At 63.9% G+C, this 57671-nt stretch carries 46 protein-coding genes (2 of these 46 cut by a window edge); 32 read left to right on the plus strand and 14 right to left on the minus strand.

The genetic code is table 11. The features are described from left to right. On the minus strand, nt 1-872 hold the 5' portion of the coding sequence (locus AC4BCN_RS12455) for a LysR family transcriptional regulator (RefSeq protein ID WP_490493427.1). 46 nt of this gene lie to the left of the window's left edge; only the first 872 of its 918 coding nucleotides appear in the window; it begins with the start codon at nt 870-872; its stop codon lies off the left edge, out of view. A 122-nt stretch (nt 873-994) separates the two neighbouring features. Here AC4BCN_RS12455 and AC4BCN_RS12460 point away from each other — a divergent pair, with 122 nt between their 5' ends. From AC4BCN_RS12460 to mmsB, 3 genes are all read left to right on the plus strand, one after another. Beyond that, on the plus strand, nt 995-2209 hold the full coding sequence (locus AC4BCN_RS12460) for an ABC transporter substrate-binding protein (protein ID WP_490493428.1): 1215 nt from the start codon (nt 995-997) through the stop codon (nt 2207-2209). A gap of 152 nt (nt 2210-2361) precedes the next feature. After that, nucleotides 2362-3876: a CoA-acylating methylmalonate-semialdehyde dehydrogenase gene (locus tag AC4BCN_RS12465; protein ID WP_128139673.1), complete on the plus strand. Its 1515-nt coding sequence runs from the start codon at nt 2362-2364 to the stop codon at nt 3874-3876. A 10-nt stretch (nt 3877-3886) separates the two neighbouring features. Beyond that, a complete protein-coding gene (gene mmsB / locus AC4BCN_RS12470; protein ID WP_490493429.1) occupies nt 3887-4780 on the plus strand; it encodes a 3-hydroxyisobutyrate dehydrogenase in 894 nt (297 codons plus the stop codon). Here mmsB and AC4BCN_RS12475 read toward each other — a convergent pair. Continuing rightward, complete coding sequence (locus AC4BCN_RS12475) at nt 4777-5169, minus strand: DUF1090 domain-containing protein (RefSeq protein ID WP_490493430.1); 393 nt, start codon at nt 5167-5169, stop codon at nt 4777-4779. The two genes, mmsB and AC4BCN_RS12475, sit on opposite strands and share 4 nt — an antisense overlap. 134 nt (nt 5170-5303) lie before the next feature. Here AC4BCN_RS12475 and AC4BCN_RS12480 point away from each other — a divergent pair, with 134 nt between their 5' ends. The 5 genes from AC4BCN_RS12480 to AC4BCN_RS12500 all read left to right on the plus strand — a co-directional run bounded on the left by AC4BCN_RS12480 (nt 5304) and on the right by AC4BCN_RS12500 (nt 9780). Beyond that, a complete protein-coding gene (locus tag AC4BCN_RS12480) occupies nt 5304-5930 on the plus strand; it encodes a tetratricopeptide repeat protein (RefSeq protein WP_485879689.1) in 627 nt (208 codons plus the stop codon). Then, a complete protein-coding gene (locus tag AC4BCN_RS12485) occupies nt 5927-6928 on the plus strand; it encodes a tetratricopeptide repeat protein (protein WP_490493431.1) in 1002 nt (333 codons plus the stop codon). Before AC4BCN_RS12480 ends, AC4BCN_RS12485 begins: the two co-directional genes overlap by 4 nt. 68 nt (nt 6929-6996) lie before the next feature. Next, entirely contained in the window at nt 6997-8211 is a 1215-nt protein-coding gene (locus AC4BCN_RS12490; RefSeq protein ID WP_490493432.1) for an AGE family epimerase/isomerase, read from the plus strand. Further along, entirely contained in the window at nt 8208-9128 is a 921-nt protein-coding gene (locus AC4BCN_RS12495) for a carbohydrate kinase family protein (RefSeq protein ID WP_490493433.1), read from the plus strand. Before AC4BCN_RS12490 ends, AC4BCN_RS12495 begins: the two co-directional genes overlap by 4 nt. A gap of 199 nt (nt 9129-9327) precedes the next feature. Then, on the plus strand, nt 9328-9780 hold the full coding sequence (locus tag AC4BCN_RS12500; RefSeq protein ID WP_456151063.1) for a hemerythrin domain-containing protein: 453 nt from the start codon (nt 9328-9330) through the stop codon (nt 9778-9780). Nucleotides 9781-9799: 19 nt separating this feature from the next. On the opposite strand, the gene AC4BCN_RS12505 is transcribed toward AC4BCN_RS12500, so the two are convergent. Continuing rightward, nucleotides 9800-10858 (minus strand): LacI family DNA-binding transcriptional regulator, encoded by a 1059-nt coding sequence (locus AC4BCN_RS12505; protein WP_490493434.1) that lies wholly within the window; start codon nt 10856-10858, stop codon nt 9800-9802. Further along, nucleotides 10842-12755, minus strand: a complete 1914-nt coding sequence (locus AC4BCN_RS12510) for a glucokinase (RefSeq protein ID WP_490493435.1) — start codon at nt 12753-12755, stop codon at nt 10842-10844. Before AC4BCN_RS12510 ends, AC4BCN_RS12505 begins: the two co-directional genes overlap by 17 nt. Nucleotides 12756-13100: 345 nt before the next feature. Between AC4BCN_RS12510 and AC4BCN_RS12515 the strand changes: the two genes are divergently transcribed. The 5 genes from AC4BCN_RS12515 (at nt 13101) to AC4BCN_RS12535 (ending at nt 18906) form a co-directional block, all read left to right on the plus strand. Further along, nucleotides 13101-14420, plus strand: a complete 1320-nt coding sequence (locus AC4BCN_RS12515) for a maltoporin (protein WP_490493436.1) — start codon at nt 13101-13103, stop codon at nt 14418-14420. 244 nt (nt 14421-14664) lie between these two features. Next, on the plus strand, nt 14665-15918 hold the full coding sequence (locus tag AC4BCN_RS12520; RefSeq protein WP_034757604.1) for an ABC transporter substrate-binding protein: 1254 nt from the start codon (nt 14665-14667) through the stop codon (nt 15916-15918). A gap of 112 nt (nt 15919-16030) precedes the next feature. Beyond that, the gene (locus AC4BCN_RS12525; RefSeq protein WP_010397323.1) at nt 16031-16915 is read left to right on the plus strand and encodes a carbohydrate ABC transporter permease; all 885 of its coding nucleotides are present in this window, start codon (nt 16031-16033) and stop codon (nt 16913-16915) included. Further along, nucleotides 16912-17787, plus strand: a complete 876-nt coding sequence (locus AC4BCN_RS12530; RefSeq protein WP_034757607.1) for a carbohydrate ABC transporter permease — start codon at nt 16912-16914, stop codon at nt 17785-17787. Before AC4BCN_RS12525 ends, AC4BCN_RS12530 begins: the two co-directional genes overlap by 4 nt. Nucleotides 17788-17796: 9 nt before the next feature. Then, nucleotides 17797-18906: an ABC transporter ATP-binding protein gene (locus AC4BCN_RS12535; protein ID WP_070303050.1), complete on the plus strand. Its 1110-nt coding sequence runs from the start codon at nt 17797-17799 to the stop codon at nt 18904-18906. A 69-nt stretch (nt 18907-18975) separates the two neighbouring features. On the opposite strand, the gene AC4BCN_RS12540 is transcribed toward AC4BCN_RS12535, so the two are convergent. The 6 genes from AC4BCN_RS12540 to AC4BCN_RS12565 all read right to left on the minus strand — a co-directional run bounded on the left by AC4BCN_RS12540 (nt 18976) and on the right by AC4BCN_RS12565 (nt 25714). Then, nucleotides 18976-20004 carry a ParB/Srx family N-terminal domain-containing protein gene (locus AC4BCN_RS12540; RefSeq protein WP_490493437.1) on the minus strand — a complete coding sequence of 343 codons (1029 nt, stop codon included), beginning with the start codon at nt 20002-20004 and terminating at the stop codon, nt 18976-18978. 99 nt (nt 20005-20103) lie between these two features. Continuing rightward, entirely contained in the window at nt 20104-21339 is a 1236-nt protein-coding gene (locus tag AC4BCN_RS12545) for a carbohydrate porin (RefSeq protein ID WP_456149364.1), read from the minus strand. Between the two features lie 91 nt (nt 21340-21430). Continuing rightward, nucleotides 21431-22564, minus strand: a complete 1134-nt coding sequence (locus AC4BCN_RS12550) for an ABC transporter ATP-binding protein (protein WP_490493438.1) — start codon at nt 22562-22564, stop codon at nt 21431-21433. Between the two features lie 10 nt (nt 22565-22574). Beyond that, nucleotides 22575-23414, minus strand: a complete 840-nt coding sequence (locus tag AC4BCN_RS12555; RefSeq protein WP_046684851.1) for a carbohydrate ABC transporter permease — start codon at nt 23412-23414, stop codon at nt 22575-22577. Nucleotides 23415-23422: 8 nt separating this feature from the next. Then, nucleotides 23423-24337: a carbohydrate ABC transporter permease gene (locus AC4BCN_RS12560; RefSeq protein WP_490493439.1), complete on the minus strand. Its 915-nt coding sequence runs from the start codon at nt 24335-24337 to the stop codon at nt 23423-23425. Nucleotides 24338-24451: 114 nt separating this feature from the next. Next, nucleotides 24452-25714: an ABC transporter substrate-binding protein gene (locus tag AC4BCN_RS12565; protein ID WP_490493440.1), complete on the minus strand. Its 1263-nt coding sequence runs from the start codon at nt 25712-25714 to the stop codon at nt 24452-24454. A 355-nt stretch (nt 25715-26069) separates the two neighbouring features. Here AC4BCN_RS12565 and AC4BCN_RS12570 point away from each other — a divergent pair, with 355 nt between their 5' ends. The 3 genes from AC4BCN_RS12570 to AC4BCN_RS12580 are packed head-to-tail and all read left to right on the plus strand — an operon-like array spanning nt 26070 to nt 29542. After that, a complete protein-coding gene (locus AC4BCN_RS12570) occupies nt 26070-27398 on the plus strand; it encodes an ABC transporter substrate-binding protein (RefSeq protein ID WP_490493441.1) in 1329 nt (442 codons plus the stop codon). Continuing rightward, nucleotides 27373-28086 carry a response regulator gene (locus tag AC4BCN_RS12575; protein ID WP_034757625.1) on the plus strand — a complete coding sequence of 238 codons (714 nt, stop codon included), beginning with the start codon at nt 27373-27375 and terminating at the stop codon, nt 28084-28086. Before AC4BCN_RS12570 ends, AC4BCN_RS12575 begins: the two co-directional genes overlap by 26 nt. Further along, the gene (locus tag AC4BCN_RS12580) at nt 28079-29542 is read left to right on the plus strand and encodes an ATP-binding protein (protein WP_139092695.1); all 1464 of its coding nucleotides are present in this window, start codon (nt 28079-28081) and stop codon (nt 29540-29542) included. Before AC4BCN_RS12575 ends, AC4BCN_RS12580 begins: the two co-directional genes overlap by 8 nt. A 6-nt stretch (nt 29543-29548) precedes the next feature. On the opposite strand, the gene AC4BCN_RS12585 is transcribed toward AC4BCN_RS12580, so the two are convergent. Then, nucleotides 29549-30775, minus strand: a complete 1227-nt coding sequence (locus AC4BCN_RS12585; RefSeq protein WP_490493442.1) for a hypothetical protein — start codon at nt 30773-30775, stop codon at nt 29549-29551. 249 nt (nt 30776-31024) lie between these two features. On the opposite strand from AC4BCN_RS12585, the gene AC4BCN_RS12590 reads away from it, so the two are divergent. Next, entirely contained in the window at nt 31025-31402 is a 378-nt protein-coding gene (locus AC4BCN_RS12590) for a type II toxin-antitoxin system RelE/ParE family toxin (protein ID WP_425324045.1), read from the plus strand. A gap of 7 nt (nt 31403-31409) precedes the next feature. Then, nucleotides 31410-31706, plus strand: coding sequence for a helix-turn-helix domain-containing transcriptional regulator (locus AC4BCN_RS12595; RefSeq protein WP_185982153.1), 297 nt, complete (start codon nt 31410-31412; stop codon nt 31704-31706). A gap of 15 nt (nt 31707-31721) precedes the next feature. Here AC4BCN_RS12595 and AC4BCN_RS12600 read toward each other — a convergent pair whose 3' ends face one another. The 3 genes from AC4BCN_RS12600 to AC4BCN_RS12610 are packed head-to-tail and all read right to left on the minus strand — an operon-like array spanning nt 31722 to nt 34630. After that, nucleotides 31722-32744 carry a Gfo/Idh/MocA family oxidoreductase gene (locus tag AC4BCN_RS12600; RefSeq protein WP_490493443.1) on the minus strand — a complete coding sequence of 341 codons (1023 nt, stop codon included), beginning with the start codon at nt 32742-32744 and terminating at the stop codon, nt 31722-31724. 34 nt (nt 32745-32778) lie between these two features. Next, nucleotides 32779-33771 (minus strand): inositol 2-dehydrogenase, encoded by a 993-nt coding sequence (gene iolG, locus AC4BCN_RS12605; RefSeq protein ID WP_490493598.1) that lies wholly within the window; start codon nt 33769-33771, stop codon nt 32779-32781. Next, complete coding sequence (locus AC4BCN_RS12610) at nt 33764-34630, minus strand: MurR/RpiR family transcriptional regulator (protein WP_034757651.1); 867 nt, start codon at nt 34628-34630, stop codon at nt 33764-33766. The genes iolG and AC4BCN_RS12610 overlap by 8 nt, the downstream gene beginning before the upstream one ends. A gap of 248 nt (nt 34631-34878) precedes the next feature. On the opposite strand from AC4BCN_RS12610, the gene AC4BCN_RS12615 reads away from it, so the two are divergent. The 14 genes from AC4BCN_RS12615 to recB all read left to right on the plus strand — a co-directional run. Next, complete coding sequence (locus tag AC4BCN_RS12615; protein WP_034757655.1) at nt 34879-35928, plus strand: sugar ABC transporter substrate-binding protein; 1050 nt, start codon at nt 34879-34881, stop codon at nt 35926-35928. Nucleotides 35929-36102: 174 nt separating this feature from the next. After that, on the plus strand, nt 36103-37236 hold the full coding sequence (locus AC4BCN_RS12620) for an ABC transporter permease (protein WP_319993144.1): 1134 nt from the start codon (nt 36103-36105) through the stop codon (nt 37234-37236). Between the two features lie 3 nt (nt 37237-37239). Beyond that, nucleotides 37240-38025, plus strand: a complete 786-nt coding sequence (locus AC4BCN_RS12625; RefSeq protein ID WP_034757661.1) for an ATP-binding cassette domain-containing protein — start codon at nt 37240-37242, stop codon at nt 38023-38025. A gap of 8 nt (nt 38026-38033) precedes the next feature. Next, nucleotides 38034-39980 carry a bifunctional 5-dehydro-2-deoxygluconokinase/5-dehydro-2-deoxyphosphogluconate aldolase gene (locus tag AC4BCN_RS12630; protein WP_490493444.1) on the plus strand — a complete coding sequence of 649 codons (1947 nt, stop codon included), beginning with the start codon at nt 38034-38036 and terminating at the stop codon, nt 39978-39980. Further along, nucleotides 39941-41803 (plus strand): 3D-(3,5/4)-trihydroxycyclohexane-1,2-dione acylhydrolase (decyclizing), encoded by a 1863-nt coding sequence (iolD, locus tag AC4BCN_RS12635; RefSeq protein WP_490493445.1) that lies wholly within the window; start codon nt 39941-39943, stop codon nt 41801-41803. The genes AC4BCN_RS12630 and iolD overlap by 40 nt, the downstream gene beginning before the upstream one ends. Continuing rightward, on the plus strand, nt 41800-42720 hold the full coding sequence (gene iolE / locus AC4BCN_RS12640; RefSeq protein WP_456149375.1) for a myo-inosose-2 dehydratase: 921 nt from the start codon (nt 41800-41802) through the stop codon (nt 42718-42720). Before iolD ends, iolE begins: the two co-directional genes overlap by 4 nt. Beyond that, nucleotides 42717-43514 carry a 5-deoxy-glucuronate isomerase gene (iolB, locus tag AC4BCN_RS12645; RefSeq protein WP_490493446.1) on the plus strand — a complete coding sequence of 266 codons (798 nt, stop codon included), beginning with the start codon at nt 42717-42719 and terminating at the stop codon, nt 43512-43514. Before iolE ends, iolB begins: the two co-directional genes overlap by 4 nt. A gap of 14 nt (nt 43515-43528) precedes the next feature. Then, entirely contained in the window at nt 43529-45028 is a 1500-nt protein-coding gene (locus tag AC4BCN_RS12650) for a CoA-acylating methylmalonate-semialdehyde dehydrogenase (RefSeq protein WP_490493447.1), read from the plus strand. A 74-nt stretch (nt 45029-45102) separates the two neighbouring features. Next, a complete protein-coding gene (locus AC4BCN_RS12655; RefSeq protein ID WP_034757677.1) occupies nt 45103-45741 on the plus strand; it encodes an ANTAR domain-containing response regulator in 639 nt (212 codons plus the stop codon). A gap of 157 nt (nt 45742-45898) precedes the next feature. After that, nucleotides 45899-47077 carry a CmpA/NrtA family ABC transporter substrate-binding protein gene (locus AC4BCN_RS12660; protein WP_490493448.1) on the plus strand — a complete coding sequence of 393 codons (1179 nt, stop codon included), beginning with the start codon at nt 45899-45901 and terminating at the stop codon, nt 47075-47077. 14 nt (nt 47078-47091) lie between these two features. Next, nucleotides 47092-47871 carry a uroporphyrinogen-III C-methyltransferase gene (gene cobA / locus AC4BCN_RS12665; RefSeq protein WP_490493449.1) on the plus strand — a complete coding sequence of 260 codons (780 nt, stop codon included), beginning with the start codon at nt 47092-47094 and terminating at the stop codon, nt 47869-47871. Nucleotides 47872-48013: 142 nt separating this feature from the next. Further along, nucleotides 48014-51052: a CHASE domain-containing protein gene (locus tag AC4BCN_RS12670; RefSeq protein WP_490493450.1), complete on the plus strand. Its 3039-nt coding sequence runs from the start codon at nt 48014-48016 to the stop codon at nt 51050-51052. 75 nt (nt 51053-51127) lie between these two features. After that, on the plus strand, nt 51128-54547 hold the full coding sequence (recC, locus tag AC4BCN_RS12675; RefSeq protein ID WP_490493451.1) for an exodeoxyribonuclease V subunit gamma: 3420 nt from the start codon (nt 51128-51130) through the stop codon (nt 54545-54547). Next, a protein-coding gene (recB, locus tag AC4BCN_RS12680) for an exodeoxyribonuclease V subunit beta (protein WP_490493452.1) crosses the window boundary here: on the plus strand, nt 54544-57671 show its 5' portion. 532 nt of this gene lie beyond the right edge of the window; 3128 of the gene's 3660 nt are visible here — the first part of the coding sequence; it begins with the start codon at nt 54544-54546; its stop codon lies beyond the right edge, outside the window. Before recC ends, recB begins: the two co-directional genes overlap by 4 nt.

A 57671-nucleotide genomic window follows, 5' to 3' on the forward strand; every position in this document is an offset into this window, starting at 1 on the left:
TGGTTCAAATCGATGGCGCTGCGCAGGTAGTTCCACAGGGCGCTGACCCTGGCGATATTGCGCCGCTCGCTCGGCGAGATCATCCAGAAGGCGCGCAGCAGGTCGATCTCGCCGTCGAGCACTGACACCAGTTCGTTCGACTGCTGGGCCACGAAGCAGGGCAGGATCGCCAGCGCCTGGCCCGCGCGCGCCGCGTGGTACTGGGCGATCACGCTGGTGCTGCGAAACGCGCGCAGGGAATCGGGCGCCACGTTGTCCATGTAGCGCAGTTCCGAACTGAAGACCAGGTCATCCACGTAGCCGATGATCGGGTGCTGCGCCAGTTGCGCCACGCTGGTGATCGGCGCGTGGCGCGCCAGGTAGGCCGGCGTGGCGTACAGTTTCAATCGGTAGTCTGACAGCTTCGTCACGACATACGGGCCGGACAGCGGGCGTTCGATGGAAATGGCCACGTCCGCCTCGCGCTTGGACAGGCTGACAAAACGGGGCACGGCGATCAGGTCCACGCTGATGTGCGGGTACCGCCCGCAAAACTGCGCCAGGTGGGGCGCCAGCACGATGGCGCCGAAGCCCTCGGTGGCGCCCAGGCGCACCTGGCCCGACAGCAGCCGGTTATGTTCGCCCAGTTCCTCGGTGGCGGCAAACACCGTGCTTTCCATGGTTTCCGCGTATTCCATCAGGCGATGGCCCTCGGGCGTCAGCTGGTAGCCCACGTAGTTGCGGTCGAACAGCTGCGTGCCCACCTGCTCCTCGAACTTGCGCATGCGCCGCGACACGGTGGAGTGGTCGATGCCCAGCTTTTTCGCCGCATCGACGAGGCCGGCGCTGCGCGTCAGTTCCAGGAAGACCCGTACATTGTCCCAATCGAGCATGGCAAACCCTCTCTGTGCATTTTTGCAAAGGAATTATGCATTAATTTCACTTGAGCGCATATTTTTACACATGCAGAATGCATCTACACATATAAGAAAAACCCATCCACCTGGAGACACGCATGAAAAAAACCGTTCTGGCCATGGGCGCGCTGGCGCTTACCCTGTCCTTTGGCGCGCACGCGCAGATTTCCGATGGCGTCGTCAAGGTCGGCATCCTGACCGACATGTCCGGCCCGTATTCGGCCATGGGCGGGCGCGGCTCCGTCGTCGCCAGCCAGATGGCCGTCGAGGATTGTTTGAAGGCCGAATGCAAGGGCATGAAGATCGAGATCCTGTCGGCCGACCACTTGAACAAGGCCGATATCGCCGCCTCGAAGGCGCGCGAATGGATAGACCGCGACAAGGTCGATGCCATCGCCGATCTGACCAATTCCTCGGTGGCCCTGTCCGTGCAAAAGCTGATGAAAGAAAAGGGCGGCATCGCCATGTTCAGCGGCCCGGCCACGGGGCGCCTGACCAATGAAGACTGCTCGCCGAACGGCTTCCATTGGATGTTCGACACGTATTCGCAGGCGGCCGGCACGGCGGCGGCGCTGACCAAGCTGGGACAAAAGTCGTGGTACTTCGTCACCGTCGATTACGCGTTCGGCCACTCGCTGGAAAAGGACGCCAGCGATGTCGTCAAGCGCAATGGCGGCACCGTCGCGGGCGCCGTGCGCCATCCGCTGAACGCGTCCGATTTCTCATCCTTCCTGGTGCAGGCGCAAGGCTCGAAAGCGCAGGTGATCGGCCTGGCCAATGGCGGCGCGGACACGGTGTCGGCCATCAAGCAGGCGCGCGAGTTCCGCATCGGCAGCGGCAAGGACCAGCGCCTGGCCGCCTTGCTCGTGTTCCTGTCCGACGTGCACGCGCTGGGGCTGGACACGGCCCAGGGCCTCGTCTACGCGGACGGCTTTTACTGGGATTACGACGACCGCAGCCGCGCGTTTGCCAAGCGCTTCGAGGCGCTCAACAAGGGCGCCAAGCCGACCATGGTGCAGGCGGGCGTGTATTCGAGCGTCTACCACTACCTGAAATCGGTGGCCGCGGCCAAAAGCGACGACTCGAAGATCGTCGCCGACAAAATGCGCCAGCTGCCGATCAAGGATGCCGTCATGAACAACGCCTCGATCCGCCCCGACGGCCGCGTGATCCACGACATGTACCTGGTGCAGGTGAAGACCCCGGCCGAATCGAAAGGCGCGTGGGACTACCTGAAAGTGCTGTCGACCATTCCTGCCGACCAGGCGTTCAAGCCGATGGATGCGGCGGCGTGCAACCTCGTTAAAAAATAATTTTAGTCTATCGACGGAGCAGCATAAGGCCGGGGTCAGTTCCTTCGGAATCGGAATTTCCCCCACTGGGGGAAATTCCCCCGCCGGGTCTGACCCCAGTACTCCGCTGCTCCGTCGAGTCCTATGAACATCGCACACCCGGAGCATCAACCATGAACCAAGCCCTCACCCAAGTCCCTGCTGTCCCCCTGCACATAGGCGGCAAGCACCACGCTTCGACCAGCACCGAATGGCGCGACGTCATCAATCCGGCCACGCAGGAAATCGTCGCCAAGGTGCCGTTTTCCACGCCGGACGAAGTCAACCTGGCCGTCGCCACTGCCAAGGAAGCGTTCAAGACCTGGCGCAATACGCCGCTGGCGGCGCGCATGCGCATCATGCTCAAGTACCAGCACCTGATCCGCGAAAACATCGGTACTTTGGCCGAACTGATCACCCGCGAACACGGCAAGACTTTGCCCGACGCGGAAGGGGAGGTGATGCGCGGCCTGGAAGTGGTCGAGCACGCGTGCTCGATTGCCACCCTGCAGCTGGGCGAGATCGCGGAAAACGCGGCCACCGGCGTCGACGTCTACAACATCTACCAGCCGCTGGGCGTGGGCGCCGGCATCACGGCCTTCAATTTCCCCGTCATGCTGCCGTGCTTCATGTTCCCGATCGCCATCGCCTGCGGCAATACCTTTGTATTGAAACCGTCGGAGCAGGATCCATCCTCGTCGATGTACCTGGTTGAACTGATGTACCAGGCGGGTTTGCCGGCCGGCGTGCTGAATGTCGTGCATGGCGGCGCGGACGTCGTCAACATGCTGTGCGACCATCCCGACATCAAGGCCGTGTCCTTCATCGGTTCCACCCACGTGGGCACGCATGTGTACCGCCGCGCCAGCGAATCGGGCAAGCGCGCGCAATCGATGATGGGCGCGAAAAACCATTGCGTGGTGCTGGCCGACGCCAACAAGGAGCAGGCGATCAATAACCTGATCGGCGCGGCATTCGGCGCGGCCGGCCAGCGCTGCATGGCCAATTCCGTCGTGGTGCTGGTGGGCGAAGCCCGCTCCTGGCTGCCGGAAATCGTCGCCCGCTCGCAAGCGCTGAAAGTGGGGCCGGGCAGCGACCGCACGGCCGACCTGGGTCCGATGGTGTCGAAAGCGGCCATGCAGCGGGCGGAAAAGCTGATCCAGGCGGGCGTGGACGAAGGCGCGCAACTGCTGCTCGATGGCCGCGGACACAAGGTGGCCGGCTACGAAGGCGGCAACTTCATGGGGCCGACGATTTTCTCGAAGGTGGCCGCATCGAACTCCGTCTACACGCAGGAAATCTTCGGCCCCGCCATGTGCGTCGTCGAGACGGACACGCTGGACCAGGCCATCGCCTTCATCAACGCGAACCCGAACGGCAACGGTACGTCGATCTTCACGTCGTCCGGCTGGGCGGGGCGCAAGTTCCAGAACGAGATCGACGTGGGCCAGGTGGGCATCAACGTGGCCATCCCCGTGCCCGTCGCCTACTTCAGTTTCACGGGCTCGCGCGCGTCGAAGCTGGGCGACCTGGGCCCGAACGGCAAGCAAGCCTTGTACTTCTGGACGCAAACCAAGACCGTCACGGCGCGCTGGTTCGCCCCGGACGATGGCGGCAGCGGCGTCAATACCACCATCTCGATGAAATAAGGAGGACGCCATGGGCACCAATATCGTTTTCATCGGCCTGGGGAACATGGGCTTGCCCATGGCGCAAAACCTCGTGCGGGCCGGCCATGCGGTGACCGGTTTTGACCTGGTGCCGGCCAGCGTGCGGCAGTTCGCCGATGGCGGCGGCCTCGTATCCGATGACCAGGCGGCGGCGATGGGCCAGGCCGACATCGTCATCACCATGCTACCGGCCAGCCGCCACGTGCTGGGCGCCTACCTTGGCGACGCGGGCATCCTGGCGCAGGCGCGGCCCGGCACCCTGCTGATCGACTGTTCGACGATTTCCACCGAGGCGGCGCGCCAAGTGGGCCGCGCGGCGCAGGAGCAGGGCTTGCCCATGCTGGACGCGCCTGTTTCCGGCGGCACGGCGGGCGCCACCAACGGCACCTTGACCTTCATGGTGGGCGGCGAAGAGTCCGCGCTGGCGGCGGCGCGGCCCTATCTGGACGTCATGGGCAAGGCCATCTTCCATGCGGGCGGCTCGGGCTGCGGCCAGACGGTCAAGATCTGCAACAACATGCTGCTGGGGATACTCATGATCGGCACCAGCGAAGCGATACGCCTGGGCGTGGCCAATGGCCTGGACCCGAAGGTGGTGTCGGACGTGATGGCGAAAAGCTCGGGTCGCAACTGGACCCTGGACGTGTACAACCCGTGTCCCGGCGTGGCCGAAAACGTGCCCGCATCGCGCGGCTATACGGGCGGCTTTGGCGTCGATTTGATGCTGAAAGACCTGGGGCTGGCCGTGGAAAGCGCGCTGGCCAGCGGCGCCTCCGTGCCGCTGGGCGCCTTGTCGCGCAATTTATACAGTTTGCACAGCAAGGCGGGATCGGGCGCGCTGGACTTTTCCAGCATTTATCAGCTATTGGGTGACAAAGCTTAAGGTTGCTGCGCCTGCAGGGCGGCCAGTTCCGCCCTGGCTTTTTCCAGCTTGCCTTCCAGCTTGGCGATCTTCTTCGGCTGTTTATTCGCTTCCTGGGCCAGGCGCAGCGAACGCTCCGTCTGGTTCACCTTGGCCTGTGCCTTGACGATCTTCTTGTTGTGGCGTTCGACCAAGGTGCTGTCACGGCAGTGGGCATTGACTTCGTCAAGCGCACGCGTGAGCCCCGCGACCTTGTCGGACAAGCCCTGTTCTTTGGCCTGGCGTAATTCGCTGCGGATGCTTTCGCGCTTGGCGGCGCAGCCGGCCAGCTGGGTGTCGGCGGCGCTGGCGGCTCCGCTTGTGGCGATGGCAAGGAGCAAGGTCAGGGCGGTTTTCGATAGATGATTCATAGTGTTCCTGTATCAGTGGCGGGCCCGTGCAATGTAAGCCCGCTGGGGTGCCCTGTCAAACTTCCCGTACCGTGCGCGCCTTCCTGGCGCGGCATCGGCTACCATGCGTGTTTTCTTCTTCCCGACACCGTCGCATGCCCAAGAAATTACTCTGTCTGATTCCTTTTCTGCTGCCGCTGCCCGTCCTGGCGCAAACCTCGCCCACCTTGCTCGACCTGCAGCTGATCGCCATCAAGGCCAGGGCGGATGTGGCTAGCCATAGCCCGGAAAGTATCGCCGAATTTGCCGAGACGCGGCGGCTGGCGGAAACAGGCGACGTCGAAGCACAACTGGAACTGGCGCGCATGCTGCAGCTGGGCGCCGGCACGCCGCAAGACACGGCGCAGTCGATGGCCTGGGTACGCAAGTCGGCCGAGGGCGGCTATGCGCCGGCGCAATCGGCTTTGGGCCTCGCCTACACCGTGGGTGGCAAGGTGCCCATCGACCGTGTGCAGGGCGAATACTGGCTGCGCAAGGGCGTGGCGCAGGGCGACGCACTGGCGCAAACCATCTTGGCCCTGGAATTCATCAATGGCGGCAGCAGTGCCGAAGAACAGGCGCTGGCCATCACCTGGCTGAAGGCGGCGGCGAACGAGCAGCACTTTGTGCCCGCCATGCGGCGCATGGTCGATGTGTACGTCAACGGTGAACTGGGACAACAGGCGAATGCCGAAGATGCGGCCGAATGGCGCGGCAAGCTGGCGGAAAGCGAAAAGAAATGAAGACCATCGTGTTTGTATTAAGCCTGGCGCTGGCGCTGCCCGTCCTGGCGCAACAAGTGTCCACCAAAGCACCGCGCCAGCATCCGGCACTGGCCGAATTCGACACACGCGGCCTCGATGACATGCGCGCAAAGGTGCAGGCCGTGATCAACCGTCCGGCCGACCTGTCGCCGGACAAGGTCGCCGCCTTCGAGAAAGCGCGTATCGCTGCGGAAGCGGGCGACAGCGCTGCCCAGCTGGAACTGGCGCAGATGCTGCATGAGGGCGAGGGCACGCCGCGCGATGCCGACGCCGGCCTGGCCTGGATGAAGAAATCGGCCGAAGGCGGTTATGGTCCGGCGCAGGCTTTCCTGGGCGTGGCTTATACCTTGGGACAGGGCATGGCCATCGACCGCAAGCTGGGCGAATACTGGTCGCGCAAGGGTGCCGCGCAAGGCGTCGAGCTGGCCAACTTCATGGTGGCGCAGCACTTTGAAAATATCCACAGCAGCCCGGAAGAGCAGGCGCACGCGCTGCACTGGCTGAAGTTTTACGCCGAGAATGGCTTCATCCCCGCCTACAATGAAATCGGCTACCGCCTGATGATGACGGCGAAGGACGACGCGCAGCGCAAGGAGGCGTTCGGCTGGTACATGAAGTCGGCCAAGGCGCTCGATCCGTCCGGCTTGAACAACGTGGCCTACTCGTATGAAGTGGGGCAGGGCGCACCGCAGAGCGACGAAGCGGCTCTGGGCTGGTACGAGATGGCGGCCATCGCCAAAAGCCCGCCGGGCCAGACGGGTTTTGCGCGGCTGCTGGAGCAGGGGCGTGGCGGCCCAACCCGGCAAGGGCCGGCTCCTGAACCGTTCGAGTTGTACCTGCTGGCGGCAAAGCAGGGCGACGCTGAAGCCATCGAACGGCTGGTCAAGGTGTACGATAAGGGCGAGCTGGGACAGGCGGCTGACCCCGCGCAGGCCGCACTGTGGCGTGAAAAGCTCAGGCTGGCCAAGATGCCTTGAGCGGGCATGACGGCGCGGAAACGGCATGCTATCATCATTGTTATCGATAACAATATCATGAGAGAACCATGAATCCCGATTTCCGCTCCAAGGCGATGCTCGAAGCGCATATCCTGCACACGATGCACTTTTATCACCCGCGCGCCATTGACCCCAGCGGCGGCTTTTATCACTTCTTCCTCGACGATGGCACCGTGTACGACGCCAGCACGCGCCACCTGGTCAGCAGCACGCGCTTCATCTTCAATTACGCCATGGCGTACCGCCGTTTCGGCGGCGACGATTACCAGGCGGCTCTGCGCCATGGCGTGGCCTTTTTGCGCGACGTGCACCGCGACCCGGCCACGGGCGGCTACGCCTGGCAACTGTCGTGGAAAGACGGCGTCAAAACGGTGGAAGACGGCGCCAACCACTGTTACGGCCTCGCTTTCGTGCTGCTCGCCTATGCCCACGCCTTGCAGGCGGGGATGCCGGAAGCGCGCGCCTACCTGGACGAAACGTTCGAATTGATGGAGCAGCGCTTCTGGCTGCCCGAACATGGCCTGTACGCGGACGTGGCCAGCGCCGACTGGTCTGCTCTGGATGGCTACCGTGGACAGAACGCCAACATGCATGCGTGCGAAGCGATGCTGGCCGCGTTCGAAGCGACGGGCGAGGCGCGCTATCTGCACCGTGCGGAAACCTTGGCGCACAACATCACCGTGCGCCAGGCGGGTCTGGCGAACGGCATGATCTGGGAACACTACACGCCCGGCTGGGCTATCGACTGGGATTACAACCTGCACGACAAGAGCAATATCTTCCGCCCTTGGGGCTACCAGCCCGGCCACTTCACGGAATGGGCCAAGCTGCTCTTGATCATGGAACGCCACGCCGAGTTCATGGCCGGTCCTTCCGACTGGCTGCTGCCGCGCGCGCGCGAACTGTACGACACGGCCCTGGCCAAGGCCTGGGATGGCGCGCATGGCGGCATCCACTACGGTTTCGGCCCGCACGATGAAATCTGCGATGGCGACAAATACTTCTGGGTGCAGGCGGAAAGCTTCGCCGCGGCCGCCGTGCTGGCCGCGCGCACCGGGGACGAGGCCTACTGGCAAAGCTACGACAAGATCTGGGACTACAGCTGGCAGCACTTCGTCGACCATGAGCACGGCGCCTGGTACCGCATCCTGACGCCCGGGAACCAAAAAATCAGCAACGAGAAAAGCCCGGCCGGCAAGACCGATTACCACACCATGGGCGCCTGCTATGAAGTGCTGAACGTGATTGGCGGTGCGGCATGAGCACCTCTTTTCCAACTTTTGTCTCGGCCGGCGAAGCGCTGACGGACATGCTGCGCACGGGCCCTGACACGTGGAGCAGCCAGGTAGGCGGCTCGACCTGGAACGTGGCGCGCGTGATGGCGCGCCTGGGCGTGCCCAGCGCGTTTGCGGGCGCCGTCAGCCGCGACGTCTTCGGCGATGCGCTGGCCGCTGCCACCGACGTGGCGGGGCTGGACATGCGCTTCCTGCAGCGCCATGCGAAGTCGCCGCTGCTGGCCATCGTGCATGAACTGCATCCGCCCACGTATTACTTCATCGGCGACGACAGCGCCGACCTGCATTTCGACGCGGCGCGCTTGCCTGCCGGCTGGATGCAGGGCGCGCAATGGGTGCATTTCGGCGGCATCAGCCTGGCGCGCGAACCGCTGGCGGGCAAGCTGGTGGCGCTGGCGCAGGAACTGAAGGCGGCTGGCGTGAAAATCAGCTACGACCCGAATTTCCGCATCATGATGGATGAACGCTACGACGCCACTCTGCGCCGCATGACGGAGCTGGCCGACGTGATCAAGGTGTCCGATGAAGACCTGGCGGGCCTGTTCCGCCACGGCGACATCGATGGCGCGTTTGCCATGCTGCGCAGCTGGAATCCGCACGCCACGTATTTGTATACGCGCGGCGCGCAGGGCGCGGCGCTGTACCAGGGCGAGCAGACATGGCAGGCGGCGCCGCCCGTCATCGAGGTAGTCGACTCGGTGGGGGCGGGCGACGCCAGCATCGGCGGCTTGCTGTACAGCCTGATGTACCGCCCGGATGCCGACGGCGGCCAGCACTTGCGCTTTGCCGTCGCGGCCGGGGCGGGTGCCTGCCTGGCGGCTGGAGCAGCGCCTCCTTCGGTGGAGCTGGTGCAGTCGCTCGAGACACGCACGGTCGTCAGTTAAGTCAGGCTTGGCCTGATCTGCATCAACAAGGTAGCCGCATTTACGCTTGGCCTACCTTGTTGTAAGCAATGCTCCTACATGGCTACCGCAGGGTGCTGCCTACAATGTCTACTTCGTGCTGACATTTGGAGACAACATCATGGCCACCCAATCACCTCAGGCAGCTTCCGTTTCCCAAACACAGGCAGGCATGCCGGACATGGACGCGATCGAGCTGCTGACGCAAGATCATCAAACCGTGAAAGAACTGTTCGAACAGTATGAGGGCCTCAGCGACCGTTCGCTCGTCAGCAAGCGCAAGCTGGCCCTGAAAATCTGTGAGGAACTGAGCAAGCATGCGATGGCGGAAGAAGAAATCTTCTATCCTGCCGTGCGCGAGGCCAGCCGTTCGAACGAAGACTTGATCGATGAAGCCATCGTCGAGCACGCATCGGCCAAGGAGCTGATCGCGCAAATCGTCGCCATGGCGCCCGGCGAAGACTTGTACGACGCCAAGGTCAAGGTACTGTCCGAGCAGATCGATCACCACGTGCTGGAAGAGGAGAGCGAGATTTTCCCGCGCGCGCGCGACGCGGAAATCGACCTGCAAGCCATGGGCAGCCAGATCGCGGCGCGCAAGGCGGAAATCGAGCTGCCCGACATGCAGGCCTGAGCCCCATGGATGCACGTGTCTAGCGCGCGCGTCCCGTCGACGCGCGTTCCATCAAGGTAAATGCCATCAAATGATGCGTGGCGGTCGCCGTTTCCCCGGCGCGGCGCTGGCGGATTTCGTCGATGACGAGACTGACGGCGGCGCGCGCCATGTCGGCGATAGGCTGGTGGATGGTGGTCAGCTCGGGCCAGACGGTGGTGGCGACGGGCGTATCGTCGAAGCCGCACACGCTCAATTCCGCCGGCACCTGCAAGCCCATGCCATGCGCCACGGCCAGGGTAGCGGCGGCCATGTCGTCGTTGCTGGCGAAGATGGCGCTCGGGTGCGGTGCTTGCGCCAGCAGCTGGCGCGCCGCGTCGAGCCCCGAACGATACGTAAAGTAGCCTTGCGCCACCCTGTGCGGCGCCACTGGCAAGCCCGCTTCCCGCATGGCGTCCTCGAAGGCCTGGCGGCGCAGCAGGGCGGGCGTGTGCGCCGGGTCGCCTTCGATGAAGCCGATGTCGCGGTGGCCCAGCGCGATCAAATGGCGCGTCATGGCCAGCGCGCCTTCGTAGTCGTCGATGCGCACGGCCGAGACGCCGGGCGAGGGGCGCGCGGTGGCCACGGCGATGGCGGGGATGCCCATCTGGTTCAGTTGCGCCAGCACGGCGGGCGAATCGCACAGCGGTGGCGGCACGAGGATGCCGTCCACGCCGGCGGCCACCAGGCAATCGATGCCGGCGCGCTGGCTGCCCTGGTCTTCGCAGCGTTCGAGCAGCAGCTGGCCGCCGCCCTGGCGGCACTGGTCCATGGCGCCGACGAGGAATTCGCTGAGAAACGCGGCGCTGGGGTTGCTGTATAACAGGCCGATGCGCAGGGTGCCCGTGCGGGCGGCTCTGGCCGCCAGGTTGGGCTGGTAGCGCAGGCTGGCGATCGCCGCCTCGACCTTGTCGCGCGTGGCCGTGCTGACGCTGGCGCGCCCGTTGATCACGCGCGATACCGTCATGGCCGACACGCCGGCCACGCGCGCCACGTCGTGCACGGTGGCCCCGCTGGCGGCGTCTGGTGCGGCGTGCGCCGCCTTATTCGAGGTGGCCACCGAATTTCAGCTTGCCGCTGATGCGCATGCCGTGCAATTGACCTTCTTCCAGCTCGGCGGCGCTGGTGCGCTGCGCCGTGTCGCGCCGCGCCAGTCCCACCGACAGGATATCGAGCATCATCAGCTGCAGCAGGCGCACGATCATGGGCACGAAATTGAGGTTGCCTTCCGGGTGGTTCAAGGTCAGCAGCACGTCGGCCAGCTTGGCCAGCGGCGAACCGCTGGCCGTGATCGCCAGCACGCGCGCGCCGCAGCCCTGCGCCACCTTGACGGTGCGCAGCAGGTCGGGCAGGGCGCCCGAGCGGGAAATGACCAGCGCCACATCGCCCGGTTTCAGCATGGCGGCACTCATTTCCTGCGCCTGCGGGTCGGCAAAGAAGCTGCTGACGATGCCCAGGTTGAGCAGCTTGTGCTGCATGTCGTCTGCCACCACGCGGGCGCTGCCCACGGCCAGCAGTTCCACGCGCTGCGCGCCGCGCAGCAGCTCGATGGCCGCCGTCAGCGCTTTCACGTCGAGCATGTCGCGCATGGCCAGCGCGGCCGAGGCATTATTGCCCAGCACCTTGCGCGCCAGTTCCGCGTCGGAGTCGGAGATCTCGACGTGGCAGTGCGCCACCGTGATGGCGCCGCCCGTCAGGCCGGACGCCAGCTTCAATTTGAAGTCGGCCAGGCCCTGCACGCCGATCGAGCGGCAAAAACGCATCACGGTCGGCTGGCTCACGCCCACCCGCTGGGCGATTTCGGCGATCGGCAGCGTGAGCATGGCATTCGGTTCCTTCAGCACCCAGTCGGCCACCTTGCATTCCGATGGGCTCATGCGCCCGCGCGCCTGGCGCACGGACTCCAGTACGGGCGCGCCGGTATGGGCGCGCTTGAGCTTTTGCGCCAGGATGGCGGCGATGCCGAGGAATGTCGGCAGTTCGGCCGTGATCAGGAAGGTGGGAATCTGCGCCAGATATTCGTTCAGGCGGCCCTTTTGCTCGAAGCGGGCGCGGAACTGCGACTGTTCGAACAGGGGACCCAGGCGCGGCACGATGCCACCGCCTATATAGATGCCGCCCAGCGCGCCCAGGGTCATGGCCACGTTGCCGGCGATGGAGCCGAGGATGGCGCAAAAGCAGTCCACCGCTTCCAGGCACACGTCGCATTCATTGTTCAGGGCGCGGCTGGTGATGTCGGCCGCCAGCAGCGTCGGCGCATCGGGTTTGCCGGCGCGCTCGGACAGGGCGCGGTAGATCAGTTCCAGCCCCCGCCCGGAAGCGAGGCGTTCGGCCGAGACGTGCGACAGCTCGCGCCAGGCGAAGGACAGCACGTCCATTTCGCGCTGGTCGCACGGAGCGAAGCTGACGTGGCCCCCTTCGCTGCCCAGCGCGATCCAGCGGTCTTCCGCAGGGATCATGCCCGACACGCCCAGGCCCGTGCCCGAACCGAGCAAACCAATGACGCTGTCGGCGCGCGCCATGCCGCCGCCGATCTGCTGGCGCTGGTCGGGCCGCAGATAGGGCAGGGCCATGGCCAGCGCCGTGAAGTCATTCACCACCAGCAGGGTGTCGAGGCCCAGCGCGGCGCGCATCGCCTCGATCGAGAAGAACCAGTGATGGTTCATCATGCGGATATTGTCGTCGTCGATGGGATTGGCGATGGCGATGGCCGCATGGCGCACGCGCGCCGAACCGGCGGCGCGCGCTTCGTCGCTGTCCATATATGCGGTGATGGCGTCGAGCAGCGACGCGTAGTCGTCGCAGGGCAGCACGGCCACCGCTTCCAGGTGGCCCTGGCGCGTTTCCAGCACGAAGCGGGCATTGGTGCCGCCGATGTCCGCCAGCAGGCGGGGGCCTTCACTGAAACGCTCCGCCGGATCGCTGCCTGCTACTTCCATTTTTTCATCAATTTTCATGGCGGTGCCTAGTCTCGTATGCGTGCACGGTCGTGGCCGCGCACTGTCGTTATGGCAAAAACCAAGGATTTTAATTCGTATACGTGCCGCGTGCCGAAAAATGCGGGGTGCTTGCCCAAATGCCTGTCCACAGTGCCAGATGCGGTGGCGCCAGCGGAAAAAAGCAGGGCAGTCAACTCGTATATCGGTACGCAAATAAAGTGTCGCAGAGTAGTCGTAGGATTACAACATAATATGTTGATATTTGTTCGTAGTATAGTTACTATGTCCCTGCTGGAAAGAATTCTGGCCAGTACATTCGGCCACGAATGACTAGATAAAAAATAACTACTGAGGAGACTTACCATGCTGCATCGCAACATGTTGAAGGCCGTGTTGAAGACACTGCCAGCTGCCATCGTCTTGGCCATCGCCAGCGGTTCCGCTGCCGCCGATCCAATGTACCCATCCGACTCCGAAGGCTTCCACGGCTACCTGCGCGCTGGCGCCGGCAGCAATACCTCGGGCGACGGCGGTTCGCAAGGCTGCTTCGGTCTGGGCGGCAACACCATGAAATATCGTCTGGGCAATGAGTGCGACGCCTACACGGAATTCGGCTACACCAAGTCCGTCGCCAAGTCCGGCGGCGTGAACTATCTGGCCACCATCTGGGTCAACGCCTACGCGCCAAACTCCGATTTCGGCGACAACAAGCTGGGCATCGTCAAAGCCTACGTCGAAGCGCAGGGACTCGATTTCCTCAACGGCGGCACGGCCTGGATCGGTAAACGCTTCTACTACAGTCCTGACATCCACATGCTGGACTTGCAATACATCAACATGAACGGCACGGGCGCCGGCCTGGACCGCATTCCGATGGGTCCTGGTAAATTCTCGTACGCCTTCTTCAAGGACAACGACATCGCCCAGCGCGATGACGACAAAGGCTCGCGCAGCGGCGTACCTGGCGCCTACCTGGGCACGAAATCGGCCGTGCGCCAGAACTTCATCTACGGCGAAATCCCCGTCAATGAAAACGGTACCCTGGACCTGGCCGCGACCTACATCATCGGCGAAGGCAAGGATGACGCCATCCTGGGCAAGCGCAATAATGGCTGGCAGCTGTCGGCATTCCACCGTCAAGGTAAAGTGTTCGGCGGCGGCAACACCTTCGGCGTGCAGTACGGCGTCGGTCCTGGCGTCGGCGGCGCCGGCAACGGCCAGTTCGGCGCTTCGGGCGACACCGGTTTCGGTTCGGACCGCAAGCGTACGCGCATCTTCAATGACATGGCGATCCAGCCGATGGCCAACTTCGGCATGGAATTTGTCGCCCTGTGGCAAAAAGACGAGTCGAAAGCTACCGGTTCCTCGACCTGGACCTCGGTCGGCGTACGTCCTGTGTACGCGTTCACCGACAACTTCAAGCTGGTGGGCGAACTGGGCACGGACCGCGTGACGCAATCGGGCGGCCAGCCGGCCAAGCGCCTGACCAAGCTGACCATCGCACCGACGATCTCGGCCGGTCCTGGCCTGTGGTCGCGTCCTGAACTGCGCGCTTTTGTTACCTACGGCAAATGGAACGATGCGGCTACCGCCTCGGTCAACGCGTCGAACAACGGCGGCCCGATCTACAACAACAATACCAGCGGCACTTCCTACGGTTTCCAGGTAGAAACCTGGTTCTAAGTTTGTAGGCGTTGTAAGTCAAGTTCAACCTGGCGCATCCTTCGCGGATGCGTTTTTGGCGCCGTCCCGTGATATAAATGCAATGTAGTCATATCATGGATCACGGCGCCGTCTTTACACCAAGATGATGCCCGTTTGCAAGCGGGTCTGAGCACAAGAGCGCCGGTACAGGCGCAGATTTCACCTTTTTCGGCCCCCGTATGCCGAAGCCCCCTAAAAGCTTGATCAAAAAAGGAATGTGGAGATGAAACTGAAATTCAAGATTACCCAACTGGCCGCATTGACCACCCTGGCATTCGCTGGCAGCGCGTTTGCGACCGACGTGGAAGTGTTGCACTACTGGACCTCCGGCGGCGAAGCGAAGTCCGTGGGCCAGTTGCAGCAAATCGTGAAGGAAAGCGGCTTCGGCTGGAAAGACTTCGCCGTGGCTGGCGGCGCTGGCGAAAACGCCGCGACCGCGCTGAAAACCCGCGTCATTTCCGGCAACCCGCCGACGGCCGCCCAGATCAAGGGCCCATCGATCCAGGAATGGGGCGCTGAAGGCGTGCTGGCCAATATCGATGATGCCGCCATTCCGGGAAAATGGGATGCCGTGCTGCCGAAAGTCGTCGCCGACATCATGAAATACAAGGGCCACTACGTTGCCGCTCCCGTCAACGTCCACCGCGTCAACTGGATGTGGGTCAATCCGGAAGTGCTGAAAAAAGCCGGCGTGGCCACCACCCCGACCACCTGGGATGCGTTCTTCGACGCGGCCGAGAAAATCAAGAAATCGGGCGGCATCGCGATCGCTCATGGCGGCCAGCCTTGGCAGGACGCCACCGTGTTTGAATCCGTCGCGCTGGGCGTGGGCGGCACGGAGTTCTACAAGAAAGCCATCCTCAAGCTGGACCAGAAGGAATTGACCGGCCCGACGATGCTCAAGGTGTTCGACACCCTGGGCAAGGTGAAGACCTACATCGACAAGGATGCGGCAGGCCGCGACTGGAATCTGGCGACCGCCATGGTCATCAACAACAAGGCCGGCTTCCAGTTCATGGGCGACTGGGCCAAGGGCGAGTTCACGGCCGCTGGCAAAGTGCCGGGCAAGGACTACCTGTGCGTGGCAGCGCCTGGCACGGACAAGGCCTACACCTTCAACATCGATTCGTTTGCCATGTTCACGCAAAAGGATGCGAATGCGAAGAAAGGGCAGATCGCCCTGGCCAACGCCATCATGAATCCGAAGTTCCAGTCGATCTTCAACCTGAACAAGGGTTCGATTCCTGTGCGTTCCGGCGTTTCGAAGGACAAGTTTGACGCTTGCGCCCTGAAATCGATGGAAGACATGGACGCCACCAACAAGTCCGGCGGCCTGGTGCCATCGTTCGCCCACGGCATGGCGTTGCCATCGGCCACGCAAGGCGCCGTGACCGACGTCATCGCCAAGTTCATGAACACCAACATGAGCTCGAAAGATGCGGTTGCAGCTTTGGCCAAAGCGGCAAAAGTGAAGTAATCACGACGGCGCCGGCACGCTCGCCGGCGCCCGCTGCATTGCATGCATCGCAGGCGTCCGCCCTGGCTTCGACCAGGCCGGCGCCACACGCAGTTCTCTCTACGGCTCTCCTATGTCCATACGCAAGCAATTCGACCGATGGATACCGCAGATGGTGTTGGGCCCCACGCTCATCGCCAGCTTGGTATTCGTCTATGGTTTTATCTTTTTGACCGGTTGGCTGTCGCTGACCGAATCGCGGCTGATGCCGAACTACGAGTTCGCCGGCCTGGTGCAATACGTCGAGCTGTTCGACAACGAGCGCTGGTGGACCTCGCTCAAGAACCTCGGCATCTTCGGTGTCCTGTTCATCGGTTGCAGCATCGCCATCGGCCTGTTCCTGGCCATCCTGCTGGACCAGAAAATCCGCGCCGAAGGCGCGCTGCGCGCCATCTACCTGTATCCGATGGCGCTGTCCTTCATCGTCACCGGCACGGCCTGGAAATGGATGCTCAATCCCAGCCTGGGCCTGGAAAAGGTCATGCACGACTGGGGCTGGACCTCGTTTACCTTCGACTGGCTGGTGAACTCCGACATGGCCATCTACACGGTGGTGATCGCCGGCGTCTGGCAATCGTCGGGCTTTGTCATGGCCCTGTTCCTGGCCGGCCTGCGCGGCATCGATGACGAGATCATCAAGGCGGCGCAAGTCGATGGCGCGTCCTTGCCGACGATCTACTGGCGCATCGTGATTCCCGCCATGCGTCCCGTGTTCTTCAGCGTGCTGCTGATCCTCGCGCATATCGCCATCAAGAGCTTCGACCTGGTCATCGCACTGACGGCTGGCGGACCTGGCAACTCGTCGTCCGTGCCGGCCATCTTCATGTACCAGTTTTCCTTCACCCGCGGCCAGCTGGGCCTGGGCTCGGCATCGGCAATGATGATGCTGGCCACCATCGTGGCCGTGCTCGTGCCGCTGATGTATCTGGAAACGCGCAGCGCAAAGGCGATGAGATGACACACACTCCTACACGTAACAACAAACTCACCCTGGGACGGGTGGTGTTATATCTGCTGCTGATCCTGTTCGCGGTGTACTACATCGTGCCCCTGTACGTGACCCTGTCGACGTCGTTCAAGTCGCTCGACGAGATCCGCAGCGGCAACCTGCTGGCCTTGCCGCACGTATGGCAATTCGATTCCTGGTCCAAGGCCTGGTCTTCGGCCTGCACGGGCGTCACCTGCGACGGCATGCAGCCGTTCTTCTGGAACTCGATCAAGATGGTGATTCCCGCCGTGCTGATCTCGACCTTCCTGGGCGCCTTCAACGGCTATGTGTTCGCGCACTGGCGCTTCCGCGGCTCGGAAATCCTGTTTGCGGCCTTGCTGGTGGGCTGCTTCATTCCGTTCCAGGTGGTGATCCTGCCGATGGCGCGTTTGCTGGGCGAATTCGGCCTGGCCAATACCACCACGGGCCTCGTCTTCGTGCACGTGGTGTATGGCACGGCGTTCACGACCCTGTTCTTCCGTAACTACTACATCGGCGTGCCGGAAGAACTGATCAAGGCGGCCCGCATCGACGGCGCCGGCTTCTTCCTGATCTTCCGCAAGATCGTGCTGCCGATTTCGGGTCCGATTTTCGTCGTCTGCATCATCTGGCAATTCACGCAGATCTGGAACGACTTCCTGTTCGGCATCGTCTTCGCCAGCGGCGATTCGCAGCCGATCACGGTGGGCTTGAACAACCTGGTCAACACGTCCACGGGCGTGAAGGAATACAACGTCAACATGGCGGCTGCGGTGATTGCCGCTCTGCCGACCCTGCTGGTCTATCTGGTCGCAGGCCGTTATTTTGTGCGCGGTCTGACCGCAGGCGCAGTCAAAGGTTAAGGAAAGAATATGTCCAGTTTATCGATACGCAGCATCCGCAAGGTGTACACGAATGGCGTCGAAGTCCTCAAGGGCATCGACATCGAGATCAAGGATGGCCAGTTCTTGATCCTCGTCGGCGGCTCCGGCTCCGGCAAGTCGACCTTGCTCAACATGGTGGCCGGCCTGGAAAGCGTCACGTCCGGCGAGATCCTCATCGACGGCAAGGTCGTCAACGATTTGCCGCCGAAGGATCGCGACATCGCCATGGTGTTCCAGTCCTACGCGCTGTATCCGTCGATGACGGTGCGTGAAAACATCGCGTTCGGCCTGAACGTGAAAAAAGTGCCGAAGGCGGAGCAGGAAGAAATCGTCGCCCGCGTCGCCGAAACCCTGCAGATCACGCACTTGCTGGACCGCCGTCCGGCGCAGCTGTCGGGCGGCCAGCGCCAAAGGGTCGCCATGGGCCGCGCCATTTCGCGCAAGCCGTCGCTGTTCCTGTTCGACGAACCGCTGTCGAACCTGGACGCCAAGCTGCGCGTGGAAATGCGCGCCGAGATCAAGCTGCTGCACCAGCGCCTGAAGGCCACCATCGTCTACGTCACGCATGACCAGATCGAGGCGATGACGATGGGCGACCTGATCGCCGTGATGAAGGATGGGGTGGTGCAGCAACTGGGCACGCCGCAGGAAATCTACGACAATCCGGCCAACCTGTTCGTGGCCGGTTTCATCGGCTCGCCATCGATGAACTTCATCACCGTCAAGCCTGTCATCGAGGGCAACGAGGTGTTTGTTGCCATCGAGAACGCAGGCAAGAGCTTGCGCCTGGCCTTGCCGTTCGCCGCCGACAAGCTGCGCAGCTATGCGGGCCGCGACGTGATCCTGGGCGTGCGTCCGGAACAGATCACGGACATGAGCAGCGCGCACGGCGACGTGGGCCAGGAACTCGGTTGCCTGATCGACCTGGTCGAGCCAACCGGTCCCGACACCTTGCTGACGACGCGTTTGAACGGCGCGGCCGTGACTTGCCGCACGCACCCGCGCGAAGCCGTGCTGCCGGGGCAGACCATGCAGTTGTCGTTCAACCTGTCGAAAGCGGCCCTGTTCGATCCGGCCAACGGCGAACGCATCGCCTAAGCTGTATCAGCAATAAAAAACGGCCCGCTTGTCGGATGACAGGCGGGCCGTTGTCGTTTACGCAGCCGATTATTTTGTCAGCGATTTTTTATAGGCGATGGCGTGGCGCAGCTTGCCCTTGTCGTCGATCAATTCATCGAATGCTTCCCGGTTGACTTCCCGCAGGGCACCCAGCTCGCGCGCGCTCTTGCCGCCGCTGACGATATCGTCTGGCCGCAGCGCCACCATCGCCTGCGCGGCCAGCAGGACCGCATTCGCATACGCGGTGGCATCGTGCAGGTCGACGCGCGCCAGGTCCAGCGCCGGCATGCCGCGCAGCCAGTCTGCCCAGTAAAACTCGAGAAATTCCGTGGCGTGCTCCGGCGGCTCGTAGCCGATCCCGCGCGTAAAGTAGACGAGCGAGCGGTACGGGTCGTCGCCCAGGGACTGCAGGCCGATGGCGGGCGGCAGCTGCTGCGGCGTGATGGCCTGGTGGCGGCCGTTTTTCAGCCGCACCTTGTTTTCCTCGCGCATGCGGGTCCAGAACGCCGCTTCGCCCAGCGCGCTGAAATTGTCGCTGACCTTGACCCAGACTTTCATTTGACGATTGCGCCCGCCGTCGGCCTCCCAAAATGTGGAAAACGTGTGGTGGCCATCGGTCAGGTACACGATGCCGTGCGGGCCGATGACGACAGTCTTCATGTCGCCCGGACGGCTGCCCACGGCCGCCTTGCAGCGGTAGCCGGCCGGTGGCGCGGCCAGGGTGGTGGCGGCCAAATTGGCCGTGTTGGGCAAGACGTCGCCCTGGCCATTGGCTTCGCACAGGTCGGCGAATTTCTTCGCCTTGGCGATGTCGGCGATGTGCTTTTCTTCGGCCGCATAGCGCCCCAGCTTGTAATACACCTGGTCGTAGCCGATGGCCGGCTGGGTCGGATGCAATTCATCGAGGCGTACCTGCAGGATGCGCGGATGGGCGGCGCTGCCCACGACGGTCGCCATCAGCGCCTGCTGGCGCGCGCTCAGGACCGGCGCCGGCGCGACGGCGGCGTCGCGGGCCCAGGCCATGCTGGCGAAAGCGAGGGCCAGCGCGGCGGCGGCCCGGGGGAATGCGGCGTGCATGCGGCCTCCGAAGTAAGCGGTATGGCGTGCAGCATAGCGCGGCACGCGATTTCGCGCAGTCCGACAGGAGCATGCACTGCGCCATATCAAGACAGCTTCTTAAAACCACGTCTCCACTTGCAGGCCGAACGAGGTGCCGCTGGTGGCGTTGCCGTACACGGGGCCCGATTCATTGGCCTTGTTGACGGCGGCCGTGGCGGCGTCGTTCCATTTGCCGTAGGTGACGAAGGCGCGCAGCTCGGGGCGCGACCAGTAACCCTTGCCCGCCGTCAGGGTGGGCGCGAAGGTCAGCTTGGTCAGGCGCTGCGCGGCGCCGCCCGTGGGCGAGGTCACGCGGTCCGTGCCCAGTTCGAATTGCAGCTTGAAGTTGTCGTTGACGGCATATACAGGGCGCACGCCCAGGGTGGTCCAGGTCGAGCTGCCGCCCGTGGTGTCGGACTTGTCGCGCTGCACGATGGCGATCATTTCCGCGCTCCATTCCGGCGTCGGCTGTATCCACAGCGAATTGAAGATGCGCAAGCGCGTGACGTCGCTGCCGTTGCGGATCGAGCCCGTCGTGCCCATGCGGTTGCAGCACTGGCCGCCGGCGCCCGTGCCCGGCCCGACGCCGTACTGGATGCCGAAGGTGTTGGCGCCGCCCCATACCTTGTCCTGCTTGTGCAGCACGGTGGCTTGCCAGCCGCTGTGCGAGGTGCTGTCCTTCTTGTCGGGCGTGATCAGGGTGGTCAGCACTTCCAGCGTGCCATCCTGATTGATGGGGATGCCCTGGTAGACGAGGTTTTGCCGGATGGCCGAGTTGCCGGGCTTGTCGTTATCCTTGAAGAAACCATAGCTGATGCGGCCCGGTCCCAGCTTGTACTGGTCGATGCCGCCGCCCGTGCCGTTCATATTGATGTATTGCAAGTCCAGCATGTGGATGTCGGGACGCATGTAGTAGCGCTTGCCGATCCAGGCCGTGCCGCCGTTGAGAATTTCGATGTTTTTCGCTTCCACGTACATCTTCGACATGCTCAGGTCCGAATCGCTGACGGCGGAGCTGGGCGTGTAGGCGGCTACCATGATATGGCCGACGAAGCTGACGCCGTTGGCCGACTTGGCCATTTCCTTCTGGTATTCGAATTCTCCATAGGTGTCGCATTCGTTGCCGAGCCGGTAGCGCATGGTGTTGCCGCCCAGGCCGTAGCAGCTTTGCGGGCCGCGGCTGTCCGTGCTCGAGCCGAGGCCGGCGCGGAAGTAGCCGTGGTATTCGCCTTCGGCATCGCTGGCGTGGGCGGCGCCGCAGGCCAGCAGCATGGCGCAGGCCAGTGCCAGCGAGGTCTTCATCGGGTGTTGCATACAATCTCCTTGTCGTTATCAAAATGCGTGCTTGGGCACGTCGTACCGGATCGCTGCCGATCCAATCGGGGAACTGCCTGGGCGGAAAGGCTCAGGCGGCCAATATCTGTTTCGATGAAATCAGGTTGCCGGGCTGGCGCCGCGTGCGCGCCACGCCTTGCGCGTCGAACAAATGGAAGGCGCTGCTGGCGGCCGAGACCGTGAATGGCTGGCCCAGCGGCACGCGGTTGTTGCCGTCGCCGCGTATCACCAGTTCCTGGCCGTTGTCCAGCGCCAGGTAAATGAAGTTGGCTTCACCCAGGTGTTCCACCAGGCTGACGACGCCCTGGAAGCGGGCGCCGCCGTCGCCGTTTTCCAGGATGTGTTCGGCCCGCAGGCCCACCGTGACGGCGTCGCCCGCATGCAGGCCGGCCGGATCGACGAGGGCCGTGATTTCCTGGCCGCTGGACAGCGCCACGCGCACGCCATCGTCCTGTGCTGCGACGACCTTGCCCTCGAAGAAATTCATCATCGGTGCGCCGATGAAGCCGGCCACGAAGCGGTTCGCCGGCTGCTGGTACAGTTCCAAAGGCGTGCCCGCCTGCTGGATATGGCCGCCATGCATGACGACGATCTTGTCGCCCAGGGTCATCGCCTCGACCTGGTCGTGCGTCACATACACGATGGTGGCGTTCAACTGGCGGTGCAGCTTGGCAATTTCCAGGCGCGTCTGCACGCGCAGGGCCGCGTCGAGGTTCGACAGCGGCTCGTCGAACAGGAACAGCTGTGGTTCGCGCACGATGGCGCGGCCGATGGCCACCCGCTGGCGCTGGCCGCCCGACAGTTCGCGCGGCAGGCGTTCCAGCAGGTGGTCGATCTTCAGAATGGCGGCCGCGTGGCGCACGCGCTGGGCGATCGCTTCCTTGCTGGCGCCGGCGATCTTCAGGCCGAACGCCATGTTGCGATACACGCTCATGTGCGGATACAGCGCATAGCTCTGGAAGACCATGGCGATGCCCCGTTCGGCCGGCGGCAAGTCGTTGACGACCTTGCCGCCGATGGACAAGGTGCCTTGCGAAATGCTTTCCAGGCCGCACAGCATGCGCAGCAAGGTCGATTTGCCGCAGCCGGAAGGGCCCACCAGCACGACGAATTCACCGTCGCGGATGTCGAGGTCGATGCCAGCCAGCACATTGTGGTGGCCGTCGTAGGATTTGGTCAGTTGTTGCAGGCTTACATGGGCCATGGCGCACCTATTATTTGACCGCGCCGGACGTCAGGCCGCGGATCAGTTGACGAGAGAAAATGACGTACATGACGAGCACGGGAATGACGGCCAGCGACAGCGCCGCCAGCACGGAGTTCCAGTCCGTCACGTATTGCCCGATGAATTGCTGCACGCCCAGGGTGACGGTCTTGGTACGGTCCGATGGCGCCAGGATCAGCGGGAACCACAGGTCGTTCCAGGCGGGAATCATGGTGAACACTGCCACCGTGGCGATGGCGGGGCGGATCAGGGGCAGGATCACCTGGAAGAAGATGGCGAATTCGCCCACGCCGTCGCAGCGCGCCGCATCCTTCAGTTCGCGCGGCACCTGGCGCACGAATTCGGACAGAATCATCACGGCCAGCGGCAGGCCCTGCGCCGTGTACACGAGCACCAGCGCCGTCAAGGTGTTGATCAGGTCGAGCCGCACCACCAGTTCCAGGATGGACACCGTACCCAGGCGGATGGGGATCATGATGCCCAGCGCCAGGTACAGGGTCAGCAGGCGATTGCCCGTAAACGTGTACTCGGACAAGGCCCAGGCCGCCATGGCGCCGAACAGCACGATCAGCAGCAGCGACAGCAGGGTGACGAACAGGCTGTTGCCGAAGTACAGCAGGAAGTCGGAATTGGCCAGCACCTTGTGAAAGCCCACGAGCGAAAAGGTGGAAGGCGTGGGCAAGGCCAGCGGATTGTCGAAGATGGCGGCCCGCGTCTTGACCGAGTTGATCAGGATCAAGACGATTGGAAACAGGGCGATGATGGTGTAGCCGGCCAGGATCGCATGCACGGCGGCGCGGCCCAGGGGGCGGGTGGAAACGTTGCGCATGGCGGCCCTTACAGTTCGTAGCGTGTCAGCTTGCGCTGCACGAAAAAGAAATACACGCCCACGCCCACGAGGATCACGAGGAACATCATGGTGGCTACGGCAGCGCCCATGGTGGGGCTGCCCAGCTGGGCCTGGTAGCCGAAGAAGGTGCGGTAAAAGAAGGTGCCGAGGATGTCGGTGGCGTAGTTCGGTCCCGCCAGCGCGCCTTTCACGGAATACACGAGGTCGAAGGCATTGAAGTTGGCGACAAACGTGAGGATGGTCACCAGCCCCAGGGTGGGCCAGATCAGCGGCAGCTTGATTTGCCAGAAGATGCGCATGGCGCTGGCCCCTTCCGCGTGGGCCGCCTCGATGATTTCCTCGGGCACGGCCAGCAGGGCCGCATAGATCAGCATCATGGGGATGCCGATGTATTGCCAAACGGAAATGAGAGCGATGGTCAGCAGGGCCGTCGATTCCTGGCCCAGCCACGGCGCGAAGTGGCTGCCAATGCCCACGCCATCCATCAGCGACTGGCCCACGCCCCACAGCGGCGACAAGATCAGCTGCCAGATGAAGCCGATGATGACGACGGACAGCAGGGTGGGCAGGAAGATCAGGGTGCGGTAGCTGCGCTCGCCCTTCAAACCCTTGAGGCTGAAGAGGGTGGCCAGCAGCAGGCCGATGGGATTTTGCAGCAGCATGTGGATGAGGAAAAACTTGCAGTTGTTCCACATCGCATTCCAGAAACTTTGCGACCATTGCGGGTCGAACAGGATGGTGGCGTAGTTGGCCAGGCCGGCAAAATGGTGCTGGCCGCTCTCATCGGTCGTGTACAGGCCCAGGCGCAGGGTATCGGCCAGGGGCAGGGCGCTGAACAGCGAGTAAATGACCAGCGCCGGGGCCAGGAACACGAGCACGTGCCATGGGAAAGTTTTTTTCACGGCGAAACTCCAGACGAAGAAAAGCACCGGCGGCGTGGCCGCCGGCAAAACCGTGCCACCGGCTGCCGCATCGCACTGCAAAGGCCGGTTGCTCGGGGAGGGTAGACGTGGTGATTACTGTTGCGGCTTGTACCACTTGGCAAAGCCGGACTGGATCTGGCGCGCCGCGTCTTTCGGCGCCAGCTTGCCGTTCAGGACCTGGGCATTGACGTTCCACAGCTCGTTTTCCATGCTCGGCTCGCCACGGTTGAGGATTTGCGCGTTCAGGCGGATGGTCGAGGCGCAACTGGCGCGCCAGCCGTTCATTTGCTTGGCCAGCGGGTCCTTGATGGAGATCAGGTGGTTCGATAGCGAAAAGAAGCCCGTCACCTTGTTGGTGTAGATGTCGGCGAATTCCTGCGAACCGAGCCAGGCGAGGAATTTGTAGGCGTCTTCCTTGTTCTTCGACTTCTTGTTGACGCTCATGCCGATGTCCGTGTGGTCCGAGATATAGCACTTGTCGCCGGCCTTGCGCACGGGCGGGTTGAAGGCACCCAGTTCCAGTTCCGGGTCTTGCTTGAAGTAGGCGATGTCCCAGGAGCCGGACGGGTAGATGGCGGCCTTGCCCAGCGCAAACTGGTTCTGGCTGTCGCCATAGGTTTGCGCGCTGGCGCCCTTGGACAGGTAGCTGCCCAGGCGGGCCTCGTATTCCCATGCGGCGACGAACTGCGGGTCGGTAAATTTGGCCTTGCCGGCGATCAGCGCCTTGCGGCCCTCTTCACCTTTCCAGTAATTGGCGCCGATGCTGGTAAACACCACCTGGTTCGCTTCCCACTGGTCGGCCGTGCCCAGGGCCAAGGGCGCATATTTGCCGCTTTTCCTGACCGTTTCCAGCACCTTGAAGAATTCCTCCTCCGTGGCGGGCGGCTGCAGTTTCAGTTCGCGGAAGATTTTCTTGTTGTACAGGAAGCCATGCATGACGGACGCGATCGGCATGCAGAAGGTGTCCTTGCCATCGTCCGTCTGCCACGCCACCTTGGCCGAGGCGGGGAAGTTGTCCATGCCGGCCTTGCCGTCGAGCTTTTCCAGCTGACCCCGCTTGTACAGGGCCAGCGAGACGTCGAACGGTCGGCAGGCCAGCAAGTCGCCGGCCGTGCCGCCGCTCAGGCGCGCGTTCAGGGTGGAATCGTATTCGGTGGGGGCCGTGGGCGAGAACTTGATCTCGATGCCCGGATGCTTTTTCTGGAAGGCGGGAATGAGCACCGTTTCCCACAGGGTCTTGTCATCCACGCGCCAGCTTTCGATGGTGAGCGTGCCCGCCTGTGCCGTGCCGCTGGCCAGCAACAGGGCCAGCAATGTATTGCGCGCGGCCACGCCGCCTTTTGCATGCAGTTGCATGTCGTCTCCTTGTTGGTGTTGGTCTTGTTTGGCTGCCTGTTACGCTGCAGTTGGCGGACAGTAGCATCGGGGGAATTGTGACGCCAGCGTCCGGCATTGCACCGGCGAATATCTCTTATCTTGTTGATTTAGAAGCAAAATCTCATACTGTGCGTATCTGCTTGCTTACCTTTCCTTACCGTGCTGCGCTGCCGTGGCGCGCCGCGCGGGGCGTCGGGCGTGTGGGGCTCCTTGTGCTGTGCGCAAGGTAGTGCAACAAAAGCTCACGTTTCTTTACAAATCAGGGGACTAAATTACCAACCTGCTGTTTTGTAGTTGGGCTATAGTTTGTCGCGACAAGAACAAGGGGACAGGATTGAAGACGCCGCCGCACAGCACCGCCGACCGCCATGCCGGGGCCGCCCGCCGTCGCGGCGTGGCGGCGCTGGCGCTGCTTGCCTTCATGTGCAGCGGCGTGCCGGCGCGGGCCGAAGCGCTGCAGGTGCTGCACTGGTGGACCTCCGCCGGCGAACGCCGCGCCGCCGACGTGCTGGTGGCGCGCCTGGCGCAGGAAGGCGTCGAATGGCGCGATGCGGCCATCGCGGGCGGCGCCGGGGTCGGCGCGGGCAAGGTCTTGAAGAGCCGCGTGCTGGCCGGCAAATCGCCGGAAGTCATGCAGCTGATCGGCTATACCCTGGGCGAGTGGAGCGACCTGGGCTTGCTGTTGCAGCTCGACAGCGTCGCCGCCAGCAACAACTGGCGCGCGACCATGTATCCCACCGTGTGGGGCTTGCTGCAAAACCGCGGCCATACGATGGGCGTGCCGGCCGGTATCCACCGCATCAATACCCTGTTTTACAACCGCAAGATCTTCCAGCGCCTGGGCCTGGCCGTGCCGCGCAGCTGGAGCGACTTCGAGCGCGTGGCCGGCAAGCTGCGCCAGGCTGGCATCACGCCGCTGGCGCAAAGCAGCGAAGCGTGGCAGGTGGCGACCTTGTTTGAAACGCTGGTGCTGGCTGAATCGGGGCCCGCGTATTACCGCGCCCTGTTTGTCGACAAGAAAGCCGAGGCGTATGCGGACCCGCGCCTGCGCCACGCCTTGCAGCGCTTGAGGTCGCTGAAACAATGGATGGGCACGCCGCTGCGCGAGCAGGGCTGGCCCGAAATGGCGCGCCAGGTGGGCGATGGCGAGGCGGCCATGTACATCATGGGCGACTGGGTCAAGGGCGAGCTGAACGCCTGGGGCCGCGCCACGGACGAGGTCTTCGGCTGCGCCGCCGCGCCGGACACGGGCGACTACCACCTGTACAGCATCGATACGCTGGCCATGTTCGCATCCGACTACACGCATCAGGGCGCGCAGGAAAAGCTGGCGCAGGTGGTCGCTTCGCTGCCCGTGCAGCTCGAATACAGCCAGGTGAAGGGCTCGATTCCCGCCTTGCGCCAGGCTGACCTGTCGCGTCTGGACAGCTGCGCGCGCGCCTCGGCGCAGGCATTCGCGCGCGGCGCCGCGTTCCAGGCGCCCAGCCTCGTGCACCGCATGGCCACCGATGAAACCAGCAAGGATGCCATCATCGCCGAAGTGCACCGCTATTTCCTCGATGAGACGATCAGCGCGGCCGACGCGCAACGCCGCATCGGCAGCATGTTGCAGGCGCTGAATAAAAAAGGACGAGACCATGTCACGCAAAATCCTCGTCGTTGACGACGATCAAAAGACCCGCATGCTGTTGAAGGCCTACCTGGAAAAGAACCAGTACGAGGTGGGCCTGGCGCATGATGGCGCCACCTTCCTGGCCGAATTCCACCGCCACGTCGACAGCCTGTCGCTGGTGATCCTCGACGTGATGCTGCCCGACACGGATGGCTTTGCCCTGTGCAAGGTGGTGCGCGCCCGCTCGAACGTGCCCATCATCATGCTGACGGCCAGCTCCGACGAGACGGACCGGGTGGTGGGGCTGGAACTGGGCGCCGACGACTACATCGCCAAGCCCTACAGTCCGCGCGAATTGCTGGCGCGCATCAAAGCCATCCACCGCCGCACGGGCATCGACGCGGCCGCGCCGCCCCGCTATTACCGCTTCGTCGGTTTCACGCTCGACACGCTCGAGCGCACGGTGACGGATGCCGACGGCGAAGCGCTGCAGCTGACGGGCCTCGATTTCCAGCTGCTGCGCTACTTTGTCGAGCATCCGGGCGATATCCTCGACCGCAGCGTGCTGTGCGAACAGACACGGGGGCGCGACGCGGGGCCGCTCGACCGCTCGCTCGATGTGCAGGTGAGCCGGCTGCGGCTGCGCCTGAAGGACGATGGCAAGCAGCCCATGCTGATCAAGACGGTGCGCGGCGCCGGTTATGTGTTTTCTGCCGACGTGAGCAGTGGGCATGCCTGAGCGGGGCGTGCGCCGGCTGCTCGAGCGTCTGCTGCCGCCATCGCTGCTGGGCCGCCTGTCCGTGGTGATGGTGGCCGGCGTGCTGGCCACGCAACTGGTGGGCAACCTGATCTGGGCCACGCAGCTGCGCCGCGACTCGGCCGTGGAGGCGCGCATGGCGTCGCAGCACCTGGCCCGCAGCGCCGCCAGCACCATCCGTTTCTTCCTCAGCCTGCCGGCCAACTACCGCCCCATCCTGATCCAGCAATTTCGCGAGATGGGTGGCACGCGCTTCTTTGTCAACGTCAACCAGGGGCCGCTGGCCATCCGCGAAATCGCCCCGCACGCGCTGGCCGATACGGTGGTGGCCACGGTGGGTGCGGCGCTGAAGAGCGACTTGCCGCAGCTGGCCGGCTACCGCGTGGGCTTCGCCTGGCCGAGCGATCTGGTGGTGGCCGACAGCGGCGCGCACATCGGCGACTTGCCGGAAAACTGGGTCCAGCACATCTTGCTGCTGAAGCCGAATCCCGCGCCCGTCCTCGTGATCCAGGCCGAGCTGGAGCCGGGCAACTGGCTGTACCTGGCGGCGCTGATGCCCAACCCGTATTTCTTGCAAAGCAGTAATCCGTGGACACTCGACCGGGTATTGCTGCAAGCGTTGTCGCTGGCGGCCGTGCTGCTGCTGTCGATCCTCGTAGTACGCTGGACAACACGGCCGCTGGCGGCCCTGTCGGATGCGGCCGAAGCGTTTGGCCGTGGCGAGACGCCGCCGCCCCTGCCGCAGACGGGCAGCCGCGAGTTCGTGCAGACGGCGCGTGCCTTCAGCGGCATGCGCGAACGCATCCAGCGGTATCTGGAAGACCGCGAACGGCTGTTCGTCTCGATTTCGCATGACTTGCGCACGCCCATCACGCGCCTGAAATTGCGCACGGAATTGCTCGACGACGATGTGCAGCGCAACGAATTCCACGATGACCTCGATGAGCTGGACATGATGGTCAAGGGGGCGCTGCAATGCGTGAAGGATAGCGATATCCATGAAAACGCCACCGAGGTGCGCCTGGACCCTTTGCTGCAGCGCATGGTGCGCGGGACCCAGCTGGCCGGCCATGTCGTGCATTACGTGGAGACGGACCTGAGCGTGAAGGCCAAGCCCCTGGCCCTGAAGCGCGCCATCGGCAACTTGCTCGACAATGCTCTGTTTTACGGCAAGACTGCCCACCTGTCGGCGTGCCGCGAGGGCGCCAACGTGGTCATCCGCATCCGCGATGACGGCCCCGGCGTGGCTGAAGAGGCGTTCGCCAGCCTGTTCCAGCCCTATGTGCGCCTGGAACATGGCCGCGAGCAAAACGCGCATGGCATGGGATTGGGGCTTGGTATCGCGCGCAGCATCGTCCAGGCCCACGGCGGCGAGCTGACCCTGGCGAACCACCGTGACGGCGGCCTGGAAGCGACCATTCGCCTGCCGGCCCAGTAAGCGACGTCAGCTTTGTCCTGCCAGCAGCGCGCTGGGCACGCGCGGCGAGGACATCAGGTCGCGGAAGGCGGCCCAGTGCTCGGCGCGCGTCGCGCCCTGGTGCTCGACATAGGCTTTCGCCATGTCCTGGCCCAGGTTGTAATTGATGACGTACGCACCCATGGCATCATAGAACTGCAGGCGCTGCGCGGATTTCTCGGCCGGGTACAGACGCACGTTGACCAGCCATTCCAGCGCTTCTTCGCGGCTCAGGCTGCCTTCGAGGTATTGGCGCGCGATGTCGTTGTCGGCATAGCCGAGTTTGGCCAGCAGCCGGTTCAGCTGGGCATAGCGGGGCGCCAGCGCCGGGTCGAGGCCGGCCAGCGGGTACAGCACCTGTTGCTCGAAAGCCAGCCGTTCTTCGTCCGTAAAACTCAGTTCGATGCCGTAATTGGCCGTGCCTTCGGCGATCAACGATTGCGGCGAATACAGCGGATAGATGCAGTATTCCATCCAGCCCTTGCCACGCACCAGGTCGCGCTCGAGCAGCACGTTGTAGACGTGGTGGCCCGGATACGCTTCATGGCAGCCAAGATCGACGGCGCGATCGATGCACACCGGCAAGTCCGTATTGATCTGGATCACGCTCTGATAGTTGCCCTTGTACCAGTTGTAGCCGCTCCACGGCTTGTCGGTGACAAATTCCAATATGAAATCTTCGCCTTCGGGCAGGGCGATGTAGCGCAAGGTACGCTCGCGTCCCGCGCGGATGGCCGCATCCATGACGGCGTGCAGCTTGTCGGCGGGAATGATGAGCTGTGCGCGCAAGGCGTTGACCCTGTCGCTGACCGTGCCGTCGCCAGGCAGCAGCGCGTCGATCTGCGCCACCAGTGCTGCATAGTATGCGCGGCTGTGATGGGGCGAGACGGCGTCGTACAGGCGCGCGCTTTCCGTATCGAAATCAAGGCGCGATCCCTGCAGCATCTCCGTGCGCGCCATGACGGCTTGCAGCTGCTTGCGCAGGTTGGCGGCGCGCAGGCAGGGGGCGTCGGCCAGCAGGGCCAGCGCCTTGTCCGTCGCGGCCTGGATGTCGCTCAAACTCAGTTGCTGTTCTAGCGCCTCCTGTTGCCATGCGGGCGGGCCGTAATAGGCGTCCACATACGAGGCATCGTGCTGGCCCATGGCCAGGACCAGCTTGACGTAGCGTTCGGCCACGCCGGCGAGAGTAGGAGAGTTGCTGTCGTTGTTTGTCATTGTGGCCTGGTTGTTGCGGTTGGGCAGGCGCTTATTGTATAGCGCAACAGGCTGGAGCGAGGCACGGACACGGAGCACGGACGGGCGGCCTCATTTCCCTATAACAATTAGAAAAATGCATCTTGATATAGCTCAGTGAACCCGGCGTTCGCGGCCTGCGCGTGCGGTTTTGGCAGCAAGATGGCGTGGTTTTCTTTTTTTCGCATACACGTGATTTTCTTCTTGATTTTTCTTCGTTTATGGACGAATATGATGTACGAGATCCGGCACTATCTGACGTCATCGGGCAGGGATTTATATACGGAATGGCTGAAGCGCCAGCGCGATAATACGGCCAGGGTGGCCATCGTACGACGCGTGCTGCGCATGATGCCCGGTAATTTTGGCGACCATAAATTTTGCCACGATGGCGTGTGGGAATTGCGTATCGACGTGGGTCCTGGTTACCGTATTTACTATGCCATCGACGAGGGCCAGATTATTTTATTGCTGTGTGGTGGCGACAAGCGCACGCAGTCGAAAGATATCGAATACGCCTGTGCCTGCTGGCACGACTGGAAGGAGAGAGGACATGAAAGAGGACGTGAAACAGGTCATGAGCAAACCACCAAGAGACCGCTCGCATGACGAAGCAATGGCTGAGCTGTACCGCGACGATCCCGCCTTCGCCCTTGAACTGATCAACAACATCCTCGTCGATGGCGACCACGGCGAACTCCTGAGCGTGCTGCGCCAGCTGACGCGCGCCTTTGGCGGCGTGCCCGCCGTGGCGCAGGCGGCCAAGCTTAATCCTACCCAGCTGTACCGCACCTTGTCGCCCGATGGTAATCCATCCCTGAGCACCTTGACGGCCATCCTCGATGCCATGGGCTTGCGGCTGGCCGTGGAACCCAGGCAGCCCGAACGTCCATTTCCCGCACCGGCTGCCTGAGTTCTTTGCACGCGGCTAGAATTCCACCGGGCGCGCTTCGCGCATCGCTTGCGTCATGGCCAGGCCGATGCGCGTCGCTTCCGTCGCATCGTGCAAGGTCAATGACAAGGTGCGCCGGCCCAGTGCCGCATCCGTGAACTCCTGCGCCTCGATCAAAAAGGCATCGGCGAAGCGGGCATAGAAGTCCGGCGTGCATTCATTGCGCACGCCATGCGCATCCGAAATTTCCACCCGGTTCAGGCGCGGATTGCTGCCCACGGCCAGGCGGCCCCCCGTGCCGAACACTTCCGTCAGGGTTTCATGGCCATGCGCCATGGTGCGCGAGGCCATGAAGCTGGCCATGCTGCCATCGGAAAATTCGACCGTTGCCAGCCCGTTGTCGACGTCGCCAAATGCCTGCAAGCCCGTGTGGATGGCGTTGGTGCCGCTCGCATACACGCGTTTGGGTGCGGGGTTGCCCAGCAGCCAGCGCGCCAGGTCGATATCGTGCACGCTGCAATCGAGGAAGATGCCGCCGCTGGTGGGGGCGAAGCGCATGAAGGCGCCGCTGGGGTCGTTCTGGTCGCAGGTTTGCGAACGCACCAGATACGGTTTGCCGATGAGTCCCTGGGCAATCTTTTGCTGCGCGTCATGGTAGCTGGCGTCGAAACGGCGCACGAAGCCGATCATGATCGTCAACTGCGGGTGGCGCGCCGCTTCCGCTTCCACCTTCAGGCAGTCGGGCAGGTCCAGCGACAGCGGTTTTTCGCAAAACACGTGCTTGCCGGCGCGCAAGGCGGCGATGATCTGGTCCGCGTGCAGCGAGGTGGGCGTGACGAGGAAGACGGCGTCCAGGCCCGGGTGGGCCAGCAGGGCGTCGTAGTCGGCATAGCCGGTGGTGATGCCGAGCTGGCTGGCGGCCCAGTCCAATTCGGCTGGCACGGGGCTGCAGGCAGCCACGACTTCGGCATTCGGCACGCGCTGCGCCAGGTTGATGGCGTGGCGCTGGCCCAGCCGGCCCAGGCCGACGATGCCGACTTTTAATGTTGGGGATGACATGGTGTCTCCAGATTTTTTATTGTTGTTTATAAAGTTACGACGCCAGGGTCACGACACGACCCTCGCGCCACGACAGCGTCGCCGCTTCGGCCAGTTCCAGCGCCTTCAAGCCATCGTGGACGGTGGTGCGCAGCGGCGTGCCATGGGTGAGGGCGTCAAAGAAATGCGCCATTTCCTGCGCATACGCCACGCGGTAGCGTTCCAGGAAAAAATCTTCCGGCCTGTCGACGCTGACGTTCACAGCACCATAGGCCGTCACTTCCGTCGGCTTGTGGTTGCCCGCCTGCAGCATACCGGCGCTGCCCAGCACTTCGAAGCGCTGGTCGTAGCCGTAGGCGGCGCGGCGCGAGGCATTGATCTGGCACAAGCGTCCCTTGGCCGTGCGGATGGTGACGACGGCCGTGTCCAGGTCGCCCGCTACACCGATGGCCGGGTCGACGAGGCAACTGCCCGTGGCGTGCACGCTGACGGCTTCATCGTCGAGTATCCAGCGGAAGATGTCGAAATCGTGGATCAGCATATCCTTGAAGATACCGCCCGACACCTTGATGTAGCTGACCGGTGGCGGACCCGGGTCGCGGCTGGTGATGATGAGTAATTCCGGCGTGCCGATCTCGCCTGCTTCAATGCGTGTCTTGACGGCATTGAAAGTGGGATCGTAGCGGCGCTGGAAACCCAGCATGCACAGTACCTTGGCTTCCTTGACGGCGGCGGCGCAGGCGCGCGCCCGGTCGATGGTCAAGTCGACGGGTTTTTCGCAAAAAATGGCTTTGCCGGCGGCGGCCGAGCGCAGGATCAGGTCCGCGTGCGTGTCCGTGCTCGAGGCAATGACGACGGCCTTGATGGCCGGGTCGGCCAATGCCGCCTCGACAGTCGCGCTGCTGCCGCCATGCAGGCCGGCCAGCGCGGCGGCCGCTTCCTGGTTGACGTCGACCACGTACTTGAACTGCACGCCGGGTTGGGCGGCCAAATTGGCCGCGTGGATTTTGCCGATGCGTCCGGCGCCGAACAACGCTACTTCAATCATCATGTTCTCCTGGGGTGTGGATTTCTTCGATGTCGAGCTCTAATTTGTAGGCCAGCGCGATGAACAGCGCCTGGCACAGGCAGATGGTGCTGGTCAGCGAGCGGAAGGCGAAGGCGCTGCCCTCGGTGACGGTGAGCAGCGCGTCGGCGGCCCGCGCGAGCGGGGCCAGCTTGCTGTCGGTAATCACGAGGACCTTGGCGCCCTTGTCTTGCGCCGCCTTGATGCACTGCTGGGTTTCCTTGCCGTAAGGCGAGAAACTGATGGCGATCGCCACATCGCGTTCGCGCACGCTGCGCATCTGTTCGCGGTGCATGCCGCCCAGTCCGCTAATCAGGTGCACGCGCTTGTCCGTGTGTTCGAGCGCGTAGGCGATGTAGGAGGCGATCGGGAAGGATCGACGCACGCCGATCACATAGATATTTTCCGCTTTCAGCAGCAGGTTGACGGCCGCTTCCAACTGCGCGTCGTCGAGCCCGGCCGCCAGATCGTCGAGACCGGCGCGGCTGGCGCCGACGAATTCGCGCGTCAGGTCGCCTGCGCTCAGGGCGGCGTCGCGTGTGGAGATCAGCTTGCGGATGCGCTGCTGGTAGTCGGGCGTGGCGCCGGCCTGGTCCGTATAAGCCTGGCGGAACACGTCTTGCATTTCGGAAAAGCCCGTGTAGCCGAAGCGCTGCGCGAAACGCACGATAGCGGACGGCTGCACGTCGCAGGCGGCGGCGATGTCGCTGATGCGCTCGAGCATCAGGCTGGCCCGGTGCTTTTCAATGTATTGCGCGATGACTTTCAACTGGCGCGACAGGTTGTCGTACTCGGCTGCAATGTGCTGCATCAGTTGTTCGATGGGGGCGGTGGCTGCCATGATTTTTTCCTTGGTGTACTTGCCGGACCGCTGTCTCCGTGCGGCTGGTTCTGGCGAGAATTATAGGAGGGAATCTTAAAAATAGAAACGAATTTCTATTTAAATTTATTTTGAAAATTTTATTGCATTTGTCTTTTTTGTGGCCTAAGCTGTGCGCAGTGCATCGGTTCGTGTGCCGCAAGGCCAGGCCGGTGACACCCTTCATAAAAGCTCGCAACTATAAAAATTAATCCGTCTAGGAGACATTCATGCATAGCAATAAAAGCAAGGGTTTGATGAAGTGCCTGGCCATCGCCAGCCTGGGCCTGAGCCTGGGTTTGAGCACGGGCGCCAGCCATGCTGCCGGCGAGAAATTCGTCATGGTCAGCCACGCGCCGGACTCCGATTCCTGGTGGAACACCATCAAGAACGCCATCAAGCAAGCCGGTGAAGACTTCAACGTGTCCGTCGACTACCGCAATCCGCCCAATGGCGACCTGGCCGACATGGCGCGCCTGATCGAGCAGTCGGCCGCGCGCAACTATGATGGCTTGATCGCAGACATCGCCGACTTCAGCGTGCTGCAAAAACCGCTGGGCACGGTAGTGGCCAAGAAAATCATGCTCGTGACCATCAATTCGGGCACCATCGCGCAAAGCGAACAGTTGAAAGCCATCATGCACGTGGGCCAGCCCGAGTATGACGCGGGCCTGGGCGCCGGCAAGCGCGCCAAGGAAGCGGGCATCAAATCGTTCGTGTGCGTGAATCACTATGCGATGAATGCGTCGTCGTTCGAACGCTGCCGCGGTTTTGCCGATGCGCTCGGCGTCGACTTCAAATCGTCCACGCTCGACACCAATGGCGTCGACCCCGGCGTGATCGAAAGCAAGGTCAGCGCCTATCTGCGCAGCAATCCGAAGACCCAGGCCGTGCTGGCACTGGGACCGGATTCGGCGCCAGCTGCCATGCGCGCCGTCGAGAAGCTGGGTCTGAAAGGCAAGATGTACTTCGCCAGCTTCGACTTGTCGGAAGAGATCGCCAAGGGCATCAAGGATGGCAGCATCCAGTTCGCCATCGACCAGCAGCCCTACCTGCAAGGCTACATTCCTGTCGCCGTGATGGCCATCATGAAACAGCAAAAGATCACTGACCTGGCCAAGGTCAAGGAAATCCTGATCGCCAATCCGAAATACCAGGCGCGCCTGGCCGAATACGGCCTGACCCCGATCTACGGCCCACGCCATATCAGCTCCGGCCCCGGTTTCGTGACCAAGGAAAACATTTCCAAGGTCGAAAAATACGCCGGCCAATACCGCTAATCCACACAGTCGCCACCGGGTTTGCCCTGCGCCGCACCGCCTCCCGCGGGCGGCGCATGGGAAGAACACGCCTGGCGCCAGCGATGCTGGCAGGAAAGTAATTGGAATTGGTAACAAGTATCACTGAAAGGACATCGTATGACTGCGCTCAAAACCAGCCTGGCCAGCCCCGGCATGAATCCTCCTCCGCCTCCCGGCGCCTCCAGCAAGCCAGTTGCCGCCGCCGACGAGCGCGTGGGCACGACCAGCTGGGTCAAACGGTTTTTTGGCCGCCCCGAGTTCGCCTCGATTTCCGGCGCGGTGCTCGTGTTTGCCTTCTTCGTCATCACGGCCGGCGATTCCGGCATGTTCAACCTCGATGGCGTCGTTAACTGGATGCAAGTGGCGTCCTACCTGGGCATCATCGCCATCGGCGCCTGCCTGCTGATGATCGCCGGTGAATTCGACCTGTCGATCGGTTCCATGATCGGCTTTGCCGGCATGATGATCGCCATTCCGACCATCTATTTCCACTGGCCGCTGTGGGCCGCCATCCTGTTCGCCTTCGCCGGTTCCATGGCGCTGGGCTGGCTCAACGGCTACATCGTCATCAAGACGCGCTTGCCATCGTTCATCGTTACCCTGGCATTCCTGTTCATCCTGCGCGGCCTGACCCTGGCCCTGTCGATCATGTTCGCCAACCGCACCATCGTCAGCGGCGTGGGCGACCTGGCGGCGCAGGACTGGCTGGCCAGCCTGCTGTTCCACGGCAATGTGGCCACCGGCCTGTTCCAGTGGATGGGCGCGCATGGCTGGATCGCCGTGCTCGACGACGGCTCGCCGCTGGTCAAAGGCATCCCGAAAGTCATCGCCTGGTGGCTGGTGCTGGCCGCCGGCGCCGCGTTCGTGTTGTCGCGTACCCGCTTCGGCAACTGGATGTTCGCCGTGGGCGGCGACGCCAACGCGGCCAAGAATGTGGGCGTGCCGGTGCGCAAGGTAAAAATTTCCCTGTTCGTCTTCACGGCCTTCTGCGCCTGCCTGTTTGCGACCTTGCAAGTATGCGACGTGGGTTCGGCCGCCGCCGACCGGGGCATGCAAAAGGAATTCGAAGCCATCATCGCGGCCGTCATCGGCGGCGCCTTGCTGACGGGCGGCTACGGTTCCGTCGTCGGCGCCTGCTTCGGCGCGCTGATCTTTGGCGTGGTGCAGATCGGCATCACTTATACCAACATCAATTCGGACTGGTTCCGCGTGTTCCTCGGCGTCATGCTGCTGATCGCGGTGCTGTTCAATAACTTTGTACGCTCACGCGTCACGGAAGCGAGATAAATCATGAGCGAGCATATTCTTGCCCTGGAAAATGTCAGCAAGCGCTTCGGCTCCGTGCTGGCCTTGCAAAACATCACCATGCGCCTGAAGGAAGGCGAAGTGCATTGTTTGCTGGGCGACAACGGCGCCGGCAAGTCGACGTTGATCAAGACCCTGGCCGGCGTGCACAAGCCCACCGATGGCCAATACCTGGTCGATGGCAAGCCCGTCGTCTTCAATTCGCCCAGCGAAGCGCTGGACATGGGCGTGGCCACCGTCTACCAGGATCTGGCGCTGGTGCCGCTGCTGTCCGTGGCGCGCAATTTCTTCATGGGCCGCGAGCCGATGAAAAAGCTGCTGGGCCTGGTGCCCGTGATGGATATCGACTATGCGGCCGAGACGGCGCGCGACAAGCTGGCCGAGATGGGCATCATGGTGCGCGACCCGCACCAGGCCATCGGCACCATGTCGGGCGGTGAAAAGCAGTGTTTGGCCATTGCCCGCGCCATTCACTTCGGCGCCCGCGTGCTGATCCTCGACGAGCCGACGGCTGCCCTGGGCGTGAAGCAGTCGTTCAATGTATTGAAACTGATTTACAAGGCGCGCGAGCGGGGCATATCCGTGATCTTTATTACGCATAATGTGCACCATGCGTATCCGGTGGGCGACTCGTTCACGTTGTTGAACCGGGGCAAGTCGCTGGGCACCTTCACCAAGGATACGGTGAGCAAGGATGCCTTGCTGGACATGATGGCGGGCGGTGCGGAAATGCAAACGCTGATGAGTGAACTCGACGGTGTCACGATTTAAGGATAGCCATGAATAATTCCACACAATTTGCCCAGGGCCGGGCGCTGGACGTGATCTGCCTGGGCCGCCTGGCCGTGGACCTGTACGCGCAGCAGATCGGCAGCCCCCTGGAAGACGCGACCAGTTTCGCCAAATACCTGGGCGGCTCGTCGGCGAATATCGCCTTCGGCACGGCCCGGCTGGGCTTGAAGTCGGCCATGCTGTCGAAAGTGGGCGACGACCACATGGGCCGTTTCCTCACCGATACCCTGTCGAAAGAGGGCTGCGACGTCAGCCACGTGGGCATCGACCGCGACCGCCTGACGGCTTTGGTCATGCTGGGCATCAAGGACAAGAACACCTTTCCCCTGATTTTCTACCGTGAAAATTGCGCCGACATGGCCATCGACGCCGCGTCGGTGGATGCGGCCTTCATTGCCTCGAGCAAGGCGCTGCTGATCACCGGCACGCATTTCTCCACGGCTGCCATGCACGCCGTCAGCACGCAGGCACTCACATTGGCCCGCGCCAACAAGGTGCGCACCGTGCTCGACATCGATTACCGGCCCGTCCTGTGGGGTTTGTCGGGCAAGGCCGATGGCGAAACGCGTTTCATTTCGAACGAAGGCGTGACCAAACATCTGCAAAGCATCCTGCCGCAGTTCGACTTGATCGTCGGCACGGAAGAGGAATTCATGATCGCCGGCGGCGGCGCCGACATCATGGCCAGCTTGCGCGCCGTGCGAGCCGCCACCCTAGCCACCCTGGTCGTCAAGCGGGGCCCGCTGGGCAGCGCCGTCATCGACAATGTGGTGCCGCACAGCCTCGATGACGCATACAACTACCGCGGCGTGCGCGTGGAAGTACTCAATGTGCTGGGCGCGGGCGACGCTTTTCTGTCGGGCTTCCTGAAAGGCTGGCTGCGCGGCGAGGATTACGAAGCGTGCTGCCGCTACGCGAATGGCTGCGGCGCCCTCGTCGTGTCGCGCCATGGCTGCGCGCCGGCCATGCCGTCACCCGTCGAGCTCGACTATTTCCTCGCCAATGCGGCAAAGCTGACGCAGCCGGACCAGGACGCCACCTTGTCGCGCCTGCACCGCACGACGGTGGCGCGCAAGCAGTGGGATGAGTTGTGCGTATTTGCCTTTGACCACCGCACGCAATTCTTTGAGCTGGCGCAACAGACGGGCGCGCCCGAGTCCGCCATTGCGGCCTTGAAGCAATTGATGGTGCAAGCCGTGGCGCAGACGGAAACGGCCTTGCAGTTGGCCGGCAAGACGGGCGTGCTGATCGATGGCCGCTATGGCGTCGATGCGCTCAACGATGCGACCGGGCGCGGCTGGTGGATAGGCCGTCCCGTGGAATTGCCGGGATCGAATCCGCTGCAATTCGACTGGGGTCGTTCCATCGGCTCGCATCTGCTCAGCTGGCCCAAGGAACACGTGATCAAGTGCCTGGTGCAGCTGCACCCGGACGATGCCGTGGAAAACCGGCTGGAACAGGAAGCGCAAATCAAGGCCCTGTACGACGCGGCGCAAGTGAGCGGTCACGAACTGTTACTGGAAGTCATACCGTCGGAAGCCTTGCCGCACGGCGACGATACGGTCTTGCGCGCCGTCAAGCGTCTGTACAACCTGGGTATTTATCCGGAATGGTGGAAGCTGGAAAGCATGTCAGCCCAGCAATGGCAAGCCATCGATGCCCTCGTGCACGAGCGCGATCCGTATTGCCGTGGCGTCGTCCTGCTGGGTTTGAACGCGCCGATTGCCGCCCTGGCCGACAGTTTCGAGCAAGCCAGTGCCAGCACGACGTGCCGCGGCTTCATGGTGGGCCGCACCATCTTCCAGGAACCGAGCCGCCGCTGGCTGGCTGGCGAACTTGACGATGCCGGCCTGATCGCCGCCGTGCGCGCCAACTTCGAACAGCTCATTGCCCTATGGCAGCGTACGCGCAACCGTCTGGAGCGTGCGGCATGAGTACGATTCCTTTAACGATGGCCCAAGCCCTTGTACGCTATCTGGCCGCCTTGCGCACGGAAGAGGGCGAACCTCTGTTCGGCGGCGCCTTTGCCATCTTTGGTCACGGCAACGTGGCAGGCCTGGGCGAGGCGCTGTACCAGTACCGCGACAGCTTCCCGACTTACCGTGCGCATAACGAACAGGCGATGGCGCATTCGGCCATCGCCTATGCGAAAGCCCACATGCGCCGGCGCATGATGGCGGTGACCAGTTCCATCGGCCCGGGCGCGACCAACCTGCTGACGGCCGCCGCGCTGGCGCACGTGAACCGCCTGCCCGTGCTCTTGCTGCCCGGCGACGTCTTCGTCTCGCGCGCGCCCGACCCGGTGCTGCAGCAACTGGAAGATGGCACGGATGGCAGCGTGTCGGTCAACGATGCGTTCAAGCCGCTATCGCGCTATTTCGACCGCATCGTCTATCCGGAACAGCTATTGACGGCCTTGCCGCGCGCCATTGCCGCCTTGACGGACCCGGCCGCCTGCGGCCCCGTGACCTTGTCCCTGCCGCAAGACGTACAGACGATGGCGTATGACTATCCGGCGGACTTTTTCGAACCGAGAGTCGTGCGTTTCCGCGCCGTGCCGCCTATTGAACAGGAACTGGAAGAGGCGGCAGCGTTGTTGAAGCACGCGAAGCAGCCGCTGATCGTAGCCGGTGGCGGTGTGCTGTATGGCAAGGCCAGCGCTGCCTTGCAGGCGTTTGCCGAGCGCCATGGCATTCCTGTGGCGGAAACCCAGGCCGGTAAAAGTTCTCTGCCATGGAACCATCCGCTGCAGCTGGGCGCCATCGGCGTGACGGGCTCGCCTGCGGCCAACAGCCTGGCAGCGGACGCGGACGTGGTGCTGGCCATCGGCACGCGCCTGCAGGATTTCACGACCGGTTCCAACTCCCTGTTTGCGCAGGCGCAACTGGTCAGCCTGAACGTCAACAGTTTTGATGTGTTGAAACGCCGTGGCCTGGGCTTGCAGGCGGACGCGACGCTGGGCTTGCAAGGCCTGTCGCGGCTGCTGGGCAGCTGGAATAGCGCGGGCCAGTGGATGGACCGGGCGCAGCAGGCAGGGAACGCGTGGCGCGAGACAGTCAAAAGCATCACGGGCCGGCGCGATGTGGCCGGCTTGCCGTACGACGGCGAAGTCATCGGCGCCGTGCAACGTTCTTCAGCGGACTCGACCGGCAACGATATCGTCGTCTGCGCGGCAGGCACCTTGCCGGCCGAGCTGCACAAGCTGTGGCGCAAGTCGACGCCGGGTGGCTACCACATGGAGTACGGCTACTCGTGCATGGGTTACGAAATCGCCGGTGGCCTCGGCGTCAAGATGGCCAAGCCTGACCGCGAAGTGATCGTCATGGTGGGCGACGGCAGCTATCTGATGATGAATTCGGAAATCGCCACGTCCGTCATGCTGGATAAAAAACTCATCATCGTCGTGCTCGACAACCGGGGCTATGGTTGCATCAACCGCCTGCAGCAGGCCTGCGGCAACCCTTCGTTCAACAATATGTTGCCCGATAGCGCACCGCATATCGACTTTGCCCTGCATGCGCAATCGCTGGGCGCGCTGTCCGAGCACGTGGCCTCGATTGCCGAGCTGGAGCAGGCGATGCTGCGCGCCCGCGCCGCACCGCGCACGTATCTGATTTGCATCGACACGGACGACACGCGCACGACCGAAGACGGCGGTTGCTGGTGGGAAGTGGCCGTGCCCGAGGTTTCCACGCAGCCAGCCGTGCAAGCTGCGCGTGCCCGTTATGAACTTGAACGCCAAGGACAACAACAATGAACGCACCGACATGGAATGTGAAGATCGGCATCAACCCGATCTCGTGGATGAACGACGACTTGCCGAGCCTGGGTGGCGAAACGCCTTTGGAAACGGCGTTGAAAGAGGGCGCCGAGATCGGCTACGTGGGTTTTGAGCTGGGCAACAAGTTTCCGAAAGATGCCCCGGCCCTGAACGCGGTGCTGGGCAAATACAATCTCGCCTGTGTTTCCGGCTGGTATTCGGGCCGGCTGGCGCACCGCTCGGTCGAAGACGAGATCGCCGCCGTCGGCCCGCATTTGCGCTTGCTGGCCGACAGCGGCGCCACCGTCATGGTCTACGGCGAAGTGGCCGACGCCATCCAGGGCGAAGCGCGCCCGCTGTATAAACGCCCGCGTTTCCAGTCGCAGCAGCAATGGCAGGACTACGCCAACAAATTGACGGCCTTTGCTGCCCATCTGCTCGCGCATGGCGTGCGCCTCGCGTATCACCATCACATGGGCGCCTACGTGGAAACGCCGGCGGACGTGGACCAGTTGATGGCTTTGACGGGAGCCGAGGTCGGCTTGCTGTTCGACACGGGCCACATCACGTTTGCCGGCGGCGACGCGCTGGCGGTGCTCAACAAGCATATCGACAGGATTTGCCATGTGCATTGCAAGGACGTGCGCCCCAACGTGGTGAAACTGGCGCGCAATGGCCACTGGAGTTTCTTGCAGGCTGTGATCAATGGCGCCTTTAGCGTACCGGGCGACGGCAGCATCGACTTTCCCGCCATCCTCACGCGTTTATATCTGCACGGCTACGAAGGCTGGCTCGTGGTGGAAGCGGAGCAGGATCCGGCCGTGGCCCCCAGCTACGAATACGCGAAGATGGGCCATGACTACCTGGCCAAGCTCGTCGAGGCCATTCCGCGCCTGGGTCGGGAGGCGGCATGAGTCTGCTATTAGTCAAAGCGAACAAGGCAGGCGGCAAGATCGTCGAGGTGACGCCCGAGTCGGCCGGCTGGACGCATGTCGGTTTCGCCGCGCACCGGCTTCAAGCAGGCGAATCGCTGAGCCTGGACACGGGCAAGCGCGAACTGTGCATCGTCGTGCTGACGGGTACGGTCACCGTACAGGCCGGTGGACAGCAGTGGCGCGAGATCGGTCACCGCCAAAGCGTCTTCGAGGACCGTTCGCCCTATGCCGTATATGTCCCGCTGGATACAGCGGTCGGCATCACGGCCGTGAGCAATGCCGAGGTCGCCCTGTGCACCGCCCCGGCCACGATCCACCGTCCGGCGCGCCTGATCGAGCCATCGACCATGACGCGCTCGGTGCGCGGCAAGGGCGCCAACACGCGCTATGTGTGCGACATCCTGCCTCAAACGGCCGAGGCCGACGGCTTGCTGGTGGTCGAGGTGGTCACGCCATCGGGCCACTCGTCGAGCTATCCGCCGCATAAGCACGACAGCGACAACGTGCCGCTGGAAAGCTCACTGGAAGAAACCTATTACCACCGCCTCAACCCCGAACAGGGCTTTGCCTACCAACGAGTCTACACGGACGACCGTTCCATCGATGAAGCCATGGCCGTGGAAAACCACGACGTGGTGATGGTGCCACGCGGCTACCATCCCGTGACCGTGCCGTATGGCTACGACGGCTATTACCTGAACGTGATGGCCGGCCCGAAACGCGTGTGGCACTTTAAAAATGACCCGGCCCATGACTGGCTGATGACGAAATAACCTAGGACAAGACAATGACGACCCCGATGATTGGCCACTTTATTGGTGGCAACCCGATGGCTTCGCGCTCAGAGCGCACGAGCGATGTCTTCAATCCCGCCACCGGTGCCGTGACGGCCAAGGTGGCGCTGGCCACGCCGTCCGAGCTGAACGCGGCCGTGGCCGCCGCCCATGCGGCGTTTCCCGCCTGGTCGCAAACCTCGCCGCTGCGCCGCGCCCGGGTCATGTTCAAATTCAAGGAATTGCTGGAAGAGCACTCGGATCAACTGGCCGCCCTGATCACGGCGGAGCACGGCAAAGTGTTTACGGATGCCAAAGGGGAAGTGACGCGCGGCATCGAAGTGGTGGAATTTGCCTGCGGCATCCCGCAAATGATGAAGGGAGAGTATTCGGAACAGGTGGCCGGCGGCATCGATGCCTGGTCGATTCGCCAGGCGCTCGGTGTGTGCGTCGGCATCACGCCATTCAACTTTCCCGTGATGGTGCCGATGTGGATGTTCCCGATGGCGATTGCCTGCGGCAATACGTTCGTATTGAAACCGTCCGAGCGCGACCCGTCGGCCAGCCTGCTGCTGGCGCAATTGCTGACGGACGCGGGCTTGCCCGATGGCGTCTTCAATGTGCTGCAGGGTGACAAGGAAGCCGTGGACGGATTGCTGCACCACCCGGACGTGCGCGCCGTCAGTTTCGTCGGTTCCACGCCGATTGCCGAATATATCTATGCGACCGGCTGCGCGCAGGGCAAGCGCGTGCAAGCCCTGGGTGGCGCCAAGAATCACATGGTCGTCATGCCCGATGCGGATATCCCGCAGACGGTCGACGCGCTGATGGGTGCGGCGTTCGGTTCGGCCGGCGAGCGCTGCATGGCCATTTCCGTCGTCGTGGCGGTCGGCAATGTGGCGGACCAGCTGGTCGAAGCCTTGGTGCCGCGCATTGCCGCCTTGAAAATCACGCAGGGCATGGATCTGTCGGCCGAGATGGGGCCCGTGGTGACGCAAGTGCACAAGGACAAGATCGCCGGCTACATCGCCAAGGGTGTGGAAGAGGGCGCCAAGCTGGTGGCCGACGGGCGCGGTTTCGTGCTGCCTGGCCACGAGCAAGGGTTCTTCCTCGGCGGCAGCCTGTTCGACCACGTCACGCCGGACATGACGATCTACAAGGAAGAAATCTTTGGCCCCGTGCTGTGCATCGTGCGCGTGCCGGACTTTACGGCGGCGTTGGACCTGGTCAACGCGCATGAGTACGGCAATGGCACGGCCATCTACACGCGTGACGGCAACACGGCGCGCGAATACACGCACAGGGTGCAGGTGGGCATGGTGGGCGTGAACGTGCCGATTCCCGTGCCGATGGCTTTCCACAGCTTCGGCGGCTGGAAGCGCAGCCTGTTCGGCGACCACCACGCGCATGGCCCTGAATCCGTGCGTTTCTACACGAAACAGAAGGCCGTCACGCAGCGCTGGCCCGCATCGACGGCCGCCGGCGCCGAGTTTGCCATGCCGACCCTGAAGTAAAGCACCTTGCAGGCCCGGCTGGTTCGCTTCTTGCTTACTGCAATGGTTGTGTTTAGCCATTGCAGATCGCTCCCATGACGTCCAGCCGTACCCAGCCTTTGCGCATCGTTGTCGTCAACACTATTGTCGAGCACGGCGTGCACGAGAATGCGGCCTTGGCTGCTCAAGTGCAGCGCGGCAATGCTTTGCGCATCGGCTTGCTGGAATCGGGCTTCGATATCGTCGCCTCGCTGCCAGCCGACCTCTACCTTCCCGAGCGCATCGCGCAACTGCAGCCTGACCTCATCATCATCGATGCCGAATCGGACGCGCGCGACGTGCTTGAGCACATCGTCATCGCCACGCGCGACGAGCGCCGCCCCATCGTGCTGTTTACCGAAGACGGCGCCACGGCCAGCATCGATGCGGCCATGGCGGCCGGCGTGTCTGCGTATATCGTGGCCGGCCTGCATGCCGAGCGCATCTTGCCCGTGCTCAATGTGGCCCTGGCGCGCTTTCGCCAGGAAGAAAAACTGCGCGCCGAATTGCTCGACACGCGGCACAAGCTGCTTGAGCGCAAGGTGATCGAACGGGCCAAGGGCTTGTTGATGACGCATCACGGCTTGACGGAAGACCAGGCTTACCAGCGCTTGCGCAGCATGGCCATGAACAAGAAACTCAAACTGGCGGAAATTGCCCAGCGTATCCTCGACGTGGAGGACTTGCTGGGATGAAACGCGCATTTCCTGACACATACTGGTGCAGTGCACCATTCCAGTGCATTTCGACCTGCCTGGGACCGGGCATGCACAGGCACGGTCCTTGCTGCTGGATGGCTATGGCCTTGCCCATGTCGGCGCGGCAAAACAGTACTTATCAGCAAGGAATGGTATGACACAGCAAGCGGGCACGAGTGCCCACGCGATGCGCTCCATGCATCCGGAAAAACAGACGATACGCATCGGCTACCTGCCGCTGACCGATTGCGCCTCGCTGGTGATGGCGTCAAAACTGGGTCTCGATGAAAAATACGGCATCAAGATCGAATTGAGCCGGGAGATGTCGTGGGCCGGCGTGCGCGACAAATTGAACAGCGGCGAGCTCGACGCTGCCCACGTGTTGTACGGCCTCGTGTATGGCGTGCAGATGGGCATCGGCGGGCAACAGCACGACATGGCCGTGCTGATGAACCTCAATCACAGCGGCCAGGCCGTGACCTTGTCGGCGGCGCTGGCGCGCGAGGGCGCCCACGATGGCACCACGCTGGCGCGGCACATGCGCGCTGCGGCGCGGCCATTTGCGTTTGCGCATACTTTCCCGACCGGCAACCACGCGATGCTGCTGCAATACTGGCTGGCCGCGCACGGCATCGATCCGCTGCGCGACGCGCGCGTGATGACGGTGCCGCCGTCGCAGATGGTGGCTGCCTTGCGCGCGGGCCAGATGGATGGCTTTTGCGCCGGGGAACCGTGGGGCTACAAGGCCATCGTCGATGGCGTGGGCGTGACGGCCACCACCAGCGGCGCCATCTGGCCCGACCATCCGGGCAAGGTGCTGGGCACCAGCGCCGCGTTTGCGCAGCAGCATCCGAACAGCTGCCGCGCCCTGATCGCCGCCGTGCTCGAGGCGGGGCGCTGGATCGATGCCAGCGACACCAACCGGCTGGCCATGGCGGCCACCCTGGCCGAGCCCGCTTACCTGCATACGCCGCAGGAAACCCTGGCGCCGCGTATCCTCGGCCATTACCAGGATGGCCTGGGCAAGACCTGGGACGAGGCGCACGGCTTGAAGTTTTATGGCGATGGCGCCGTCAACTTCCCGTATTTGTCGGACGGCATGTGGTTCATGACCCAGCACCGGCGCTGGGGCTTGCTGCGCGACGAACCCGATTACCTGGCCGTGGCGCGCCAGGTCAACCGCATCGACCTGTACCGCCAGGCGGCGGAGATGACGGCCACGCCATTGCCGCCATCCCCCATGCGCAGCTCGACCCTGTGCGACGGCGTTGTGTGGGACGGCAGCGCGCCGGAAGCGTACGCGGCATCGTTTGCCATCGGCCATTTTTTCTGATTGGAGAGTGCATCATGGCGCAATGTGGTAGCGTGACCCTGGTCGGCGCCGGTCCCGGCGACCCGGACCTCCTGACCCTCAAGGCGGTGAAAGCCATCGCGCGGGCCGACGTGGTGCTGATCGACGACCTCGTCAATCCGGCCATCCTCGCGCATGCGGCACACGGCGTGCGCGTGGTCGAGGTGGGCAAGCGGGGCGGCTGCGCGTCCACGCCGCAAGCGTTCATCGAGCGCCTGATGCTGTCCGAGGCGCGTGCCGGCCTGCACGTGGTGCGCCTGAAGGGGGGCGATCCGTATTTGTTCGGACGGGGCGGCGAAGAGCGCGCCTACCTGCGCAGCCACGGCGTGGCCGTCGAAGTAATTCCCGGCATCAGCAGCGGCCTGGCCGCGCCATCGTCCATCGGCGTGCCGCTCACGCACCGCGGCTGGAGCCAGGGCGCCATCTTCGTCACGGGCCACGGCAAGGACGCGGCGTCCGAACCGAACTGGTCGGCCCTGGCGCAAAGCGGCTTGACGCTCGTCATCTACATGGGCGTGGCCCGTATAGCCGCCATCCAGGCCGGCTTGCTGGCCGGCGGCATGGCGCCCGGCACGCCCGTGGCCGTGGTGCAATCGGCCAGCCTGTCCGCCCAGCGCCAGTTGCTGAGCACTTTGCAACGCTTGCCGGACGACCTGCTGGCCAGCGGCCTGGGCAGTCCCAGCATCATCGTCGTCGGCGACGTGGTGCGCTGCGCCGATGCCTGGGATGACCATGGCGCCGGCGCCTTGCTGGCCGGGGCACTGCGGGAAGCTTGAGCACCCGGCGTTTCCAGTGCAAGCAGCGTACGCGCTTTTTTTCTTCCACAAGCGCGTCGGGCATGAGCTTTGATAGTATCCTCGTACTTGCTGGGCGGCTGCAGCGCCGCCCATTCGAGGAAACCGGAATAAGCGATCGACAATGCACACTTTGAGCAAGGGCGGGGCGGGATCAGGTATCAGGATATGGGCGGGTGGCCTGTTGCTGGCCTTGGCGGTGGGCGGCGCCCTGTATGCGGGCGCGGCGCGCACGGTCAATGACGACGCCGAACAGCGTTTCGACAATCTCACGCATGGTGCCCAGCACAGCCTGATCACGCGCGTAAAAAGCTATTCCGACCTGCTGCGCGGCCTCGAAGCCCTGTTTCGCACCAGCGAGCATCTGACGCGCCGCCAGTTCCACGATTACGTGACCGGCCTCGATATCGTGCGCCAGTTCCCGGCCATTGAATCGGTCAACTACGCGACAGCCGTCCCGTCGGCACAGCGCGCCGCCTTCATCGAAGCCGTGCGCAAAGACACGAGCCTGGCGCCGGGCGGCTATCCCGGCTTCACCATCCGGCCCGCGGGGGAGCGTCCGGAATACACGGTGCTCACCTACCTGGAACCCGATTCCCTGCTGTCCGAACGCATGGGCGTCGACATCGGCGCCAACCCGCTGGTGGCGCAGTCGCTGGCGCAGGCGCGCGACAGCGGCAAGGTGAGCGCATCGGGGCAGGTGATCATGATCAAGGGGCCGCCCGCGCACGTGGGCCTGGGCATGCGCCTGCCCGTGTACCGCAATGGCATGCCGCAGGGCAGCGTAGCGGAGCGCCGCGCCGCCTACCAGGGTTCCGTCGGCATCGGCTTTGGCGTGGCGCAACTGGTGCACAGCGCGCTCGAACGCAGCGCCCTGGAACCGCTGCACCTGACCTTGTACAGCGCGGCCGGCCCTTTGCCGGCCAGCGGGGCCCTGTCCATCACGCCGCAGGACCGCCTGCTGTTCAACGATGACGGCGACCTGGCGGCAGCGCCGCCGCAACCGGGCAGCGATGCCGATTATTTCGACCAGGTGCTGCCCGTCGCTTACCAGGGCGGCCTGTGGAAAGCCCATTTCCGCGTGCGCAAGGCGGAGCTGTACAGCCCCTTCGACCGCTACTTTCCATGGCTGGCGCTGGCCGTCGGCGTGGCCGGCACCCTGCTCATTTATGGCTACATCTTTACCCTGTACCGCTCGCGCCGCAACGCCGTGGCGCAGCGCACCCTGCTCGATACGGTGCTCGACAGCGTCGACGCCTACGTCTACATGAAGGATGCCGACCTGCGCTACCGCTACGTGAATGCGCGCACGGCCACCATCCTGGGCCGTCCGGCGGAGCAGCTGATCGGCCGCCAGGATGGCGAGTTGATGCTCGGCGATGCGGCCGCCGCCGCGCAGCGCACGGAGCGCCAGGTCTTCGACAGCGGCGCCAAGTTCGTCGGCGAGGAGCGCTTCGTCGATGCGCAGGGCCAGGTGCACCACCTGTGGAGCGTGAAGGTGCCGCTGGGCTTGCCCGGTCCCGTCACGGGCCTGATCGGCCTGTCCACCGACGTGACGGAACTGCATCGCCTGAAAGAGCAGGCCGACGCGGCCAGCCAGGCCAAGAGCGACTTCCTGTCGAACATGAGCCATGAAATCCGCACGCCGATGAACAGCATCATCGGCATGGCGCACCTGGCGCTGAAATCGGTGGCCGACGCGCGCCAGCGCGACTACCTGCAAAAAATCTATCATTCGGGCCAGCATTTGCTGGGCCTGATCAACGATATCCTCGATTTTTCCAAGATCGAGGCGGGCAAGCTGGAACTCGAGGTGCTGGACTTCCGCCTCGACACCCTGCTGGCGAACATCGCCAGCCAGCTGGGCGACGCGGCCGCCGTCAAGGGCCTGGCGCTGCAGTTCGATATCGCGCCGGAGCTGCCGCAGCGCTGGCGCGGCGACCCGCTGCGCCTGGAGCAGGTCTTGCTGAACCTGACCAGCAACGCCATCAAGTTTTCCGACAATGGCAGCATCTTCGTGCGCGTACGCCAGTCCGAGGAGCGCGGCAGCCACGCCATGCTGCGCTTCGAGGTGCAGGACCGCGGCATCGGCATGAAGCAGGAAGAGGTGGCGCAGCTGTTCCGCTCCTTCCACCAGGCCGACCCGTCGACCACGCGCAAGTATGGCGGCAGCGGCCTGGGGCTGGTGATCAGCAAACAGCTGGTGGAGCTCATGGGTGGCAAGGTGGGCGTGTACAGCCAGCCGGGCCTGGGCAGCACCTTCTGGTTCACGGCGCGCCTGGAGAAAAGCGCGCAGGCGTCCGACGAGCGCATTGCCGAAGTCGAGCCGGAAGTATTGGGCGTGATACGCGGCGCATCCATCCTGCTGGTCGAAGACAACGTCTTCAGCCAGCAGGTGGGTTGCGAATTGCTGGAAGACGCCGGCGCCACGGTCTGCGTCGCCGGCAATGGCCGCGAAGCGCTGGAATTGCTGGCCCGCCAGCGCTACGACTGCGTGCTGATGGACGTGCAGATGCCGGAGATGGATGGCTTCGAAACGACGCGCCGCATCCGCGCCGACCCGAAACTCACAGGCCTGCTGGTGATCGCCATGACGGCCAACGCGGGCAGCGAAGACCGCGCCCGCTGCCTGGCGGCGGGCATGGATGAATTCGTGACCAAGCCGATCGCCCCGAATCTGCTGTTTCACCTGCTGGCGAAATGGTTCCGTCTGCGCGGCGGTATCGGCAACATCGGCCGCATGCGCGCAAGCGACAGGCTGGCGGAGGCGCCGGCAGCGCCGTCATCGGCCGCGACGCCGGAATTGCGCGACACGGCCATCCTCGACCTGGCCACCCTGGCCCTCACGTTTAGCAATGACGCCGTGAAGATGCGCAAATACACCCAGCTGTTTCTCGACACGGCGCGCGACGGCATCGCCGAAATGGAGCAGGCCATGGCGCTGGAAGATCTGGGGCGCCTGGCCGACCTGGGCCACCGCAGCAAATCGTCGGCGCTGGCCGTGGGCGCCCATGCCTTTGCGGGCCTGTGCACGTCGATCGAAGGCTTGCGCGTGGGCGGCGACCTGCAGCAGGCGCGCGTCTTGCTGACGGCCCTGAGGCCGGCGCTGGCGCAGGTGGCGGAACAAATTTCCGTCGAATTTGCCGCCAGCGACACCCCCTGACGCAAGCAGCGGCGATAATAGGCGTTTGACGTCTCCGGCCACCGGGCCGGAGGCGCGGCAACCCATCGGATCAGCATGCATACACCCGTCACGCCCGGCCTCCTCATCCTGCACGGCAACCAGCTGGAACAGCTGCGCGCCGCCGTCTTCCAGTGGCTGCGCCAGCATCCGCTGGCGCCGCTGGAAACGGACATCTTCCTGGTGCAGTCGAACGGCGTGGCCGAATGGCTGAAGATCGCCCTGGCCGAGGAAATGGGCGTGTGCGCCGCCACGCGCATCGCGCTGCCGGCGCGCCTGCTGTGGGAAAGCTACCGGGGCATGCTGGGGCGCGACAGAGTCCCGCGCGTGTCGCCGTTCGACAAGTCCCCGCTGACGTGGCGTTTGATGCGCCTGTTGCCATCGCTGCTGGCCGACCCCGTGTTCGCGCCGCTGCGCTACTTCCTGGCCGACGGCGATTGCGAACGCCGGCTGCAGCTTGCCGAGCGCCTGGCCGACCTGTTCGACCAGTACCAGGTCTACCGCGCCGACTGGCTGGCCGATTGGGCGGCCGGGCGCGACCAGTTGCGCACGGCGCGCGGTGAATCCATCGTTTTGAAGGACGACCAGCGCTGGCAGGCGCAGTTGTGGCGCGCCGTGGCGGCCGACGTCGAGGAGTTCGAGCGCGACACGGGCCGCGCCGACATCCACGACGCCTTTCTGGCGGCGATTGCCGCCGGCGCCGCGCCGGTAGGCAAGCTGCCGCGCAGGGTCGTGCTGTTTGGCGTGTCGGCCTTGCCGTACCAGACCTTGCAGGCGCTGGCCGCGCTGGCGCGCCACACGCAGGTGGTGCTGGCCGTGCCCAACCCGTGCCAGTTCTACTGGGGCGACATCATTGATGGGCGCGACTTGCTGCGCGCGGAAAACAAGCGCCAGCGCCAGCGCAACGGTACCGACCTGGCCGGGATTCCGATCGAGGAACTGCATGCGCACAGCCACCCGCTGCTGGCCAGCTGGGGCAGGCAAGGGCGCGATTTCATCCGCATGCTCGACGAATTCGACGAACACGCGCAAGCCGATGGGCGCGACGACAGCCTGCGCATCGACCTGTTTGGCGAGGAAACGGGCGAGACCTTGCTGCAGCAGGTGCAGGTGGCCATCCGCGAACTGCGTCCGCTGGCCGAGCATGAGCAAACGCCGCCCGATGCCGGCGACCGTTCGGTCGAATTTCACGTGGCGCACAGCGTGCAGCGCGAAGTGGAAGTGCTGCACGACCAGCTGCTGGCCATGTTCGCGCACAGCGCCGACACGGGTTTGCGTCCGCGCGACGTGGTGGTGATGGTGCCCGACATCGATACCTTCACGGCCGCCATCCACGCCGTCTTCGGCCAGTACCGGCGCAACGACGAGCGTTTCATCCCGTTCGAGATCGGCGACGTGAAGGACCGCAGCGTGAACCCGCTGCTCGTCGCGCTCGAGTGGCTGCTGCAACTGCCGCAGCAGCGCTGCCGCCAGAGCGAAGTGCGCGACCTGCTCGACGTGCCCGCGCTGGCCACCCGCTTTGGCCTGCAGCCGGACGACCTGGTCACCCTGGGCGCCTGGATCGAAGGGGCGGGCGTGCGCTGGGGCCTGGACCAGCATCACCGCAGCGGCCTGGGACTGGGCGCGGCCGGCGAACAGAATGCGTGGATCTTCGGCGTGCGGCGCATGCTGCTCGGTTATGCCAGCGGCAGTGGCGCCAGCTTTGGCGGCATCGAGCCGTATGCGGAAGTGGGCGGCCTCGATGCGGCGCTGGCGGGTTCGCTGGCGCAGCTGGTCGAGGCGCTGCTGCACTGGCGCACCGTGCTGGCCGGCACGCGCACGCCAGCCGAGTGGGGCGTGCAGGCGCGCGCGCTGCTGGCCGCCTTCTTTGACGCCGACGACGAGGGCGACCGCCTGACCCTGGCGCAGCTGGAAGGCGCCTTGCAGGGCTGGCTGGAAACCTGCGAGCATGCTGGCTTTGTCGAGTCGGTGCCGCTGTCCGTGCTGCGCGTGGCGTGGCTGGGCGCACTGGACGAACCGACCCTGAACCATCAATTCGTCTCCGGCGGCGTGACGTTTTGCACCCTGATGCCGATGCGCGCGGTGCCGTTCCGCGTCGTGTGCCTGCTGGGCATGAACGATGGCGACTTCCCGCGCCGTGCGCAAAAGGCCGATTTCGATTTGCTGGCGCTGCCCGGCATGGCGCGCCCGGGCGACCGCTCGCGCCGCGACGATGACCGCTACCTGATGCTCGAAGCCTTGCTGGCCGCGCGCGACAAACTGTACGTGAGCTGGGTGGGGCGCAATGTGCGCGACAATTCCGAGCAGCCGCCATCCGTGCTCGTGTCGCAGCTGCGCGATTACCTGTCCGCCGGCTGGTCGCTGGACCGGCACCTGGTCTCGCTGACCACCGAGCACGCGCTGCAGCCGTTCAGCCGCCGCTATTTCGAAGCCGATGGCTTGCTGACGTACGCGCGTGAATGGCGCGTCGCGCATGCCGATGCGGAGGCGCAGTCCGGGGAACTGGCGCTGGGTCCCTACGAACTCGATCCCGGCACGCGCTTGAAACTGGGCGAGCTGGCCAGCTTCTTGCGCCAGCCCGTCAAATACTTTTTCCGCCGCCGCTTGAGCGTGCACTTCGCCGATGCGGCCATGCTGGGCGAGGATGAAGAACCGTTCGGCCTGAATGCGCTCGAACGCTATCTGCTGGAAGACACCATGCTGGACGACGGCGGCGCCGTGGAAGCCTTGGACGACGTGCGCCCCAGCCTGGAAGCGCGCGCGGAAAAGCTGGCGCGCGAAGGCGTGCTGCCGATCGGCCTGATCGGCCGGCAAGTGCAGGCGCAGCTGGTCGAGGCGCTGGTGCCCGTGCGCAGCGCATGGCTGTCCTTGCGCGCCTCGTTCCCGCTGGCGGCAGACAAGCGCGCCATCAACTTGCCGTTTGGCGAAGTGCAGATCGACGACTGGCTCGACAAATTGTGCAGCAACGGGCAGGAAACGGCCTGGCTGATGCAGATTTCCTCGAAAGTGACGGACAAGAGCGGCCTGGCGCGCGGCGACAAGCTGATGCTGATGTGGCTGCGCCAGCTGGCTGCCGCGGCCCTCGGTTTTCCCGTCACCGGTTACCTGGTGGCGCGCGACGCCATCGTCAGCATGGCGCCGCTCGATCCGGCCACGTCGCGCGACGCGCTGGCTACCTTGCTGGCGCTGTGGCGCGAAGGCATGAACCATCCGCTGCCGACGGCGTGCAAGACGGGCCTGGCGCTGGTGCAGCAGGGCGACCCGCGCGCCGTCTACGATGGCGGTTTTGACATGACTGGCGAGCGCGCGGAACTGTGTCTGGCCCGTCTGTGGCCCGAGTTTTCCGCGCTGGCCGCGGAGGAAGCGTGGGAAGACTGCACGCGCGAGCTGTATGGTCCGCTGGCCGGCTGGCTGCAACAGCACATCACAATCGACCCGATCAGCGCGCCTGATGATGGCGCGGGAGAAGAACAATGACGAGCCATTTGCTCAACCCCCTGGCATTCCCGCTGCACGGCTCGCGCCTGATCGAAGCGTCGGCCGGTACGGGTAAAACCTGGACCATCGCCGCCCTGTACGTGCGTCTCGTGCTGGGACACGGCGGCGACGACAGCCGCTTTACGCGCCCGCTGCTGCCGGCCGACATCCTCGTGATGACGTTTACCCGCGCCGCCACGCGCGAATTGTCGAACCGCGTGCGCGAGCGCCTGATCGAGGCGGCCGCTTATTTTCGCCACGAATCCGGCGGCAGCGACCCGTTTCTCGACGCCTTGCTCGAGTCCTACCCTGACGAGAGCGAACGGCAAAAGGCCGCGCACCGGCTGATGCTGGCCGCCGAGACGATGGATGAAGCGGCCATTTTTACCATCGACGCCTGGTGCCAGCGCATGCTGCGCGAGCATGCGTTCGACAGCGGCAGCCTGTTCGACGAAGAACTGGTCAGCGACGAGCAAGCCCTGTTCGAGGATGCGGCCCACGATTACTGGCGCCAGCAAGTCTATCCCTTGCCGCCGCAGGCGCTCGACGTGCTGCTGGCCTGCTGGCCCGACGTCGGCGCGCTGAAGAAGGGCGCGCGCGAGCTGGCGCGCCGCGCGGACATCATGCGCATGGCGGACGAAGAGCCGTTGTCGGCCCTGATCGCGCGCGAACAGCGGGCGCTGGCCGCGCAGCTGGCCACCCTGAAGGCGGGCTGGGTCGAGCGCGTGGACCAGATGGCGATGTGGATCAACGATCACCGCGCCGCCAATCCCAAGTGTTTTAATGGCGTCAAGATGAAGCCGGAGAACCTGGCGAAGTGGTTCGACGGCTTGCGTAAATGGGCGCAAGACCCGCTGTTGCTGCTGCCGGCCATCACGGCCAAGGCGTGGGAACGCCTGACGCCGTTCGGCATCGAGGATGCGTTTGCCAAGAGTTTCACGGCCCAGGTACCCGAATGCTTCGAGCATACGGAGGCGCTGGGGATCGCTCTGGCGGGTATCACGCCGCTGGCGCACAAGCTGCACCTGCATGCGGCGGCGGCCATCGCGCGGCGCATGGATCAGTTAAAACGCCAGTCGCGCCAGTTCGGCTTTGCCGACATGCTGCAGCGCCTGCACGACGCGCTGGCCGGCGAGAATGGCGTGGCCCTGCGCCAGCGCATCATCGACCAGTATCCGCTGGCCATGGTCGATGAATTCCAGGATACGGCGCCGGCCCAGTACCAGATTTTCAACCTGCTGTACCGGATTGCCGACAACGACCCGGCCCTGGGCCTGTTCCTGATCGGTGACCCGAAGCAGTCGATCTACGGTTTTCGCGGCGCCGACATCCAGAGCTACCTGGCGGCGCGGCGCGCCACCACGGGACGCCACTATCAGCTCGGCACGAACTACCGTTCGACGGCGCCGCTGGTGGCGGCCGTCAACCAGCTGTTCCTGCACGCGGAGCGCGACGAGGTGCCAGCCGGCGCCTTCCGCTACCGTAAAGGGGGCGAGAATCCGCTCCCGTTCGAGGCCGTCGATGCCAAGGGCCGCGCCGAACACCTGGTGAACGCCAGCGGCCCGCTGCCGGCCCTGCTGGCCGCCTGCGCCAGCGATGAAGCGTTGCGTGGCGACAGCTACCGCGAGTATTTCGCGCAGCACTGCGCCGAACATATCGTCGCCATGCTGGGCGACCCGCAGGCCGGTTTTACTGGCCCCGACGGTTTTACGCGCTTGCAGCCGGCCGACGTGGCCATCCTCGTGCGCGACCGCAAGGAGGCGGCCGCCATCCGCCGCGCACTGGCGCGCCGCCGGGTCGCCAGCGTCTACCTGTCCGACAAGGATTCCGTCATCGACAGCGAGGAAGCGCAAGACGTGCTGCGCTGGCTGGCGGCGCTGGCCAATCCACTCGACGGGGGACTGGCGCGCGCCGCGTTTGCCACGCGCACCATCGGCCTGTCGCTGGGCGAGCTGGCGCGCCTGTCGAGCGATGAACTGGAATGGGAGCGCCGGATCGAGCAGCTGAAGGCCCTGCACCTGATCTGGCAGCGCCAGGGCGTGTTGGCCATGCTGCGCCGCTTCATCCATGAATTGCAATTGCCGGCCATGCTGCTGCAGCAGACGGGCGGCGAGCGGCGGTTGACGAATCTGCTGCACCTGGCTGAACTGCTGCAATCGGCCAGCCGCCAGCTCGATGGCGAGCAGGCGCTGATACGCTGGCTGGCCGAGCAGATCGCCGGCGAAGGCGAAAACGGCGACGAGCGCGTGCTGCGCCTGGAAAGCGATGCGGAACTGGTGAAGGTCATCACCGTGCACAAGTCGAAAGGACTCGAATACCCGCTGGTCTATTTACCGTTTTCCGTCACGGCGCGCAAGGTGGATAAACGCAACCGCAGCTTCTTCGAGTATGCGGGCGACGATGGCGAACGCCGCCTCGACCTGTCCTTGTCCGACGAGGCCATGGCGTTTGTGGAAGAGGCGCGCATCGAGGAAGACTTGCGCCTGCTGTACGTGGCGTTGACGCGGGCGCGCCACTTCCTGTGGCTGGGCGTGGCCGCCCAGGCGGCGCGCAAGGCGGGCGAGAACACCTTGCACGAATCGGCGCTCGGCTACCTGCTGACGGGCGGCGACAAGCTGCCGTTCGACCAGTTGCTGCTGCGCTGGCAGCAGGTGGCGGGCGATTGCGACGCCATCTATGTCAGCACCTTGGGGCAGCCCGACGCCTGCACGGTGCTGGACCGGGTGGAGCGGCGGCCCGAGTTGCGGCCCGCGCCCGTGTTCGCGGGCGAATTCGAGCGCGACTGGTCGGTGGGCAGCTTCACGTCGCTGACGCGCCAGATCGGCGCCGTGGCGGCCGCGCACGTGCCGCAGCGGGCGCTGGAAGAAACCTTGCTGGAAGATGGCACGGCTGTCGCCGTGACCTCGCCGATGCACATGGGCGACGCGCCCTGGCACCGCTTCCCGCGCGGCTCCGTGCCCGGCAATTTCCTGCACGAGCAGCTCGAGTGGATGGGCAGCGAAGGGTTTGACAGCGTCCACGATGACAACTTCGACACGCGCCTGGCCGCGCGCTGCGAGCGGTCGGGCTGGGGCCACCGCCAGGACGACGCGATCGCCTGGCTCAGGGAAATCGCCATCACGCC

Source organism: Janthinobacterium sp. Bl 1, from assembly GCF_058215535.1.

Bases quoted from the DNA above. Each gene is read 5' to 3' on its own strand.
- iolE (WP_456149375.1), top strand. From the start codon at position 41,800: ATGAACGCACCGACATGGAATGTGAAGATCGGCATCAACCCGATCTCG.
- AC4BCN_RS12555 (WP_046684851.1), bottom strand. From the start codon at position 23,414: ATGCGCAACGTTTCCACCCGCCCCCTGGGCCGCGCCGCCGTGCATGCG.
- AC4BCN_RS12500 (WP_456151063.1), top strand. From the start codon at position 9,328: ATGGACGCGATCGAGCTGCTGACGCAAGATCATCAAACCGTGAAAGAA.
- AC4BCN_RS12590 (WP_425324045.1), top strand. From the start codon at position 31,025: ATGATGTACGAGATCCGGCACTATCTGACGTCATCGGGCAGGGATTTA.
- AC4BCN_RS12580 (WP_139092695.1), top strand. From the start codon at position 28,079: ATGCCTGAGCGGGGCGTGCGCCGGCTGCTCGAGCGTCTGCTGCCGCCA.
- AC4BCN_RS12650 (WP_490493447.1), top strand. From the start codon at position 43,529: ATGACGACCCCGATGATTGGCCACTTTATTGGTGGCAACCCGATGGCT.
- AC4BCN_RS12465 (WP_128139673.1), top strand. From the start codon at position 2,362: ATGAACCAAGCCCTCACCCAAGTCCCTGCTGTCCCCCTGCACATAGGC.
- iolG (WP_490493598.1), bottom strand. From the start codon at position 33,771: ATGATTGAAGTAGCGTTGTTCGGCGCCGGACGCATCGGCAAAATCCAC.
- AC4BCN_RS12600 (WP_490493443.1), bottom strand. From the start codon at position 32,744: ATGTCATCCCCAACATTAAAAGTCGGCATCGTCGGCCTGGGCCGGCTG.
- AC4BCN_RS12670 (WP_490493450.1), top strand. From the start codon at position 48,014: ATGCACACTTTGAGCAAGGGCGGGGCGGGATCAGGTATCAGGATATGG.
- AC4BCN_RS12595 (WP_185982153.1), top strand. From the start codon at position 31,410: ATGGCTGAGCTGTACCGCGACGATCCCGCCTTCGCCCTTGAACTGATC.
- AC4BCN_RS12475 (WP_490493430.1), bottom strand. From the start codon at position 5,169: ATGAATCATCTATCGAAAACCGCCCTGACCTTGCTCCTTGCCATCGCC.
- AC4BCN_RS12525 (WP_010397323.1), top strand. From the start codon at position 16,031: ATGTCCATACGCAAGCAATTCGACCGATGGATACCGCAGATGGTGTTG.
- AC4BCN_RS12490 (WP_490493432.1), top strand. From the start codon at position 6,997: ATGAATCCCGATTTCCGCTCCAAGGCGATGCTCGAAGCGCATATCCTG.
- AC4BCN_RS12535 (WP_070303050.1), top strand. From the start codon at position 17,797: ATGTCCAGTTTATCGATACGCAGCATCCGCAAGGTGTACACGAATGGC.
- AC4BCN_RS12615 (WP_034757655.1), top strand. From the start codon at position 34,879: ATGCATAGCAATAAAAGCAAGGGTTTGATGAAGTGCCTGGCCATCGCC.
- cobA (WP_490493449.1), top strand. From the start codon at position 47,092: ATGGCGCAATGTGGTAGCGTGACCCTGGTCGGCGCCGGTCCCGGCGAC.
- AC4BCN_RS12565 (WP_490493440.1), bottom strand. From the start codon at position 25,714: ATGCAACTGCATGCAAAAGGCGGCGTGGCCGCGCGCAATACATTGCTG.
- AC4BCN_RS12655 (WP_034757677.1), top strand. From the start codon at position 45,103: ATGACGTCCAGCCGTACCCAGCCTTTGCGCATCGTTGTCGTCAACACT.
- AC4BCN_RS12620 (WP_319993144.1), top strand. From the start codon at position 36,103: ATGAATCCTCCTCCGCCTCCCGGCGCCTCCAGCAAGCCAGTTGCCGCC.
- AC4BCN_RS12515 (WP_490493436.1), top strand. From the start codon at position 13,101: ATGCTGCATCGCAACATGTTGAAGGCCGTGTTGAAGACACTGCCAGCT.
- recC (WP_490493451.1), top strand. From the start codon at position 51,128: ATGCATACACCCGTCACGCCCGGCCTCCTCATCCTGCACGGCAACCAG.
- AC4BCN_RS12510 (WP_490493435.1), bottom strand. From the start codon at position 12,755: ATGAAAATTGATGAAAAAATGGAAGTAGCAGGCAGCGATCCGGCGGAG.
- iolD (WP_490493445.1), top strand. From the start codon at position 39,941: ATGGCAGCGTACGCGCAACCGTCTGGAGCGTGCGGCATGAGTACGATT.
- mmsB (WP_490493429.1), top strand. From the start codon at position 3,887: ATGGGCACCAATATCGTTTTCATCGGCCTGGGGAACATGGGCTTGCCC.
- iolB (WP_490493446.1), top strand. From the start codon at position 42,717: ATGAGTCTGCTATTAGTCAAAGCGAACAAGGCAGGCGGCAAGATCGTC.
- AC4BCN_RS12550 (WP_490493438.1), bottom strand. From the start codon at position 22,564: ATGGCCCATGTAAGCCTGCAACAACTGACCAAATCCTACGACGGCCAC.
- AC4BCN_RS12530 (WP_034757607.1), top strand. From the start codon at position 16,912: ATGACACACACTCCTACACGTAACAACAAACTCACCCTGGGACGGGTG.
- AC4BCN_RS12575 (WP_034757625.1), top strand. From the start codon at position 27,373: ATGTCACGCAAAATCCTCGTCGTTGACGACGATCAAAAGACCCGCATG.
- AC4BCN_RS12610 (WP_034757651.1), bottom strand. From the start codon at position 34,630: ATGGCAGCCACCGCCCCCATCGAACAACTGATGCAGCACATTGCAGCC.
- AC4BCN_RS12625 (WP_034757661.1), top strand. From the start codon at position 37,240: ATGAGCGAGCATATTCTTGCCCTGGAAAATGTCAGCAAGCGCTTCGGC.
- AC4BCN_RS12660 (WP_490493448.1), top strand. From the start codon at position 45,899: ATGACACAGCAAGCGGGCACGAGTGCCCACGCGATGCGCTCCATGCAT.
- AC4BCN_RS12460 (WP_490493428.1), top strand. From the start codon at position 995: ATGAAAAAAACCGTTCTGGCCATGGGCGCGCTGGCGCTTACCCTGTCC.
- AC4BCN_RS12480 (WP_485879689.1), top strand. From the start codon at position 5,304: ATGCCCAAGAAATTACTCTGTCTGATTCCTTTTCTGCTGCCGCTGCCC.
- AC4BCN_RS12485 (WP_490493431.1), top strand. From the start codon at position 5,927: ATGAAGACCATCGTGTTTGTATTAAGCCTGGCGCTGGCGCTGCCCGTC.
- AC4BCN_RS12545 (WP_456149364.1), bottom strand. From the start codon at position 21,339: ATGCAACACCCGATGAAGACCTCGCTGGCACTGGCCTGCGCCATGCTG.
- AC4BCN_RS12520 (WP_034757604.1), top strand. From the start codon at position 14,665: ATGAAACTGAAATTCAAGATTACCCAACTGGCCGCATTGACCACCCTG.
- AC4BCN_RS12630 (WP_490493444.1), top strand. From the start codon at position 38,034: ATGAATAATTCCACACAATTTGCCCAGGGCCGGGCGCTGGACGTGATC.
- AC4BCN_RS12495 (WP_490493433.1), top strand. From the start codon at position 8,208: ATGAGCACCTCTTTTCCAACTTTTGTCTCGGCCGGCGAAGCGCTGACG.
- AC4BCN_RS12540 (WP_490493437.1), bottom strand. From the start codon at position 20,004: ATGCACGCCGCATTCCCCCGGGCCGCCGCCGCGCTGGCCCTCGCTTTC.
- AC4BCN_RS12585 (WP_490493442.1), bottom strand. From the start codon at position 30,775: ATGACAAACAACGACAGCAACTCTCCTACTCTCGCCGGCGTGGCCGAA.